The organism is Rhodococcus sp. 27YEA15 (genome assembly GCF_049739425.1).
Taxonomy (GTDB): Bacteria; Actinomycetota; Actinomycetes; order Mycobacteriales; family Mycobacteriaceae; genus Rhodococcus_F.
On record NZ_JBMHHW010000001.1, the window covers coordinates 1,453,015 to 1,510,685 of the forward strand.

Below are 57,671 nucleotides of genomic sequence, written 5' to 3' on the forward strand. Positions count from 1 at the left end.
GAAAAGGCCGAAATCCCGACGAGGCCGTAGTGGCGGTATCCGAATGGGTGTATGGAGAAATGTCGTACGTGCCCGGAACCACCGGGGTGCACACGTCGGCGGTGGAAGCGTGGGAAGCCAGAGAGGGAGTCTGTCAGGACTACGCGCACCTGACCCTGGTACTTCTACGCACCATGGGTATTCCCTGCCGCTACGTCTCCGGATATCTTCACCCGCAACGTGATGCGAGTATCGGGGACACCGTGGTCGGTGAATCGCACGCGTGGATCGAGGCGTGGACCGGAGCGTGGTGGGGATACGACCCGACGAACTCGACAGCAGTGAACGAACAGCACGTGTCGGTAGGGATTGGACGGGACTATTCGGATGTTCCGCCGTTGAAGGGTATTTATTCCGGTGGGAGATCCACGGATCTCGATGTTGTTGTGGAGATCACTCGTCTTGCGTAAAGTCCGGAAAATCTACTCGACCGATCACCACTGTTGAATCACGAGAAGAAGGCGGGAATATGTCTCCAACTGCACAAGAATTAACCGAGATCGAGCCGATCTCGGATATCAAGAAGTATGTGGCCGAAGCGGTGGGAACATTTGTTCTGGTGTTCTCCGCGGTCGGTACTGCAGTATTCGCCGGTGCCAAAGTCGGAAATCTCGGTGTAGCGCTGGCCTTCGGATTGACCCTTCTCTTCCTCGTCTACGCCATCGGGCCGATTTCGGGTTGCCACGTCAATCCCGCGGTGACGGTCGGCCAGTTCGTCATCGGTCGTATTTCAGCGGTGAATGCCGGGATCTACATCGTCGCCCAGGTCATCGGCGGCTTGATCGCGGGTGTCGTCATCTTCGCGGTGGCCAACAGCCTTCCGGCGTACGACCGAGCGATCAACGGTCTGGGCGCCAACGGGTGGGGCGCGCACAGTCCGTCCGCCGAAACCGACACTTTCGGTCAGGTGGTTTCGGACGGCTACGGTATCGGCGCTGTCATGATCATCGAGATCCTGCTGACCGCGCTGTTGGTCTTCGTCGTCCTGGCCTCCACCGACCAGATCTCCGACGTCCCACTTGCCGGTATCTCGATCGGCTTCACACTGACCGTCATCCACCTGATCTCGATCCCGATCGACAACACCTCCGTCAATCCGGCACGCAGCCTCGGTGTCGCGTTCTTCCAGGACGGTGCCGCTGCCCAGGTCTGGCTGTTCATCGTCTTCCCGCTCATCGGCGGGGCGTTGGGCGCACTGATCTACCGGGCGCTGTTCGGGCGCTTCGATCGGCTCGAGAGCTGAGCAGTTCTGCCCACGTCGTCGGGCCGGCTTCAGCTCCAGCTGAAGTCGGCCCGAAGTTTTGCCGCGACGGTTTCGAACTTGTCGCGATCCATGACGGCGCCCTCACGCCTGATGCCGGTCTCGGGGACGTCGAGGACTCGATCAAGCCGGATCCAGCTGGGGCGGCCTTCCGAATCCCACGGTCCCGAACCGATCGCCAGCCAGTCTCGCTCACCGTCCCGTCTGCGCTGTGACGACAACATCAGTCCCAGCAGAGTCGCGCCGTCTCGTCCGACGACGAGGACCGGCCGATCCTTGCCCTGTGTCGGATCTTCCTCGTAGACCACCCAGGTCCAGACGATTTCGCCGGGATCGGCTTTCCCGTCCAGGTCGGGTGAGTACTCGATCTTGCGAGCTCGATGCGCGGACGGCGCGGTGAGGGTGGCGATCGGCCGTCCGGAGGGCTCGTTCGAGGGGGTTGCCGACTGCAGTCTGCGCAGCAGCGACGGCGCCGTCTCGACGGCTAATGCGCCGAGTGCGCGCCCGATCTGTTTCCACGTGCTTGCCATGCCGACCGAGCATAATCCTCCGACGTGCGTAGCCACTGGCACGACGAACGCGAGACTTGGATATCCTGAAGGTTGACAGTGGTCCGGATCCGGGCCGGTGCCGGTCCGACTAAGGGGTCTGAAATCAGCAGCTTCGCCGACAAGACGTTCACCGATCCTGCGCAGATCCGGAACTTCTGCATCATTGCGCACATCGACCACGGCAAGTCGACCCTCGCAGACCGTATGTTGCAGCTGACCGGAGTGGTCGAAGAGCGGGCCATGCGGGCGCAGTACCTGGACCGCATGGACATCGAGCGTGAACGTGGCATCACCATCAAGGCGCAGAACGTCCGGCTGCCCTGGACCGTCGACGGCGAGGAGTTCGTCCTCCACCTCATCGACACTCCCGGCCACGTCGACTTCACGTACGAGGTTTCACGCGCGCTCGAGGCCTGTGAGGGCGCCATCTTGCTGGTCGATGCGGCCCAGGGCATCGAGGCGCAGACGCTGGCGAACCTGTATCTGGCGATGGAGAAGGATCTCAAGATCATTCCCGTCCTCAACAAGATCGACCTTCCCGCCGCCGATCCGGACCGGTACGCCGAGGAGATCGCCCACATCACCGGCTGTGAACCTGGGGACGTACTGCGGGTATCCGGCAAGACCGGGGTGGGCGTCAAGGAGTTGCTCGACGAGGTCATCAAACAGATTCCGGCGCCCGTCGGCGACGCCGACGGGCCGGCTCGCGCCATGATCTTCGACTCCGTCTACGACGCCTACCGGGGTGTGGTCACGTACGTGCGTGTGGTCGACGGGAAGATCCGTCCCCGCGAGAAGATCACCATGATGTCCACCGGCACCACCCACGAACTGCTCGAGGTCGGCATCATCTCGCCCGAGCCCAAGGCCAGCGTCGGTCTGGGTGTCGGCGAGGTCGGTTACCTCATCACCGGTGTCAAGGACGTGCGGCAGTCACGAGTCGGCGACACCGTCACCACCACCCGCAACGGGGCTACCGAGCCGCTCGTCGGCTACCGCGACCCCAAGCCGATGGTGTACTCGGGTCTGTACCCGATGGACGGGTCCGACTACCCGGTGCTGCGCGACGCCCTGGACAAGCTCCGTCTCAACGACGCCGCTCTGGCCTACGAGCCCGAGACGTCGGTAGCCCTGGGCTTCGGCTTCCGATGCGGCTTCCTCGGACTGCTGCACATGGAGATCACCCGCGATCGGCTCGAGCGTGAGTTCGGCCTCGAATTGATCTCGACGGCTCCCAACGTCGTCTACCGCGTCGTCATGGAGGACGCGTCCGAGGTGATCGTCACCAACCCGTCGTACTGGCCCGAGGGCAAAGTGCGTGAAGTGTACGAACCGGTGGCGAAGTGCACCGTCATCGCCCCGAGTGAGTACGTCGGCGCCATCATGGAGCTGTGTCAGTCCAGGCGGGGCGAACTCGGCGGCATGGACTACCTGTCCGAGACGCGCGTCGAATTGCGCTACGAGCTGCCCATGGGCGAGATCATGTTCGACTTCTTCGACGCGCTCAAGTCCCGTACCAAGGGCTACGCCAGCCTCGACTACGAGGAGGCAGGCGAGCAGCAGGCCGACCTGGTCAAGGTCGACATCCTGCTGCAGGGTGAGGCCGTCGACGCGTTCTCGTCGATCGTGCACCGCACCAACGCCGGTGCCTACGGCGGCCGGATGACGTCGAAGCTGCGTGAGCTGATCCCGCGTCAGCAGTTCGAGGTTCCGATCCAGGCTGCGATCGGTGCGAAGATCATCTCGCGTGAGAATATTCGCGCGATTCGCAAGGACGTTCTCGCCAAGTGCTACGGCGGCGACATCAGCCGTAAGCGCAAGCTGCTCGAGAAGCAGAAGGAAGGCAAGAAGCGGATGAAGACCATCGGTCGCGTCGAGGTACCGCAGGAAGCGTTCGTCGCCGCCCTGACGTCCGAGTCGGTCGGCGAGAAGCCGAAGAAGTAGGAGCGCATGGTCGCCACCTGGTTGTCTCGGGAGTTCGGTGTCGAGTTCCCGATCCTCGGGGCACCTATGGGCGGGCGTGCCGGCGGCGCGCTCGCGGGTGCGGTGTCCGCTGCGGGTGGACTCGGCTTGCTCGGAGCGGCCAGATACAACTCACCGGAGTGGATCGAGGCGGAAGCGGCCATCGCCCGTTCCGTCGGCGGCCGCTTCGGTGTCGGCCTGATGACGTGGTCGCTGCCCGAGAACGAACTTCTGCTCGACGCCGCGATCGCGGTGGCGCCCACCATGATCACTCTGTCCTTCGGTGATCCTGCCCGGTACGTCGAGCGGGTGCATGCTGCGGGGATTCCCGTTGTCTCACAAGTCAACACACTCGAGGACTTGCGTGTGGTCGAGGCGGCCGGGGTGGACGCCGTCATCGCCCAGGGCGGTGAGGCCGGCGGTCACACCGGCCGGATCGGGACACTTCCGCTGCTGCAGGAGATCCTGGACTCGACGTCGTTGCCGGTGCTCGCCGCAGGTGGAATCGGTACCGGACGTGGCCTGGCAGCCGTGCTCGCGGCCGGCGGCGACGGCGTGATGATCGGGACGGCGTTGCTCGCCAGCCCGGAAACCGAAGGCCCGGAGTACGCCCGTGCCCGCGTCGTCGACGCCGGAAGTGCCGACACCGTGTACACCTCGGTGTTCGACCGGGCCCGCGCTCAGCCGTGGCCGCAGCGCTGGGGCGGGCGCGCCGTGACCAACGAGTTCACTGCTGCCTGGCACGGTGTCGACGTCGACGAGGACACCCTCGCAACGGCGTACGACCCGTCCGATCCGAACAGCGGCGTCGTCTACGCAGGCGAAGCTGTCGGCCTGATACACGAATCCCGTTCCGCCGCAGACGTGGTTGCGCGTATCGGGGCCGACGCGGAACGGCTTCTCAGTCGTTTCGCATGAGCGCCCCCGAAAGTTCTGCGGCGATTCTGCCGATGTGCGGCGCGCGCACGATAGATGCGTGATCACAGTCGACGCGTCGAATCGTCAGTTCCCCCTGGATGATTCGGTGCCACAGGTCGGGATCGTCGCCGTTGACCGCCGACTGGTAGACGACGGCGTCACCGGCCCACGGTTTCGGTCGATGCAGAAGCGCCACCCGCCGGCCCACTTCCTCCATGGCTCCGGTCTGGGCGACCGGATCGCGCTGGACGATACCGGCCAGGGGAAGTGCGAGCCGCCGCTTCCACAGTTCGGCACGGGTCAGGGGTTCCTCGGCGGCGACCACCGGAGGCGTGTGTTCCGGTGTGCGTGTGCCTTTGGTGACAGCAGGAGGCAGGAACGTGTCCAGCAGAACCAGAAGCTTCACCTGGCGTCCCTGCTCGGCGAGCCTGCGGGCCACCTCGACGGCGATGAGTCCGCCCAGCGAATGCCCGATCAGGACGTGCGGACCGTCCGGTGATATCCGGTCGATGTCGCGCAGATGGCGTCGGGCCGCCCGGGCGACCGTCCAGTCGGGGAGGCCGCGCTCCTCGAGTCCGAACGGCTGGAACGCGTACACGGGCTGATCGGCGGGTAGGTGGCTGGTGAGGGGGAGGAACGTCAGAGCCGACGCCCCGGCCCCGGTGAAGCACCAGAACGGCTCTCTGGTCGAGTTCTCCGGCACCCGCAGCGGCACCGTCGTCGTCGCTGTGCCGGAACCGATGCGCCGACGCCCTGTGCGTCCAGCTCGATCGACGCGGTCGGCGAAGGCGGCCAGCGACGGGCAGGCCGCGACATCGGCTGTGGTGAGCGTGATTCCCCGCAGCCGAGTGATCCGAGCAAGTACATCTTGGACCGCCAACGAGTCGCCGCCGAGTTCGTGAAAGTTCTCGTTTCGGCCTACCGCATCGAGAGTCAGTGCCTGGCACCAGATTTCGGCAATCTCGGACTCCGTTCCGGGGTGCGGTGGTTCGATCGGTCCGCGCTCCGGAGGTGCGAGAGCACTCGGGTCGACCTTGCCCCGCTCGGTGCGTGGCAGGTGATCGACCACCACGACGGATGTCGGAATCATCCAGGCGGGCAGCGTATCTACCAATCGTTGACGAAGCTGAGCGGGCGCGGGGGTGCGGGCCTGGTGGTCGGGAACCACGAACGCGGTGAGAACTGGAGAAGGGGTCTGGGGGCCGGTGACGAGCACGTAGGCTTCGGCGATGTCCGGGCTGCGCAGTAGCGCTGCCACGATCTCGGTGGTCTCGACGAGGTAGCCGCGAATCTTGAGTGCGCCGTCGCGGCGTCCGAGCAGGACCAGTCCGTCGCTCTCGTCCCACCGGCCACGATCGCCGGTGACGAACGTTCTGGTCCCGTCCGCGTGGTTTTCGAAAGCGGCGGCCGTGGTGGCCTCGTCCAGGTAGCCGCCGCACAGGTACGCGGACCGGACTCGAACCGTACCGTCCTGACCGAAGGCGACCGACTTGCCCGGAGCCACCACGCCGGCGGGGAGCAGCGTGTCGGGAAACGGCTCTGCAGGCGAGTAGTCGCGGTAGGCCAGGCCGCCGGTCTCACTCGACCCCACCCAGTTCGTGAATGTGGCCTCCGGAGCGAATGCTTCCCGGCCCGCTCGGGCATCCTTGCCGTGGACCGGTTCTCCGGTGGTGATCAGCCGTGTCAGGCGCGGCAGCGCTGTGGTGGTGCGAGCGGCCAACCCGCGCAACAGTGACGGTGTCATGACCACGATCTCGACGCCGGAGGCGTTCATCCACGGCAAGAGTGCGCAGACCTCGTCCTGCCGAGGGTCGTAGGCGAGAATCCGTGAACCCGTCATCAGACCGGCGAGCAGCACGTTCATTCCGGCGCCGAAGCTGATCGGCATCGTGGAACCGACGCGTCGCTGCGGTCCGAAACCGAAGCCGTCCTGCAGCAGGAGTGCGTCGCACAACCACATGTCGTTCGTGTGCTTGACACACTTGGGTTCGCCGGTGGATCCGGACGTGAATTGGTAACTCACCACGGCAGAATGCGATTCAGCTGGAGGGCGGTCGTGAGTCGCGTCGGTGGGGCGGGTGTCGGTGAAGACGACGTGCTCGCACACCGTGAGTGCGCGATCGTGATACTTGCGGTCCGATACCGCACCGGCGAACGGCAGGGTCCGCCGGATGTGTGCCACGCGGGGATCCGGAAGCTGTGGGTCGATCATCACCACGGGTCGCCGGCTCCTGATCGCTCCGACCACGGCTGTCAGGCTGTCCGATGACAGGTCCACGACGAATGCAATAGCACCCTCCGGGCCGGCGCGGAATCTGCTCTCCCACAGTGCGGATGCGGCGTCCAACTGCTCGTAGGTCAGATCGGCTTCCGGTGTGGAGAGCGCTATCCGATCTCCGAACTCTGCCGCTACGGTGCGGATGCGGTCGGCGACGGTGGTGTCGAGTGAGTCGAGGGAAAGGGGAGCGTAGCTCATGACGATATCCGTTTCGACGTGGTGTGCTGGTCTGTCGTGCGGAGGCCGGTTCGATCGAACAACGACTCCCATCGGGCTGCAATCGCGTGCGGTTCACGCACGGCGATGAACGCGCGTCCATGAGCTCCCAGAGCCTGACGGCGGTCGGAATCGAGAATCAGACCCCGAAGTTCGTCGGCGAGATCGGACGGGTCGTGAGATGCCGCCACCACGCCCGCGCGACCTTGATCGGACAGCTCCGAGATACCCGGCGCGGCCGGAGTGGAAACGAATGGCAAGCCGGCCGCCAGTGCCTCCGACAGGACGATCGGTAGTCCTTCGTGTCGGGAGGACATCGCGAACAGTGAAGCCGTCCGCATCATTGTTCCGAGATCATGTGATGCCGGGACCAGTTCGACGCAATCGTCGAGTCGGTGGCGAGTGATGGCGTGTGCGATCAGGTCGTGGTCGGGACCCGATCCGACGATCTTCAGGCGCCAGCCGGCGCGTACCGGCCCGACTCGATCCCACGCCTCGACCAGAACGTCGAATGCCTTCTGCTCGGTCAGGCGTCCGGCCGCGAGCACGAGTTTCTCTCGCGGAGCATGCAGGGGAACGGGCGGGGGCAGCAGTACCGGGTTGGTGACGACGTGTACCCGTGGTACTCCGGCCCGGCGGAACTGTTCGGCGTCGGACTCGGTGAGTACACACGTCGCCGCCAGGTGTGGCGAAGCCCATCGGATCCGTTGCAAGTCACCGTTTCTCGCGGCAGCATCGAAACAGTCATGGTACTGGCCGATGGTGCGTCCAGCGATGCCGGCGGACACGGCGTATTCGACCAGACGCCATTGGGTGAGCAGGAAGATCGGTGGGCGCGGTTGCGCGGCGAACAATCCGCGCAGCGCACGTACACCTCGTTTGCGTATCGTCAGCCCTCTGAGGTGGCCTCGGGCGGCGAGTTTCACGCCGCGCAAGGCCGTCGTGGGCTCGTACATCAACTCGCTCCGAACTGCGGACAGTCGATGTTCGACCAGGGTATGTGTGCTCGGTGCGCGGAACGGTCGGGTGGCAGGTTCGATGTCCACAAGTTCGACGTGGTGCCCGCGTTCGGTGAGAGCGTCGGCGAGAACCCGCACGACGGTCTGGACGCCCCCCAGTTCGTCGAGGCTGTCCATGCCGATGACGATTCTGTTCACATCGATCCCCTGTTCGACGTGGCGGGTCTGTAGATCGATCGCAGAAAACCGGTCAGAGGAACAGCGATGACACAGGCCGCCGCCACCTCGACCGACAGGTAGACGATGCCGATCGCTTGGAGTCCCCACCACGGTGTGGCAAGCGATATTCCGCCGACGATGCCCACGGCCGTCGTCCATTGCACGGCTGTGGCCAGGCGCAGTTTCCGGTGTACCCGGGCCAAGGCCGAATAGACGGTCATCAGGGCCACGAACGGCAATGTCAGTGCCATCAGTCGAACCAGTCCGCCTGCTGCGGCAGCATATTCGGAGCCGAAGGCGCGCAGTATCAACGGTCCGAAAGTCAGCAGGAAGGCGCTCCCACCGACGCCTGCCGCGAAACAGACACGCATGAATCGTGTTGTCGCATCTGCCGAGCGGTCGCTCTCGGCGGCTACCGCGGCAATGTACGGGGCAGCGGTACTCCCGATCAGGATCGCGATGGTGGAGACCAGTAGCCAGCACATGTTGAAGAAGGCGTTCGCCTCGGTGCCGAGAGTGCCTACCACCACCAGCGGCACGGTCAGTGGCACCAGCACGCCGACCACTGTCATCGCATACGTGCCGATGAAGTAGTGCCAAAGTTCGCGTCGGGGGGGAAGCCGAGGTGGGCCGCCGGCATGATCGACGACCGGCCGGACCACCCGAAACCAGATGACCGCGGTGACGGCAGCGGCCGGGACGACCCACACCGCGACGAGGATTCCCCAATTTGCCAGGGCGAGAGCGAAAACCGCAACGGCAACCAATTTGGCCACGGACTGGGAGATGTTCTTCACAGCGATGTGGCGTGCGCGACGTAGGCCGATCAGGATCGGATCGAGGAGTGCGAACAGCGACAGCGTGACCACGCAGAGCGGGAACCACGCCAACGCCGTCCAGGAGCCGAACAGGCGTTCTCGCGGCCCGACGACTACGAGGCCGATGCCGAGTAGCACAGCCAGTGCCGTGGTCGTGAGGAGCCCGGCGCGGATGGATCGGTGCGTCGACCGGCCTGCCAGCGGTAGGAACCGCTCGTAGACGCTACCGAGATTCACGGTGGCCAGTGTGGCCGACATGGTCGCGGCGGAGATGATCGCCGACGCCCGACCGACGTCGCTGACGGTGAACCCTCGTGCGGCTACGGTCCAGAACAGGAATCCCAGGATTCCGGTCATCGCGCTCGACGTCATCACGGCGGCCAGGTCGAGTTCGAGACCCAGTTTGCCGAGCCCCGATTTTTCGGGTCCGTGTTTGTTGTCGCGTCGTGTGTCGTGACCGACTTTCTGCGCAGTCGGGTCTATGTCCACGGGCCGACCAGAGTCATCGAGAAACCTCACTAAAGTCACATTTGAGCCAAATCAAAAAATTAGAATAGGCTTACCTTAGTTTTAAATCAAGTGACCCTGTACGCTGCGAAGGTCCTGCCGACGCCGGCGTCGGACGCGGGAACATTCGGCGTGAGATCGTTAGGCTGCGCTAATCGACGGGGAGTGCCGGTGGGTTGGACGAAACTCACGTTCGTGGTCCTGCCAGGAGCTCTGGTCGTCGGCGCGGCGGGTGCGCGTCGTCGGAAGTCGGACAAACCGATCGATGGCTGGACCGTCACCGTCGGTCACGAGTTCGGCAGCACCACGGTCAGCGGTACCCCGACACGAGTAGCGGCTGCGAGTAACCAATTTCTCGGCGTACTGCTCGAGCCCGTCGGCTACCTCTCGGCTGGACGAACGGGTGACGATCGCGGCCGCTAACCCTGGCAGGGTGGCGTCGACGAGACGGCGACAGAGCTCGATCGGGCAGCAGTGACGCAGATCGGAGTGCCACTGCAGGTCGGGGAGATCGCAGCGCTGAATCCGGATCTGATTCTGGAGTCGTTCGTGGTCGACTGATCGACCACGATGCACTCGATCAGTCGACCACGATCGCCCCCACCGTCGCCGCGCTGTCCGACGTGCTGATAGATCCGTGGCAGGCACAGGTAGAAGTGCACGGCCGCATACTCGACAAGGAGTCGGACGCCGACCACATCATCGGTACCACCCACGGTGGCCTCGACACCATGGCGGCGCGACTGCCCGGCTGGACGGGCAGGACGGCGGTGCTGTCGCAGATCGTGTTCGCCACGAAACAGGTGGTGCTCGTCGCCGATCCCGACGGCGGCGACTCGACGGTGTTCGAGCAACCGGGAAGGTCGTCGCCGCCCAGGATCGTCGTCGAAGCCGGAGCTACCGGCGGTCGGTTGCTCCCGAGCCGGGAGCGCCTCGATGCGTCGACCGCGGACGTGACGGTTCTACTACCCGACGGTGGTTGCAACATGCCGTCGTCGCTGTCACTGAAGTTCGACCTGGACGCGATCATGGCGGCGCTGGAAGCGATAGCCTGCTGACCTGCTGTGCGCCTTTGTCAACCCCCGGTGGTTGACAAAGGCGCACAGCAAACTCGGTCAGGTCGCGTTGTGCGCAGGTTGGAATGCCCCGGCTTCCGCGGCCTCCTCGGCCCGGATGACGTGAACAACAGCATTGATCAGGGCCAGGTGTGTGAACGCTTGCGGGAAGTTGCCCAGGTGTCGTCCGGTGTGGGCGTCGATTTCCTCCGCGTAGAGCTTGAGTGGGCTCGCGAATCCGAGCAGGCGCTCGCACAGGTGCTTCGCGCGATCCAACTCGCCGATCTCGACGAGTGCGGAGACCAACCAGAACGAACAGATCGTGAACGACCCCTCCTCGCCTTTCAGCCCGTCGTCGGTGGTGTCGACGCGGTAGCGCAGCACCAAGCCCTCTTCGGTGAGTTCGTCCGCGATCGCCAACACGGTGGCGCGAATGATCGGATCGTCGGCAGGCAGGAATCGCAGCAGCGGGGCCAACAGCAGCGACGCGTCGAGAGAGTCGTGTCCGTAGCGCTGGGTCAGAACCCCGCGCGAATCGACACCGTGGGCGAGGATGTCCGCCTTGATCTCGTCCGCGATGACCGACCACTGCTGGGCGAAGCTCTTCTCGCCCTGCATCTCGGCCAGTTTGACCCCGCGATCGAGGGCTACCCAGCACATGATCTTCGAGGACGTGAAGTGCTGCGGTTCGCCGCGCACCTCCCAGATGCCGCGATCGGGCTGACGCCAGTGCTTGACGGCTTCCTCCACCTGTTTCTTCAGCAGCGGCCACAATGCTTCCGGCACCCGCTCCCTGGTGCGGACGTGCAGGTACACCGAATCGAGCATGGTGCCCCAGATGTCGTGCTGCTGTTGGTCGAACGCGCCGTTGCCGATGCGCACCGGGCGCGCGCCGTCGTAGCCGGAGAGGTGATTGAGTTCGGTTTCCTCGAGCGTGCGTTCACCGCCGATCCCGTACATCACCTGCAGCGGGTGTGGTTGACCGTTCGCCGAACTCGACACGTCGTAGATGAAGTTGAAGAAATCGTTCGCCTCGCGGTCCAGGCCGAGGGTGTAGAGCCCCCACAGCGCGAAGGTGGAGTCGCGAACCCACGCGTAGCGGTAGTCCCAGTTCCTTTCCCCGCCAGGGGTTTCCGGAAGCGAGGTCGTCGAGGCGGCCAGTAGCGCACCGGTCGGTGCGTATGTCAGACCCTTGAGGGTCAAGGCGCTGCGCTGCAGATACCCACGCCATGGATGGTCGGGGAACTTTCCGATCGTGACCCACTCGCGCCACGACTTGGACGTCTGCCACATCTTGTCGGCGGCTTCGTCGAACGTCTGGGGAGCGGGCAGGTCGGACCAGGACAGCGCAACGTACACGTTGTCACCTTCGACCAGCCGGGTTCGCGCCCGGGCTTCGCGGCCTTCGAGGCCCAGCCTCAGGTCGGTAGTCAGTCGCAACGTCGGTTGATCGCCGGACTTCTTGGATCGACAGGTTGCGGTCGCCTCTTCGTAGACCTTGCCGGTGTACTCCCAGTGGGCTGTTCCCCGGTGGTAGTCGAACGCCGGTTCACAACTCATCTCGAGCTCGACGGTGCCGCTGACGCACTTCACCGTCCGCAGCAGCGTGTGCTCGGCGTCCCAGTCGGTGGGAGTGCGCTTGTGCGTGTTGGATCGCTTGTCGACGTTGTGCCAGGGGCCCAGGACCAGAGCGTCGCGGACCACCAGCCATCCGGTTTCGGTCTGCCAGGTCGTCTCGAGGATCAACCCGCCCGGCAGATATCGACGCGCGGCCGGGACGTTCTGCCCGTACGGGCCGATGCGGAAATGGCCGGCGCTGCGATCGAGGATCGAGCCGAACACGCTGGGGGAGTCCGGTCTCGGGACGCACATCCATTCGACGGAACCGTTGCGGGAGATCAGGCAGGACGTCTCGCAGTCGGACAGGAATGCGTAGTCGTCGATCGGCGGGAAACTGCTTCGGTGGTGACCTGTCGATCCGGAAGGGACGGTCTGCACCACTTCGTCGTCAGCACTCATGCGGTCATCATCCGGCGAGAACCGGGCACCGTCCACTCCACACGCTGACAGGACTCGAAGTATCGAAGGATAGGCTGGTCGACGTGGATCGGATTGCGAATTGGTGGGACGGCTTCGAGCTGTGGATGGCAGGGTTGCCGTTCATCCCTCAGGTCGCGCTGATGCTCGTCGTCCTGGTCCCGCTTTGCCGGCTGGTAGCCGCAGTTCTGGACCGAGCACTTGCCGCGCTACTAGCCCTGCCGCCGTTCGGATGGCTGCGTGAGAACTCGACAGAAGCAGAGGAAAACTGAAATGCCCCGCTCACGAGTTACGCTCGCCCTGATTGCATTGATCGTCCTCGTCGTCGTCGCGTGGCTGCTGACGCGCTGAATCCGCCGACACACAGTTTGCTCGATTAGAGCCCAGGCGCGGGCTCTGCTAAAGTCCACCGCGTGTCACTAGCCGCAGCACCCCAGATCCGCCACGAGTTGGCGTTGATTGCTGTCGGCATTCTCGACGTCGCCGACGTCGCCTGTTGTTGATTCCCTGAGCTCGATTGTTCGACGGCGCGCTGCGCCCCGATCGAGCTTCTCGGCGCGTTGTCGCGCCTGCCCACGGTTCGTGCCGTCGGCTCTTGCATGTCCGTAATTCCTCGTGGATTCAGCCCCACGGTTCTCGACACTCTCGGTTCCTCAGTCCCTTGAAGGAAGGTATCTGCACATGAAACGCCGTTCCCGCACAATTTTCACCGCACTTGCGACCATGGGGGCCGTGGTACTCACTGCGTGCAGTGGTGGCGCGAGCGATACCGCCGGTGGTGACGGTGCATCCTCCGACGGCAGTGGGGGCACGATCAACCTCTTCGCCTACGCGGTGCCCAAGCCGGGCTTCGACAAGCTGATCCCCGCCTTCAACGAGACGGACGCCGGTAAGAACGTCAACTTCAATCCTTCGTACGGTGCATCGGGTGACCAGTCCCGCAAGGTCAAGGACGGCGCGGCAGCGGATTTCGTCAACTTCTCGGTCGAACCCGACATTACTCGCCTCGTCGACGCCGGTTTGGTCGACAAGGACTGGAACCAAGACGCGTACAAGGGTATTCCCTTCGGGTCGGTTGTGACTATCGTCACTCGTCCGGGTAATCCCAAGGGCATCAAGGATTGGGACGACCTGCTCCAGCCCGGACTCGAGGTGGTCACCCCCAACCCGTTCAGTTCGGGTTCGGCCAAGTGGAACCTCCTTGCTCCGTACGCAGCCAAGAGTGAGGGCGGCAAGGATCCGCAGGCCGGTCTCGACTACATCAGCAAGCTGGTCACCGAGCACGTGAAGATCCAGCCCAAGTCCGGTCGCGAAGCGTCGGAGGCGTTCTTGCAGGGTAGCGGCGACGTTCTGATCAGCTACGAGAACGAGGCGCTCTTCATCGAGGGCAACGGCGATCCCGTCGAGCACGTCACTCCGCCCACGACGTTCAAGATCGAGAACCCGGTCGCTGTGATCTCGAACAGCAAGAACAAGGAAAAGGCGACAGCGTTCAAGGACTTCCTCTACACCGCCGAGGGCCAGAAGCTCTGGGGCGAGGCCGGTTTCCGTCCGGTCGACCCGGCCGTCGCCGCACAGTTCGCGGACAAGTTCCCGGAACCCACGACGCTCTGGACGATCGATGATCTCGGTGGCTGGTCTGCCGTGGACAGCTCGCTGTTCACCAAGGACACTGGTTCCATCGCAGTGATCTACGACAACGCCACCAAGTAAGAAGCGACGTGACTGCCACAGTTGACACCACCCCCGTGACCAAGCGCCGAAGAATCGCGCGGGTCACGGGGAGTGTGGGGCCGTTGGGGATCGGTGTAGCCACACTGTGGCTCTCCGTCATCGTCTTGTTGCCGCTCGCGGCATTGACCGTGACGTCGTTCGAGGACGGGATTTCCGGATTCTGGGATGCGGTGACAGCGCCCGTCGCGCTGGCATCCCTGCGTGTGACGCTCACCGTCTCGGTGATCGTCGCGCTCGTCAATGTCGTGATGGGCACCATCATCGCGTGGGTACTGGTACGCGACGAGTTCCCGGGTAAGCGCGTCGTCAACGCGATGATCGACCTGCCGTTCGCGTTGCCGACCATCGTCGCGTCGATCGTGCTGCTGTCCCTGTACGGGCCGCTGTCTCCGATCGACATACAACTCAACGGCACGCAGCCGGGCCTGATCGTCGCGCTGGCCTTCGTCACCTTGCCGTTCGTGGTGCGTTCGGTTCAACCGGTGCTGATGGAGGTCGATCGCGAGGTCGAGGAGGCGGCGGCGTCACTCGGCGCGTCCAACTGGACGATCTTCCGTTCGGTGGTCCTGCCGACACTGGCACCGGCGATCATCTCGGGTGCCGGGCTCGCCTTCGCTAGAGCGATCGGTGAGTACGGTTCGGTGGTGCTGATCGGCGGAAACATCCCGCGCGTGACGCAGGTGACATCGCAGTACATCCAACAGCAGATCGAAATCGATCGTCCCACCAATGCTGCCGCAGTGTCGGTGGTGTTGTTGCTGGTCGCCTTCGTGGCGCTCTTCGTGCTGCGGATCTTCGCCAGTCGTGGGCAGCGCAGAGAGGAGAGGTCCTGATGCATGTCACCCGTACTTCTCGGATCGGCTTGCGCACCGTCGCATTGCTCTACCTGTTCGTGCTTCTGGTGGTGCCGATCGCAGTCATTCTGACGCGCACCTTCGAGAACGGCATCGGACCCTTCATCGATTCCATCTCGACGCCGGCCGCAATTTCCGCTCTGAATCTGTCGCTGCTCATCGTGGCGATCGTGGTGCCCATCAACGTCATATTCGGAGTCGTCACCGCACTTGCTCTGGTGCGTGGTCGGTTCCCGGGCCGGTCGGTACTGCAGTCGGTGGTAGACCTGCCCTTCGCGGTCTCGCCGGTGGTCGTGGGTGTGTCGTTGATTCTCCTGTGGGGTGTGAACGGATGGTTCGGTGGTATCGAATCACTCGGTTTCAAGGTGATCTTCGGATTGCCCGGCATGGTCATCGCGACGATCTTCGTCACGCTGCCCTTCGTCGTTCGTGAGGTCGAACCAGTGCTGCACGAGATCGGCGACGAACAGGAACAGGCCGCGGCCACCCTGGGGGCGTCCGGGTGGCAGACGTTCTGGCGGATCACGTTGCCGGCCATCCGGTGGGGACTGACCTACGGGATCGTGCTCACGGTGGCGCGATCGCTCGGTGAATTCGGTGCGGTGATCATGGTGTCCTCCGGATTCCCCGGTGTGTCCCAGACTCTGACTCTGCTCGTGCATTCACGCTACATCGACGATCACAACACCTTCGGAGCCTACTCGGCAGCGACGCTGCTGATGGGTATCGCCATCATTGTCCTGTTGCTGATGACGCTGCTGGACCGTAAGAGGAGCACCACATGATCACAGTGACAGGGGCGCGCAAGAACTACGGTGACTTCGCAGCGCTCGACAACGTGTCCATCGAGATTCCGGACGGTTCACTGACGGCCTTGCTCGGCCCCAGTGGTTCCGGCAAGTCGACGCTGCTGCGGTCGATCGCCGGTCTCGAGGAACTCGATTCGGGAACCGTCACCATCGCGGGCAAGGATGTCACCGGCGTCACACCGCAGAAGCGTGACATCGGTTTCGTGTTTCAGCATTACGCCGCGTTCAAGCACATGACGGTGCGTGACAACGTCGCGTTCGGGCTCAAGATCCGCAAGCGCCCGAAGCCGGAAATCGAGAAGAAGGTCAACGAACTCCTCGAGATCGTCGGGCTGGACGGATTCCAGCACCGTTATCCGGCCCAATTGTCCGGTGGTCAGCGTCAGCGGATGGCGTTGGCGCGCGCGTTGGCGGTGGATCCGCAGGTGTTGCTGCTCGACGAGCCTTTCGGTGCACTCGACGCCAAGGTTCGTGCCGATCTGCGCACCTGGCTGCGACGGCTGCACGACGAGGTTCACGTCACCACCGTTCTGGTCACCCACGATCAGGAAGAGGCACTCGACGTCGCGGACCGAATCGCGGTGCTGAACAAGGGTCGGATCGAGCAGATCGGGGAGCCTGCCGATCTGTACGATCGACCGGCCAACGATTTCGTGATGTCCTTTCTCGGTTCGGTGGCCAAGCTGAACGGGCAGTTGGTTCGTCCGCACGATATTCGTCTCGGCCGTGATCCCAGCTTGTCCAAGGCGCAGGAGGCAGGTACCGCCGAATCCCTCGGAATCACGCGGGCGACGGTCGAGCGTGTGGTTCACCTGGGCTTCGAGGTTCGGGTGGATCTGCGGAACGAGGCAACGGGCGAGCAGTTCTCCGCTCAGGTCACCAGAGGGGACAGCGAGGCGTTGCATCTGCAACCGGGGGAGACCGTGTACGCCAGGGCTACCCGCGTGCCCGATCTTCCGGAGACTCCGGTGCCGGCAGAGCTGTCCGACGAGTCGCAGGCACCGGTGGTGGCCGTCGTCGGCCGAGGATGAGGATCGCGACGTACCGACGTTGCTGTTCCTGATCGGTCAGGATGGTTCTCGCTCACCAGATGTGAGCGAGAACCGCCGACGTCCGTCGGTGGCGAGAAGCGCGACCGGAATCGAACGATTCGAGTTCGAGCGTGGGCCGGACGTTCGGTCGGCACGTGTGCGAGGTTCGACTACGTGCGGGCGGGTAGGGCGTTCCGGTCATCGGTGTCGACGACCGGATTGCCGGTGTCGCCGTGTGTGACGGGCAGGAAGACCATGAGGTGGCCGCTCGAAGGATCGAGCGGCCACCTTTCCGTACTTCAGCGGCCCGGTAGCGGGCGCTCGGGTATCGAGGGTCGCGAAAGAGGCTGACGTACACGCCTTTTCGCGCTCGCGTACACGTGTGCGGTCTCGCGGGCAACCTCGTGCCAGTCGAAGTCGGATGTCAGCCGAGCGCGGGCGGCGACGGCCCGAGTGTGTGCACCCTCGGGATCGTCGAGTAGTTCTCGGACTGCCGAGGTGAGCCCGGCCACGTCGCCGGGTTGGAAGGACAAGCCGGTCACACCGTCGACGACGGCTTCCCCGAGTCCTCCGGCGGTGGAGGTGATCAGCGGTGTGCCGGCGGCGGCGGCCTCGAGGGCGATGATGCCGAACGGCTCGTATCGTGACGGTAGGACGATGGCATCGGCCCCGTGCAGCCAGCTCAGAAGTTCGGTGTGGTCGAGGTTTCCGAGGAAGTCGACGGCGCGTGCCACCCGATGGGTGCGGGCCTGTTGGTAGAGCCAGGTGAACTGGGTTCCCTCGCCGGCGATCGACAGTGTGGTTCCGGGGTGGCTGCGCCGGATTCGTGGCAGCGCCGCAATGACGTCCTGTACGCCCTTTTCGTATTCGAGTCGGCCGACGAAGAGCAGTTTCGGGGGGCCCGACCGCGGCGCTCGTTCTCGAAAGTTCCAGGTGGTCAGGTCGATTCCGTTGCGAATGACGGTGACCGGCGGCAGAGTCGGTCCGTAGAGTTTGGTGACCTCTTCCTCCATGGACGTCGAACACGTGATGAGGGCGTCCGATTCGTTGGCCAGCCACCACTCGACCGAGTGCACCTGGCGGTTGATCCGACCCGAAATCCAGCCGCTGTGGCGTCCGGCCTCGGTGGCATGGAGCGTGGAAACCAATGGCACGTCGTAGAATTCGGCCAGCGCGATGGCCGGGTGGGCGACAAGCCAGTCGTGGGCGTGTACGACGTCGGGTTGCCAACCCTCGCCGACTCCCGGCTTGTGCAGTGCCACCCCGGCGCGCACCATTGCATGCCCCATCGCGAGCGTCCACGCGAGCATGTCCTCCCCGAAGACGAAATGGGCAGGGTCTTCGGCGACGGCGACGACGAGCACGCCCTCGCAGATGTGCGTGAGCGTCGGATGTGTGGAGGCGTCGGTGCCGGAGGGTCGCCTCGACAGGACCACCACTTCGTGGCCGGCCGCAGCCAGTTCGGTGGCCAGATGGTGCACGTGCCGACCGAGTCCGCCGACCACCACCGGCGGGTACTCCCACGAAACGATCAGAATTTTCACGAGGGACGTCCGTTCGCCGACGTGGGACGGCTCAGTTCGGTCTCGGGCAGTCGGCGCGCATCGAGCCCGGGGAAGAGTCCGTCGGCACGGTTCCAGCCCTCGGCCAAGCGGATTGCCGCAGAGTCCTTGCCCGAGACGAGTGCCTCGGCGATTTCTCGTGTCGCATGGGCGTGTTTGTGCGCTCGCTCGCGTGCGTATCCTGCGGCCGAATCCTTGCTCACCATGAACGCCCAATCGCTCGACACCGTCATCAGTGTCTCGCGAAGTATCTGATCGTTCACCCGGTTTCGCAGTTCCGGTTGTCCGGGAGCGTTGTCGTGTCCACGTGACTTGTCGACGGCGGTCAGCGCGGTGTCGACCACTTCGGCGTTCAGTTGGACGAGATCTGCGACCTGGTCGCCGGCCCACACCCGCCAGTCCTTACCCGAGCCCCAGGACGAATCTTCCAGTTGCACAGGCGTACCCACGTATCCAGCGGCCTTGGCATCGGCGAGCGTTCCGACGCGGATACCCGCTTCGGGAAGCGCGCGAAGGAGCTTCTCGAGCCACTGCGGGCCTTCGTGCCACCAGTGGCCGAACAGTTCGGTGTCGAAGGCGGCGACGACGAGAGCGTCACGCCCGATTCTGGCGGATTCGCTGCGCAGACGCGCCCGTACGGTGTCGACGAAGTCGGCGACGTGTTTGTCGACGGCGACGGCGGCGAGCTCGGGATCGTACGGTGCTTTGTCTGCGGAGTCGACGGTTCGCCCTGTCACTCGCGACGGCTTGAGTCCGGTCTCGTGATCGTAGGTGTGGAAGTCGCGGTAGGCGGCATGTCCGGGATAGCCGGATTTGGGGGACCAGACGCGGTAGCTGACCTGAAGATCTCGGCCGAAGGCGATGACGTCGGAGTCGCGGACCGGCCGGCCGAGGGACGTGTCACCGCGCAGGGCAGGCCCGTCCACCATGAAGTGCGTGACTCCGGCTTCGGCGTAACCGCGTTCCATACCGGGGGTGTAGCCGCATTCGGGTCCCCAGATGCCGGTGGGGGTGTGCCTCCAGCGGGTGTGCGCGTCGGCGAGCCCTTCGCGTAGGGAGAATGCGCGCAGTCTCGGGTCGAGCAGGGGTTGGAAGGGGTGCGCGAGAGGCCCCCCGAGGAGCTCGAACACCTCGCGATCGATGAGATCCCGCAATACCGGTGATCCCCCGTGCTGCCAGTGTGTTTCGAAATCTGCGAGTGCGGCGGCCGATGCCCGGTGTTCGCGGGCGCCGAGCTCGCGGTGTGCGGAGTCGGGCATTGCGGCGGCTTCGTGGGCGCGGATCTGCCAGTTGCCGAGCCAATGATGCATACCGGCCAACGAGTGTGGATCGTCGAGTTGGGCTGCGAGTACCGGGGTGATTCCGAGCGTGAGCAGGCGTGATCGGCCCTCGTCGGCGAGGCGTCGTAGCGCTGCCGCCAGGGGAATGTACGAGCCGGCCCACGACTGGTAGAGCCATTCCTCGCCGACCGGCCACCGGCCGTGGTTCGCGAGCCACGGCAGGTGGGAGTGAAGAACCAGGGCGAACATTCCCGGTTCGGTGACGGGCGGGTCAGCTCTCACCGGGCGGGATCTTTCACCGCGATGGCGACGAGGTCGAGGCTGGCGTCGATGTCCGGTTCGGCAAGGAGGAAGTCGTCGACGGTGATGCCTTCGACGTCGCGGGTGAGGTCGGCAGGCCAGGGCTCGCCGGCGAGAGCACGGTCGATCTGGGCGTCGATGAACGAACCGCCGTGTGTGGCGTCGAGTTCGCGCAGGCGCGGCCCGTGATGCACACCGGTCATCAGCTGGACCCGAAATCCGGCGTCTTCCAGCAATTCGGTCATTTCCGCGGCGTCGAGTTCGCGAGTGTGGAAGGGGTTGAGCGGCGTGTCGCGGCCGGGAGAGAAGGTGATTCTGTTCGGGGTACTGATGAGAAGTTCGCCGCCGTCGTCGAGGACGCGGAAACATTCGCGCAGAAATTGACCTTGGTCCCAAAGATGCTCGATCACCTGGAAGTTGACGACGACGTCCACCGACTGATCGTCGAGCGGAAGCTCGGCCAGGTTGCCGTGCAACATATGCACGCGGGGGTATCGGGCGCGGACGTGTTCGACGGCCGAGATGTCGTAGTCGAGTCCGGTCACTTCGGCCGCGACATCGGCAATCATGTTGGCGCCGTAGCCTTCTCCGGATCCTGCTTCGAGAATTCTACGGTTGGTGCAACGCTCCAGCAGGGCGCGGTAGACCACCTCGTGTCGCCGGAACCAGTAATTTTCCTCGGGGATTCCGGGGACCGTTCGCTCGCCGGTCAGGGGTAGCGGTGCGTCCTCGTGGTTGCTGACACTCGTTTCACTCACCCGTGCGAGATTAGTGCCAACGGAGTAGAACGTGTTCGCGGTGGTCCAGATCACAGCATTGTTTTCCTGTTCGTGCCGTTATGGTGGTTGAGGTTCCACGTTAAGTTACTCACGGGTAACTTAACGTGGGGTAATCTAACGCACAGCCGGCGCGCGGCGATCATCGAGGCACCACATGCTCGCCTCCACGCGCAGCAGCACAGACGATTCAACAGGTGAAATACGCACAGGAGGTCGACGAAGACCCATGACGAATATCGTTGTTTTGATCAAGCAGGTTCCCGATACGTGGTCCGAGCGCAAGCTGAGCGACGGCGATTACACGCTCGACCGTGAAGCCGCCGACGCTGTGCTCGACGAGATCAACGAGCGCTCCGTCGAGGAAGCGCTTCTGATCAAGGAAGCCCAGGGCGGCGAGGTGACAGTGGTCTCGGCCGGTCCCGACCGCGCCACCGACGCCATTCGCAAGGCTCTCTCCATGGGCGCCGACAAGGCTGTCCACATCAACGATCCGGCACTGCACGGTTCCGACGCCATCCAGACGGCGTGGACGCTCGCTGCCGCGCTCGGGCAGATCACGTTCGAGAACGACGCCGCTGCCGATCTGATCATCGCCGGTAACGAGGCCACCGACGGCCGGGTCGGTGCAGTACCGGCGATCATCGCCGAGTACCTCGGCATTCCGGCGCTCACTCAGCTCCGCAAGCTCGTGGTCGCAGACGGCAAGGTCACCGGCGAACGTGAAACGGACGAGGGCGTTTTCGGCCTCGAAGCATCGCTGCCCGCAATCGTCTCGGTCACCGAGAAGATCAACGAGCCGCGTTTCCCCTCCTTCAAGGGCATCATGGCCGCGAAGAAGAAGGAAGTTCTCGTCTACACGTTGGCCGAGCTCGGAGTCGATCCGGAGATCGTCGGCGCGGCAAACGCGTCCACGACCGTCACGTCGTCCACCCCCAAGCCCCCCCGCACCGCTGGTGAGCGCATTGCCGACGAGGGAGACGGTGGCACCAAGATCGCTGCATACCTCGTCAGCAACAAGATCATCTGATCGCGCCCTCAAGAGAATCAACCAGCAGAAGAACTCAGGGAGAGTCACGTCATGGCAGAAGTACTTGTGCTCGTCGAGCACGCAGAGGGTGCACTGAAGAAGGTCAGCACCGAACTCCTCACCGCAGCTCGCGTGCTGGGTGAGCCGTCCGCCGTCGTCGCGGGTCCGGCAGGCACGACGGCCAAGCTGGCCGACGCGCTCGCCGCGGCCGGCGCCGAGAAGATCTACGTCGCCGAGTCCGACGACATCGAGAACTATCTCGTCACCCCCAAGGTCGACGTGCTCACCTCGATCGTCGAATCGGTCAGCCCGGCAGCAGTCATCGTCGCCGCCAGCATCGAAGGTAAAGAGGTTGCCGGTCGTCTGGCCGCGCGTCTGGCATCGGGTCTGTTGACCGATGTCATCGACATCAAGGCAGACGGCACCGGTGTGCACTCCATCTTCGGTGGCGCATTCACCGTCGAGGCCACCGCCGGCACCGATGTTCCGGTCTACTCGCTCCGTCCGGGTGCCGTCGAGGCCGCACCGCAGGCCGGCGCGGGCGAGCAGGTGACCATCGAGGTTCCCGCCCAGGAAGAGAACGCCGTCAAGGTCACCTCGCGTGACCCGATCGTCGGTGGCGATCGTCCCGAGCTCACCGAAGCCAACGTCGTCGTCTCCGGCGGGCGTGGCGTCGGCAGCGCGGACAAGTTCTCCGTCGTCGAGGAGTTGGCCGATTCGCTCGGTGCCGCAGTCGGTGCTTCGCGTGCCGCCGTGGACTCGGGTTACTACCCCGGCCAGTTCCAGGTCGGTCAGACCGGCAAGACGGTCTCGCCGCAGCTGTACATCGCGCTCGGCATTTCCGGTGCCATCCAGCACCGGGCCGGCATGCAGACGTCCAAGACCATCGTCGCGGTCAACAAGGACGAAGAGGCACCCATCTTCGAGATCGCCGACTTCGGCATCGTGGGCGACCTGTTCAACGTCGCTCCGCAGCTCACCGAGGCTGTCAAGTCCCACAAGGGCTAGAACCACCTGCTGTGCGCCTTTGTCAACCGCCCGCGGTTGGCAAAGGCGCACAGCGCTTTATTCACCCGCCTTGCACCAGGCTGCCACTTCGGCGACACCCCGGCGACTTTCGCACTCGGTAAACCTGGCGCATGACAATTACGTCTGTCCTTCGCCCCGCGAGCGACGATCTCGGCCGTGACGCCGCCCAGCCGAGATATTCACTGATCGTCTCCTCCGACCGTGAACACCGAGTTGCCGCGCAGCAGCTTCGGTACCGGGTGTTTTCCACCGAACCAGGCTTTTCCCTCCCCGAGTCCGCTGCGGAACTGGAACTCGATGCGGACCACTTCGACGAATTCTGCGACCACCTACTCGTCCGGGACAACTCGACGGGCGAATTCGTCGGCTGCTACCGGATGCTTCCTCCCGATTCCGCAGTGGCTGCAGGCGGGTATTACACCGCAACGGAATTCGACGTCTCGGCGTTGGACCCGGCGGGTAACCGAATAGTGGAGATGGGTCGTGCGTGCGTCGATTCCGCGCACCGTAACGGATCCGTCCTCGGTGCCATGTGGTCCGGAATCCTGCACTACCTGGAACTGACGGGATTCGAATGGGTGATGGGCTGCGTCTCCGTGCCCGTCGTCGCGCGCCCCGGTGCGATACCGGGCTCCGATGTTCGCGGCGTACGAGATTTTGTCATGGCGCGTCATGCCGGTCCGGAAGATCGACGGGCTGTCCCGCATAACCCGGTGGTGCTCGGCGGCCTGACTCTCGACCAGATCGCTCCACCGGAGCGGGTCACGATGCCGCCCCTGTTACGGGGATACCTGCGAATGGGATCGACCATCTGTGGGGAACCGGCATACGATCCAGAGTTCGGGGTCGCCGATTTTGTTGCGCTGCAAGGTCTGCACTCGGCGAACAAGCGGTACCTGGAACGGTTGCGGGCGGCAGCGTCGGTAGCCGACGCAATGATCGCCCGATGACCACGACGGTGCCGTACTGGGTTCCGTCGAGCCCGTGCGGCGACGGCTGTCTGCCGGCGGAGGCGTCGAGCGTTTCCGGCATCACCGTCGTGGCCCGTACCGCTCTCGTTGGTGTGGCATTGGTCACAGCGCCTGTTCTGTCGGCAGGCTGGTTGCTGCCGCCGACGTGGCGTACGGGAATGCAGCGGTGGTACTCGAGAATCCTGCTTCGATGCCTGGGAATGAAACTGACCGTGCAGGATCATCGGTTGGGGCGGCCGAAGCCCGCCGGAGTCATGGTGGTGTCCGGGCACGTGTCCTGGACCGACGTACTCGTCGCGTCCGCGGTTGCGCCCGCCAACTTCGTCGCGCGTGCCGATCTTCTCGAATGGCCGGTCCTCGGATCGTTGGCCCGTCGCATGCGGGTGGTGCCGATCGACCGATCGAAACTGCGGGAACTCCCCTCGATCGTCGACCAGGTGCGCGGTCGTCTGGAGCACGGTGCGCGAGTGATGGTGTTTCCCGAGGGCACGACGTGGTGTGGACGTGCGTACGGCGGATTCCGTCCGGCGATGTTCCAGGCCGCCGTCGACGCCCAGTGCCCGGTGCAGCCGATGGCGATCCGTTATGCCAATGCCGATGGTTCGTTGTGTACCGGTCCGTGTTTCGTCGGCACCGAGAGCATCGGAGCGTCGATTCGACGAATCCTGCGTCAGAAGAACGTCGAGGTGAACGTGCGTTTGGCTCCCCTCGAGGAGGCGGGTGAGTGCCGTCTCGATCTGGCCGAGCGGTGTGAGCGGGCCGTGCGTGGCACCGACACCGTCGACCTGGCCGCCCACGACATCGACGATCCGGAAGCGACGGACCGGCGTGTCGCGTCGGCAGTGCGGGCAAGCGCCGCGTAGGACAGCTCCTGTGCTGGGTTATCCTGGTCAGGCTATGACTCTGTCTGCACACAGTGCCCGCGCCGGTCGTCCGGTGTACCTCGATCACGCCGCCACGACTCCGATGACGGAAGCCGCGATCGAGGCGATGACCGCCACCCTCAGAACTGTCGGCAACGCGTCGTCGTTGCACGGATCGGGACGTGAGGCCCGGCGACGTGTGGAGGAGTCACGCGAGTCGATTGCCGCGAGTCTCGGGGCCCGTCCCTCCGAGGTGATCTTCACCTCCGGTGGTACCGAGAGTGACAACCTCGCCGTCAAGGGTATCTACTGGGCACGCCGCGATGCCGATCCCCGGCGCACACGCATCCTGGTCGGATCGGTCGAACATCATGCGGTACTCGACGCGGTGGAGTGGCTCGAGCAGCACGAGGGTGCGCGGGTGACCTGGTTGCCGGTCGACTCCCAAGGGATCATCGATCCACAGTCGTTGCGTGACGAGCTTTCGGTGCACGCGGACGAGGTGGCACTGGTGAGTGTGATGTGGGCGAACAACGAGGTCGGCTCGATCATGCCGATCCGTGAACTGGCCGAGATCGCAGTGGAGTTCGGTATCCCGATCCACAGTGACGCCGTTCAAGCCGCTTCGCAGTTGCCGATCGATTTCGCGGCCAGTTCGCTGTCCGCGATGAGTATTGCCGCACACAAGTTCGGTGGTCCGCACGGCGTCGGCGCCCTGCTGATCGGACGGCAGGTTCCGTGCGCTCCGCTTCTGCATGGCGGCGGTCACGAGCGTGACATTCGTTCGGGGACGCCGGACACTGCTGCCGTGGTGTCGATGGCGGTGGCGTTGCGGGAGACCGTCGCGTCGTTGACGTCGCGGGCACCCGAGCTCAGCACGTTGCGCGACCGTCTGATCGACGGGGTGCTCGAGGTGCTACCGGAATCGGTTCTCAACGGACCGGCCGGATCGGATCGCCTTCCCGGTATCGCGCATTTCACGTTCCCCGGTTGCGAGGGCGATTCGCTGCTGATGCTTCTCGACGCCGCCGGTATCGAGTGCTCCACCGGCTCCGCCTGTACGGCCGGTGTCGCCAGAGCCAGCCATGTTCTGATCGCGATGGGCGTCGAACCCGCGACGGCCCGCGGTTCCTTGAGATTCTCACTCGGACATACGTCCAGTGTCACCGATGTGGACGCGCTGATCGCGGCGCTGCCACAAGTAGTAGAACGCGCCCGTGCCGCCGGTCTTGCCGGCGCCGGTACGCGTGGAGGAGATCGCTGATGCGAGTACTCGCAGCCATGAGTGGAGGCGTCGACTCCGCTGTCGCCGCTGCCCGCGCCGTTGCCGCCGGACACGACGTCGTCGGCGTGCACCTTGCCTTGTCCACCGCGCCGGGTGCCCTGCGCACCGGTTCGCGGGGATGCTGCTCCAAGGAGGATGCGGGTGACGCGCGTCGCGCCGCCGATGTCCTCGGAATCCCGTTCTATGTATGGGATTTCGCGGATCGGTTCAAGGAAGACGTCATCGACGACTTCGTCGCGTCGTATGCGGCCGGTGAGACCCCCAATCCGTGCCTGCGCTGCAACGAGAAGATCAAGTTCACCGCGCTGGCGGACCGTGCGATCGCGCTCGGTTTCGACGCCGTCGCCACCGGTCACTACGCCAGACTCGAGGACGGCGTCCTGCGCCGCGCCGTCGACGCGGACAAGGATCAGTCGTACGTGCTCGCAGTTCTGACGGCGGACCAGCTCGCGCGCGCGATGTTCCCGATCGGGGACACTCCGAAGGAGCAGATTCGCGAAGAGGCCGCCGAGCGCGGTCTGGCCGTGGCGAACAAGCCGGACAGTCACGACATCTGCTTCATCCCGACCGGCGACACTCGCGCTTTCCTCGGCGCCCGGATCGGAGTTCGCCCGGGCAGCGTCGTCGACGCCGACTCCGGTGAGGTGCTCGCCGCCCACGACGGCGTCCACGGTTTCACCATCGGTCAGCGCAAGGGCCTGGGTGTCGAAGGTCCGGCGGTGGACGGACGGCCACGCTACGTGACGTCGATCGAGCCCGAGACCGGCACCGTCCGGGTGGGTTCGGCCAAGAACCTCGATGTCTGGTCCATCACTGCTCAGCGCGCGATCTGGACGTCCGGTGCCGCGCCGGTCGGTCCGGTCGAGTGCACGGTGCAGGTTCGGGCGCACGGTGGTCTGGCTCAGGCTGTCGCCGAAGCCGTCGACGGCGGAATCGGCATTTCGCTGCGTGAGCCGTTGACCGGCGTCGCGAAGGGGCAGGCTGTGGTCCTCTACCGCCCCGACAGCGTGCTCGGCGACCAGGTGCTCGGGAGCGGAACCATCTCAGGCACCGAATCCAGGTCGAACGCTCTGTGACACAACAGGTTTCCATCGGTGGCCGGGTCACCGGAATCGGATCCTGGCCGGGCACGGACGCCCGCGAGAGCGCAGCCACCATCCTCGGTGAGCTCGGCGGTCTCCCGCATCTGGTGGAACTGCCCGCGCGAGGACTCGGCGCGGACATGATCGGCCGGACCGGTGCGATCCTGGTCGACATCAATCTCGACGCGTCGACGCGGGCGTATCGGGTGACCCCGCGTCGCGGAAACATCGCCAAGCGCGGTGAGGACTTGCTGAATCAGGACCTCGACGCACTCGAGGAAGCGTGGGAGTCGGCAAGGCTGGTCGGCAGTGAGCACGTGATCAAGCTGCAGGCCGCCGGGCCGTTGACGTTGGGCGCCGAGATCGAAGTGGCGAACGGCTCGCGAGTGCTCGTCGATCGTGGTGCGCTGCGCGATATCGCAGAATCTCTCGGCGAGGGGTTGGCCAGGCATGCTGCCGAGGTGACCCGACGTACGGGTGCCGCGGTGATGATCCAACTGGACGAGCCGCAGTTGACCGCTGTGCTAGCCGGATCGCTACCCGGACGTACGAAGATGGAGAGTGTGCCGGCTCTGCCGGAGCCCGAAGCCCTTGCCGTCCTGGATACCGCGATCGCCGGGTGCGCATTGCCGACGATGGTGCATTCGTGCGGCGCCGACCTGCCATGGGATCTGCTGCGACGAAGCACCGCGTTCGCCGTGAGCTTCGATTTGTCGTCGATCAGCTCGCGGGATCTGGACGGCATCGGTCAACTGTTCGACAGCGGTAAGGAATTGGCGCTCGGGCTGGTGCCTGCCACCGAACCGGGTGAACCGGTCTCGTGGAAGGACTGCGCCGCGCCCGCGGTAACACTGATCGACCGGCTCGGATTCTCGCGGGAGCTTCTGCAGACTCGGGTCGCGGTGACGCCGACCTGCGGGTTGGCCGGAGCAGGTCTCGACTGGAGTCGGTCGGCGTTGAAGCTGTGCACTGATGTGGGGGCGGCGCTGACCGACGATCCCTCGGCATTCTGATCTGTCAGAGTGAGGGGATAATCTTCTCTGCGTGAGTGAAACCGCATCGGCGCCCAGCGAAGCACGTGAGCAGTGGTCCCGACTGGCCGAAGAGGTCCGTCAGCACCAGTTCAACTACTACGTCCGTGATGCTCCGGCCATTGCCGACGGTGCGTTCGACGCGCTCCTCGGCGAGCTGAACTCGCTGGAGGAGGCGTACCCGGATCTACGCACTCCCGATTCGCCCACCCAGTTGGTGGGCGGCGGTTTCTCGACCGATTTCACCTCGGTCGATCATCTCGAGCGGATGCTCAGCCTCGACAACGTCTTCGCCGAAGAGGAACTGCGCGCCTGGGTGGCCAAGATCGAGCAGGAGACGGGCCCGGAGCTGCACTACCTCTGCGAGGTGAAGATCGACGGCGTCGCACTCAACCTCGTGTACGAGAACGGCAAGCTCGTGCGGGCAGCGACTCGCGGTGACGGGCGAACCGGCGAACTGGTCACGCTCAACGCCCGGACGATCAGCGAGATTCCGGAAGAGCTCACCGTCACCGACGAGTATCCGATCCCGAGCCTGCTCGAGGTTCGAGGCGAGGTGTTCTTCCGTCTCGAGGACTTCGCGGCTCTCAACGCCTCACTGGTGGCGGAGGGCAAGGCGCCCTTCGCGAATCCGCGTAACTCGGCAGCCGGTTCGCTCCGGCAGAAGAATCCGGCTGTCACCGCACGTCGACGCCTCGGCATGATCTGTCACGGACTCGGCCGGATGGAAGGCTTCGAGCCGGTGTCGCAGTACGACGCGTACGAGGCGCTCGCGGCGTGGGGGCTACCGGTGTCCACCCACACCAGCAGAGTGGTCGGGGCGGATGCGGTGGTCGAGAAGATGAAGTACTGGGGTGAGCATCGCCACGACGTCGAACACGAGATCGACGGCCTTGTGGTCAAGGTCGACGAGATGTCCCTGCATCGTCGGCTCGGTACGACCTCGCGGGCACCGCGCTGGGCGATCGCGTACAAGTACCCGCCGGAGGAGGTCAACACCAAGCTCCTCGACATCCGCGTCAGCGTCGGGCGCACCGGTCGGGTCACTCCGTTCGCGTACATGGAGCCGGTGACGGTTGCCGGTTCCACTGTGTCCTTGGCCACCCTCCACAACGGTTCGGAGGTCAAACGCAAGGGTGTTCTGATCGGCGACACCGTGGTTCTCCGGAAGGCCGGAGATGTCATTCCGGAGGTGCTCGGACCGGTCGTCGGTCTGCGTGACGGGACCGAAGTCGAGTTCGTCATGCCCACCACCTGTCCTGAGTGCGGAACCCTGCTGGCGCCGGCGAAGGAAGGCGACGTCGATGTGCGTTGTCCCAATCAGCAGTACTGCCCGGCGCAGTTGCGCGAGCGCGTGTTCCATGTTGCCGGACGCGGCGCGTTCGACATCGAGGTTCTCGGATACGAAGCCGCCACGGGTCTGCTGGAGGCGAAGGTCATCGGCGACGAGGGCGATCTGTTCTCCCTCGATCCGGACAGTCTGCTGAAGACATCCATCTTCCGGAACAACGCCGGTGAATTGTCCGCCAACGGAAATCGCTTGCTGGCCAACCTTGATTCGGCGAAGGACAAGCCGTTGTGGAGAGTGCTTGTGGCACTGTCTATTCGGCATGTCGGACCGACGGCGGCACGAGCACTGGCCGGGGAATTCGGTTCGCTGCAACGCATTCGGGACGCATCTGTCGACGAGTTGGCGGCGGTGGACGGCGTCGGATCGACTATCGCAGCTGCGGTGGTCGAATGGTTCTCGGTGCAGTGGCATCAGCAGATCGTCGACAAGTGGGCGGCGGCCGGAGTTCGGATGGAAGACGAGCGTGACGATTCCATTCCGCGCAATCTCGAGGGGCTCTCGATCGTCGTCACCGGTTCGCTCGAGACGTTCTCCCGCGATCAGGCCAAGGAGTCGATACTCGTGCGCGGCGGTAAAGCGGCCGGTTCGGTGTCGAAGAAAACGGCCTTCGTCGTGGTCGGTGAAGCGCCCGGTTCCAAGCACGACAAGGCCGTCGAGCTCGGTGTGCCGGTGCTCGACGAAGACGGATTCCGAAGATTGCTCGAGGGTGGCCCGGATGCGGTGACTCCCACCGAATTGGACGAGTGACATCCCATTTGTTCGATTTCTGAGATTGGCGGGTGGGGTGCGATAGTGACGCCATGATCGAGATCCGTGAAGTGGCGCCCGGTGAGTACGACATCGTCGGCGAGTTGACTGTCCGAACCTACGTGGACGGTGGTTTCGTGGAAGCAGGTTCACCGTACGTGGAGCGACTGCGCGACACGGCAACTCGGGTGGAGCAAGGCCGTGTACTGGTGGCGGTTCTTGGCGACGAGGTGGTCGGCTCGGTGACCGTCGCGGAGCCGGGCAGTCCACTCGCGGACATTGCGGTGAAGGACGAACTCGAGTTCCGGATGCTGGCCGTGAGCGCCGAATCCCGCGGCACCGGAGCCGGAACGGCACTGGTGCGCGCGGTGATCGCCGAAGCCTACGAGCGCGGCGACCAGTCGGTGGTGATATCGACGCAACCGAAAATGGTCGATGCGCGACGGATCTACGACCGCAACGGCTTCGTGCCGGACCCGGCACGAACCTGGGCGCCGATCCCCGGGTTCGATCTGACCGTTCTGGTGCGCGATCTGGCCTGAGCGCATCGAACTGTTCGGAGGTCGAATTCTCGTCTCAGCTCAGTACGGTCGCCACGATGCCCGCCAGATAGCCCAGTCGCGCAATCTCCGATGGTCGGAATTCGGGTCCACCTGGGCGTCCGAGCATCAGCACCCGGTCACCGGAACCCAGCGGGGCCGCCGCGAGGGACGTGTTCATCTCGCGCCACACCTGCGGTACCCAGTCGGCGTCACCGTCGAGTGCGATCGGCTTGTCCAGCGGCATCCAGGGCGTGTCGGTGGCGTGTGTTTCCGGTGCCCCCGAGCTACCGACGACGCGGTAGGCGCCGCGCGGCCCGATGCCCGCCACCACGCACCACCCCACTCGTAGTACGCGAGGAGCACCGTCGACGAGCACCTGGAGACGGTCGTCCTTGGCCGTCGCCACCGAGTCGACGAGCTCGAGTTCGCGGTGCGTGTCCAAGATCCCCGAGTACGGCCGGATGGAATCGACTCGCACGGCGTCGAGATGTTCGGCTGCCGTGATCAACGTGTCCGGAAGGGCGCCGGGCTGGACGTCGACCACCAGATCGTCGATCGCGTAACCGTTACCGCGCTCGACGACGTCGAGGGAGAGGATGTCCGCGCCGACGGATCCGAGGGCGACGGCAAGCGCGCCGAGGCTGCCGGGTCGGTCTGGCAGATGGACGCGAAGCAGGTACGACACACGCGTGCCTTTCGCTGATCGGGTGTTACTCGGATCATGTCGATCCGGGCCGTGGTCATCTTTGCACCTGTCTACGATGTCTCGGTGGCCGCCGCGTCCATGTCACCTGCGCTACACGCGGTTGTGACATGGAGGCAACATCGGGTCGACCCCGCTGGTCCGGGTCCGCACTCCGGCCGCGACTACAGGTCCGAGGCGGCGAGCAACTAGGCTGGACCGGCAATGTTCACGTCCTCTTCCGAAAGGGGCCCCGCGGTGCCTGCCATCTCCCGTGACGAGGTCGCGCACCTCGCGCGGCTGTCCCGACTCGCCCTCTCCGACGCCGAACTCGACGAGTTCGCCGGTCAGCTCGATTCGATTCTCAACCATGTCAAGGTGATCACCGAGGTTGCGGCCGACAACGTAGCGCCGATGGCGAACCCCAACGGTGTCACCAACGTCACCCGACCGGACGTGATCGTGCCCGGTCTGACCCCGGAGCAGGCATTGTCCGCCGCACCCGCAGTCGAACAGGATCGCTTCGCCGTTCCGCAGATTCTTGGAGAGGGCGAATGACCGCCGACCTGACCACCCTGGACGCATCGGTTCTGGCCGAGAAGATCCACTCGCGCGAGGTGTCCTCCGTCGAGGTCACCCGGGCCCACCTCGACCGAATCGCCGCCGTGGATTCCGAATACCACGCGTTCTTGCACGTGGCGGGGGAGCGGGCGCTCGAAGCTGCTGCCGCGGTGGACAACTCCCTTGCCGGCGGCGAAGAGCCGGCGTCCGCTCTCGCCGGAGTGCCCATCGCGCTCAAGGACATCTTCACCACCACCGACATGCCCACCACGTGTGCGTCGAAGATCCTCGAAGGCTGGGTCGCGCCGTACGACGCGACGCTGACGGGCAAGCTCCGCGGCGCGGGTATTCCGATTCTGGGCAAGACCAACCTCGACGAGTTCGCGATGGGCTCGTCCACCGAGAACTCCGCGTTCGGTCCGACGCGCAACCCGTGGGACGTCACTCGAATTCCGGGCGGCTCCGGCGGCGGTAGTGCCGCAGCTCTCGCGTCACGTCAGGCACCGCTCGCGATCGGTACCGACACCGGCGGATCGATCCGTCAGCCCGCTGCCGTCACCGCAACGGTGGGTACCAAGCCGACGTACGGGACGGTGTCCCGGTTCGGCCTCGTCGCGTGTGCATCGTCCCTGGACCAGGGTGGCCCGTGCGGGCGTACCGTCCTCGACACCGCGCTGCTGCACGAGGTCATCGCCGGTCATGATCCGCGTGACTCGACGTCCATCGACGCACCGGTTCGCCCCGTGGTGGCTGCGGCGCGTGAAGGTGCGCGAGGCGATCTGCGCGGGGTCAAGGTCGGTGTCGTCAAGGAACTGCACTCGGACAGTTACCAGCCGGGTGTCATCTCGTCCTTCGACGCCGCAGTCGCACAACTTCAAGAGCTCGGCGCCGAGGTCGTCGAGGTGTCGTGCCCGAACTTCGAGTACGCGCTGGCGTCGTACTACCTGGTGCTGCCCAGTGAGGTGTCGTCCAACCTGGCTCGTTTCGACGCGATGCGGTACGGCCTACGGGTCGACGACGGCAACATGAGCGCCGATCAGGTCATGGCGGCGACTCGGGCAGCCGGATTCGGTCCCGAGGTCAAACGCCGCATCATGATCGGTACCTACGCGCTGTCGTCGGGCTACTACGACGCCTACTACGGTTCGGCGCTCAAGGTTCGCACCCTCATCGCCCAGGACTTCGATCAGGCGTACGAGAAGGTCGACGTGCTGGTCTCGCCGACCAGCCCGTTCACGCCGTGGAAGTTGGGGGAGAAGGTCGGCGACCCGCTGGCCATGTACCTCTCGGACCTGTGCACCCTGCCGACCAACCTGGCCGGGCACTGTGCGATGTCGGTGCCGTCGGGTCTCTCGGCGGACGACAACTTGCCCGTCGGTCTGCAGATCATGGCTCCGGCCATGGCCGACGAACGTCTCTACCGCGTCGGTGCCGCGTACGAGGCGGCTCGCGGCCCGATCGGCACCGCTGTCTGACCTCTTTGCTGTGCGCCTTCATCAACCCCCGGCGGTTGACAAAGGCGCACAGCGGGGGAGGGCAGTGCCCTGCTCCGTTCCGTAGCGGTGGCCGTGACCGGCGGGAACACCCAACGAGCCGAGCATGTCCACGGACGTCTGCAAGAACGTGACACCGGGGATCCAGCGCGGAATCGGCGCGTCCTGCACGGCCCGGCTCAGGTCTGGTCGGTCGAACATCAGATCCGTCGACCACCACACCACCGGGTCGGAGGTGTTCGCGAGGACCGTGACGCCGTCCTGATGCGTGGCCCGGGCGGGTGGTCCGGCCCACAGGGCGCCGCAGACCGGGGTAGGGCTTTCAGCTGCCAGAGCCGCGCTACCGCCGACGGCGCCGAGGCTTTGACCGTAGAGGTACAGGTTCGGTCTGTCGGCGGGTGCCAGTGCGGCGATATGGTCGCCTACCGCGGTGAAGAGGGCAGTTGCCGAGTTTTCGGCTTCGTCGCGGCGAAAGAGGAACGTTGCCCAGCTCGGCATGTCCGAATACTGCTGCGCGATGGTCGACACGTCGCCGTGGAAGCGCTGCTCGATGCCGTCGATTGCATTGGTGTCCACCCAGCCCGATCCGGTGGGTACGGCCACCACGATGTTTCCGCGGGCGAACCCGCCGATCCGCTCGAGTTCGGTGACGGCGAGGGCGGCCCGAGAGGGGGTGTCGGGTGCGGAGTCGAGTCCGGCGTACACGCGAACCGGAGCCGTGCTCGTCGCCCCCTGGTGTGAGACGAAGATTCTGCCCTCTGCGCCCAGTGACGACCACGGAGTCAGCGATTCGGGGCCTCCGGGCCCGGATATCGACAGCGGTTGTGTCAGGGCGGTGTCGACGTAGGAGTTCGTTCGGTCGAACGCGCCGGTCATTGCATGCCACAGGGTCGGGGCGACGAAGAGCTGTAAGCCGAGCACGAACAGGGCTCCGGCACCGACACCGCGCACGAACCCCAGCCGGCGCAATGTCCTGCGGACGCCGATACCGACGGCACACAGGACAAGGGTTGTCAGTGTTGCCACCAGAATGGCCTCGGTCCAGTAGAGAATCCCGATCGGCGAGGTGCCCATCGCCATTCGAAGCGAGTTCTGCCAGGAGTTCGCACCGGCGACCGACACTGCGACGATCGTCGTACCGAGTCCGAGAACGGTAGTTCGCCAGGCGGCGTCACGACGGCGATCTCGCCGGTGGGTCGGTAGGACGGTTCTGGCGGCGATTTCCAGCGCCCACATCGCGAGAAGGCCTATCGCCACCAGGATTCCGCTGAAGGCGCCTTGCAGCGCTGCGGCGCGGGGCAACAGTCCCGGAGCGAGAGAGACGGCAGCCATGCAGCTGACGGCGACGGTCGTTCCGACGTGCGGCACCGCGAGCGCCCCGGCCCGAGTGCGTGCCGACGTATGTGACGGGCTCAGAATGCTCATGCCGCAACTGCTTTCGCGTCGTCAGAGATGCCTGCCGCACGTCGTCTGCGCCAGCAGCCCAATCCCAGAACCGACACACCGAGAACTCCGGCAACGGCATATCCCGCGCCGGATTCCTGCACCGGAGTCAAGTAGCCTTGGCGCCACGAGTTCCCGGAGACCGCAGCGGTGGCGATCTCTGCCATCGAGAAGCAGAAGGTACGTGACGGCCCGTCGCTGCGGTCCTCGCAGGCCGAGTGCATGCGAGCGTCGAGTTGGGCGTCGAGGGCCTGCCTGGCCCACGGTCGAAGCTCTGCGCCGTGTTCGTACGCGTACCGCAACAGGTCGTAACCGAGGTCGTGCGCCTTGCATGCGGAATCGAATTCGGCAGGCAAGGGAACGGGGGAGGAGCAGTCACCGTTCGGGTTGGCCAGGTACCCGTCGACGATCGTCGGTTCGTACCCGGCGAATGTCGCGAAGTCCTCGGGTATCGCGGCGGCGGCAACCACGCCGTCGTCGGTGGTGGCGGCGGCGACTGCTCGTGCGGCATAAGGATCCTCGGTGTGAACCGGTTGAGCTCCACTCGATCCTGCTGTGGCAGAGATGATTACCGTTGCCGCCAACGTTGCCGCCGCTGCCATCGCTCCGACGCGCTCGAGGCGTTTCGCTCGTGTGATCCGCATGCCGTTCACGCTATGAAGGGACAACCCGCCGAGGCATCGACCCGAAGGCGTGCTTCACCGGCACACGTACGGGTGACGAACCCCGGCGCAGTGATACCTGCGGGGTAGGGGGATCTCACTCTCGGGTATGAGGACTTTCCAGGGCCGCCTTTCTAGTCTGGACGGTGTGATCAAGGTCCGAGGGAAGAGAAAAGCGGCGTCGGATGTACCCAATACGGCGGAGAATTCGGGTGTCGTCGTGCCGACGCTACCTCGGTTGGATGCCGTGGTGGCGAAGTCGGAGACGATCCGGCGGGCCGGGAGGGGCCAGTACTGGAACATCGCGATCGTCACGATCACGCTGATTCTCTACTCCGTGGCGTGGCCGACACTGCACCTCACCCACGACGTGTCACCACCGATTCAGCCGTTCGTGGCTGCGCTGGCGGCGTTCCCCTTCGTTCTGATCCGGGCCAATGCGCCGCTGGGCTGGGCGGTATCGGCGGTGTCCGCACTGATCATCCCGCAAGTGTTCGACGCGGCACCGGATTACGACTATCCATGGCAGGTGGTCCACATTCTGGTCGTCATGGTCTTGCTGGCAGCGGTGAGTCTCACGGCGCCGGTACAGGTCGTGGGGGTCGCGTGGATCGGAACGGTGCTGTTGTTCTTCGGTGAGACGCCAGGTCGCGACGGCGCCGGGTGGGCGGTCGGGCTCAGCGCGCTGGTCGTGTTCTGCCTACTGATCCGGTGGTTGGTGCTCTCGCGCCGCGAGTTGGCGAAACAAGAGGAACTCGGCGAACTCGAACGCACCCGTCGAACGATTCTCGAGGAGAAGGCCCGCATCGCGCGGGATCTGCACGACATCGTGGCGCACCACATGTCGATGGTCGTCGTGCAGGCCCAGACGGCGCCGTACCGACTCGAGGGAGTAACCCCGCAAATCCGTACGGAATTCGACTCGATCAGCGCGACCGGGCGAGCGGCACTCAACGAGATCCGTGGGCTTCTCGGGGTGCTGCGAAGCGACGGCGATCCGGCCGCGACCACACCTCAGCCCGGTGTCGACCAGTTGGACGAACTGCTGACGGGCAGTTCCCGGGCCGGCCTTCCGCTGTCGTGGCGCGTAGACGGTGATCGTTCGGCGGCATCGGCGTCGACGGGCCTGGCCGTGTACCGGATCGTTCAGGAGTCGATCACCAACGCGGCCAGGCATTCTCCGGGAGGTGCGATCGACGTCGCGGTGGTCTTCGGTCCGCAATCGGTGAGTGTGCAGGTGCACAACGATCCGTCGCCGGCCGGCCGCAACGACCGGACTGTCACCTCGGAAACCACTGGTGGCAACGGGATACGCGGAATGCGAGAACGCGCATCGGCCGTGGGAGGAATGCTCGTGACACACCGCCGCGCCGACGGGGGTTTCGAGGTCAGGGCCGAGCTGCCGGCGACACCCGCCTAGGCTGTCGGGGTGCCCATCACAGTGTTCATCGCCGACGATCAGGCGATGGTTCGACAGGGGTTCGGAGCCCTGCTCTCAGCGCAACCCGACATCAGCGTGATCGGGGATGCGCCGGACGGCCGGATGGCGGTGGCGGAGGTCGCGCGACTACGCCCGGACGTGGTGTTGATGGATGTACGGATGCCGGAGATGAACGGCCTCGACGCGGCGCGCCAGATCCTCGCGGCGGGGTGGGAGCCGCCGGTTCGGATCCTGATGCTCACCACGTTCGACATCGACGACTACGTGTACGAGGCACTCGGCATGGGGGCAAGTGGATTCATGCTCAAGGACGCACCGGCCGAGGAATTGATCCGCGCGGTCCGTGTAGTCGCCGACGGGCAGGCCCTGTTGGCGCCCACGGTCACTCGGCGCCTGATCGCGGATGTCACCAGACGGCGTGCGGCACCGAGATCGCGTCCGGCGGCTCTGGATTCGCTGACGCCCCGCGAACGTGAGGTGCTCGAGTTGATTGCCACGGGACTCTCGAACGCCGAGATCGCGGCGCGGCTTTTCGTCGCCGAGCAGACCGTCAAGACGCACGTCGGAAAAGTACTGGCCAAGCTGGATCTACGCGACCGCGCGCAGGCTGTGGTGCTGGCGTACGAGAGTGGACTCGTCACCCCCGGCTAGCTCGCAGTCGGGCGCTGCACTGCAGCGAATCGACCGCTGGGGGAAGATGGACGCAAGAGCAGGTCGACCGCGGGCGAGAGGTGCTGTACATGCGAATCGGAATCCTCACTGGCGGGGGCGACTGCCCGGGATTGAACGCGGTGATCCGAGCAGTGGTTCGTACGTCTGCGGGTCGCTACGGCAGTTCCGTGGTCGGATTCCGGGACGGATGGCGCGGGCTTCTCGAAGACCGGAAGGTGCCCCTCGCAGCGGATGATCGTATCGATCGGATTCTCACGCGCGGCGGAACGATCCTCGGAACAGCTCGCGTCAACCCGGACAAGTTGCGGGCCGGACTCGATCAGATCAAGCAGACTCTCGACGACAACGGCGTCGACGTCCTGATTCCGATCGGCGGTGAAGGCACACTCACCGCGGCGAGTTGGCTGTCCGAAAGTGGGGTCCCGGTGATCGGTGTTCCGAAGACCATCGACAACGACATCGACTGCACCGATGTCACTTTCGGCTTCGACACCGCACTCGCCGTGGCCACCGACGCAATTGATCGACTGCATACCACCGCTGAGTCCCATCAACGTGTCATGCTCGTCGAGGTCATGGGCAGGCATGCGGGTTGGATCGCGTTGCAAGCCGGACTGGCGTCGGGCGCGCATCTGACGCTCGTTCCGGAAGAGCCGTTCGACGTCGACGAGGTGTGCACGATGGTCAAGAAACGCTTCCAGCGCGGCGACTCCCATTTCATCTGTGTCGTCGCCGAAGGTGCAACGCCCGATCCGACGTCGATGAGCTTGCGTGAAGGCGGGATCGACGAGTTCGGCCACAAGATCTTCACCGGCGTCGCCCAGCAGCTCGGTAACGAGATCGAGCGTCGGATCGGCAAGGAAGTTCGTACGACGGTCCTCGGCCACATTCAGCGCGGCGGTACCCCGACTCCGCATGACCGTATCTTGGCGACCCGCTTCGGGGTCCATGCCACCGATGCCGCACATCGTGGAGATTTCGGCCAGATGGTCGCCCTGCACGGAACCTCCATCGATCTGGTTCCCCTCGCCGAGGCGACCAGCAAGCTCAAGACCGTTCCCGCGAATCGTTACGCGGAGGCGGCCGCATTCTTCGGTTGAGCATTCGACGCATAAACTGATGGCCATGACTGCTGTCGATGCGCCCGACATCCTCGATTACGACGAAGTGCTGACCAGGTACGAGCCGGTGATGGGTATGGAGGTGCACGTAGAACTGGGCACTGCCACCAAGATGTTCTGCCCGTGCCCCACCGAGTTCGGCGCCGAGCCGAACACCCAGGTGTGCCCGGTCTGCCTGGGGCTGCCTGGTTCCATGCCGGTCGTCAACGAAGCTGCCGTCGAATCCGCTATCCGGATCGGTCTGGCACTGAACTGTTCGATCACGCCGTGGGGACGCTTCGCCCGGAAGAACTACTTCTACCCGGACCAGCCCAAGAACTACCAGATCTCGCAGTACGACGAGCCGATCGCCACCGAGGGCTACCTCGATGTCGTCCTCGACGACGGAACCACCTGGCGAGTCGAGATCGAACGCGCGCACATGGAGGAGGACACCGGGAAGTCCTTGCACGTCGGTGGTGCAACGGGCCGAATCCAGGGCGCGAGCCATTCTCTGCTCGACTACAACCGGGCCGGTGTGCCCCTCGTCGAGATCGTCACCAAGACGATCAGCGGCGCGGGCGAGCGCGCGCCCGAGGTGGCTCGCGCATACGTGACCGCGCTTCGTGACCTCCTGAAGTCCCTCGACGTGTCCGACGTGCGGATGGACCAGGGTTCGATGCGTTGCGACGCGAACCTGTCTCTCAACCCGATCGGGGCGAAGGAGTTCGGTACCCGTACCGAGACCAAGAACGTCAACTCACTCAAGAGCGTCGAGGTGGCAGTTCGCTACGAGATGCGTCGTCAGGCGGCGGTTCTCGACGCCGGCGGCGAAGTCGTCCAGGAGACCCGGCACTTCCAGGAAGCCGACGGCACCACTGCTGCCGGTCGCCGCAAGGAGACAGCCGAGGACTACCGCTACTTCCCGGAACCGGATCTCGAGCCGGTTGCACCCAGCGCGGAGTGGGTCGAAGAACTGCGGGGCACGCTTCCCGAGCTGCCGTGGATTCGCCGTGCACGCATCCAGACGGATTGGGGAATCTCCGACGAGGTCATGCGTGACCTGGTCAACGCCGGTGCCATCGACCTGGTCATTGCCACCACCGAGGCCGGGGCGTCACCGGAGGCCGCGAGGTCTTGGTGGCTGTCGTACCTGTCTCAGCAGGCCAATACCCGCGGCGTCGACCTCGGCACGCTGCCGATCACACCGGCTCAGGTCGCGCAGGTGATCGCACTCATCGACAAGGGCACGCTCACCAACAAGGTGGCCCGGCAGGTGGTCGATCACGTTCTCGACGGTGAGGGTGATCCGGAGCAGGTTGTCGCCGCGCACCCCGAGTTGGTTGTCGAGCGGGACGAAACCAAGCTCAAGGCCGCCGTCGACGAAGCGCTGGCCGCCAACCCCGACATCGCAGACAAGATCCGCAGTGGCAAGGTGCAGGCCGCAGGAAAGATCGTCGGCGACGTCATGAAGGCCACTCGTGGACAGGCCGATGCCGCGCGGGTCAAAGAACTGGTTCTGGAGGCCTGCAGCTAGGTCTCCGACATCTGCGTGTCACTGATGCCCGGTCGAGATCGACCGGGCATCAGTGCGTGTGCCGCCGATCTCCGGCCAACACCGTGGCGTCAGTCGATGCCGCCGCTGCCGCTCGGAAGTGGAATCTTGACCACTCTGTCGTCGTTCGGTCCGGGATCGCCGGCGGTCTTGTTGACCGTACTGGCCCACATGAGCCCGTCGGACCCGAGCGCCAGATCACCGAGCCTGCCGTACGTGTTCTCGGCGGCTTTCGACGGGGCTGTCGTGATCGCGCCCGTCCCGGGGTCGGTTGCCAGAGCGGAGACCGCCTTACCGGCGGCGAGCGCTACCGCGACGATGCCGTGGGCCGCTACACAACCTCCGACGCCCGGACGATCGGGCCACGTCCAGGCCGGTGAACTGACAACACCGTCGGCACCGACGCGCTGCAGACGGTCCTCCAGTGCGGTGCGGTCGGTGACCCAGGTTGCCACCCCCGGATCGACGCATACTCCGGCACCGTTTCCGATGCCGGAGAGCACGGTCTCGGGGCGGGGTGGATTCGAGGTGGGTGTGAGCGATCGAACTCGGAGGAGCTTGCCTGCAAGTGATGCTGGATCGTTTGCGGCGGAAGGATTTCCGGTGTCACCGGTCAATACCATCAGCTGATCGGGTGCAGCGAACGACAGCGCCCCACCGTTACCGGTGGCGCCGCGCGGTATGCCGCCGAGTACCTCTTTGGCAGTGTCGCCCGGCGCGATGCGGACCACTCGATTGTCGGTGGGCGTCGTCACGTACGCATAGATCAGGTTGTCCTCGACGAAGGTGGGAGACAGTGCGATGTCGAGCAGGCCGCCGTCGCTGCTACCGTCGACGTCGATCTTGGCGACCTCGACGGGGATCTGGCCCGGAGCGACCTGCATGATCCGCCCGGTCCGGCGCTCGGTGACCAACCCGGAGACACCGTCGGGCAGGGTGAGGAGTCCGCCGGTGGTGTCGAGGCAGGTGGCGATCACCGACGGATCGGGATCCTGGCAGGGGCCGAGCGGGCCGGAACGAGGCGGTGCCTGCTGGGTCGTCGGCGGAGGCGGGCTCTGAGGTTGGACTTCGATGTTCGACTGGTTGGTGGGTTCCGGCGTGAACGGAGACGTCGTCGATTCGTCGAAATCGGCGCACCCGGCGATGACGGACACACCGACGATCACCGTCGTGATCACCGAGGCACTACGCCGAGCAGTCCGCATACTCATGATGACGACGTTACGTAATGGACCGTCGATGCCGCCACGCCGGATCGAGGTTCCCGGACGAGTTCGCATATCGGTCATAGGCTCGTCACCGTGACTGACGAGCGGAAAGATCCCAGTGATATCTCGGAAGCAGGCTCGACGACCGGCGGCGTGAGTAGTCCGTACGATGCACCGACGGAGAAGTTCGCGCCCGTGCCCGCGAGTACACCACTTCCGCACACGGACGACGATCTCGAGTTCGGGTCCACCAATTCGGATTCGCTGACCGAGCAGATCCCGGCCTACCGGCCGTTGGCTACGGACCATCCGACTGCGGCGCTCGGTCGCGAACCGGAGTATTCGGTGCCTGCGGCACCGGTAGCCGTACCGGTCGCTGTCGCTGCTGACCCGGAGGGTGCGCGTCCGGGTCGAGGAACGCTCGATCTGGGCCTGCTGGCATTGCGCCTGGCGGTCGGCGGCACGGCGTTGGTGCACGGGTTGCAGAAACTTGCAGGTTTGTGGGGAGGGCCTGGGCTGGGCGGATTCGAGACGATGCTGACCGACGCGGGCTTCGAGCAGGCGAAGCTGCTTGCCGTTCTCGGCGCTGTCGGCGAGGTGGCAGGCGGTGCCTTACTGATCCTCGGATTGCTGACGCCGGTGGCCGCGTCGTCGGTTCTGGCCGTGATGATCAACGCCTGGGCGCTACGGCAGTCGAGTGCCCCGGGTCTCGAGTACTTCGCTCCGGCCGGAATCGAGTACGAAACGTTGTTGGGCGTGTGCGCCGGCGTGATCATCCTGACCGGTCCCGGCCGGATCGCGTTGGACGGCCGTCGAGGCTGGGCGACGCGGCCGTTCGTCGGTTCTCTGGTCATTCTCGTCCTCGGTATCGCAGCCGGCGTGTGCGTCTGGATCTTCCTCAACGGCGCCAATCCGTTGGTCTGACGTCGGAGTTCCGTCGGGAAAGGACGATCGCCGCTCTCCGTCTCGGAGGGCGGCGATCGTCGTTGCCGGGAGTCAGTCCTTGGTCAACGCTTGCTCGGCATTGGCCGACGGGATCGCCGTTCCGTCACGGAGTTTTCGGCCGAGCACCGACTTGCGGTGCCCGTACGCGAAGTAGACGGCTACACCGATGGCCATCCACAGTACGAATCGGATCCAGGTTTCGACCGACAGGTTCAGCATCAGCCAGAAGCAGGCGAGCACTGCCACGATCGGCACGAACGGTACCAGGGGCACCCGGAATCCACGCGGCAGGTCGGGGCGGGTACGACGCAGGACTATCACGCCGATGCAGACCAGGACGAAGGCGAAGAGGGTGCCGATGTTGACCATCTCCTCGAGCGTTCCCATGGGGAAGAAGGCCGCGAGGAAGGCGACGATGCCGCCGACGATGAGGGTGATCTTGACCGGGATGCCCTTGCTGTTGGTCTTGGCCAGGCTGCGCGGCATCAGCCCGTCGCGTGACATCGCGAACAGGACGCGTGTCTGACCGAGCATCATCACCATCACGACGGTGGTCAGACCGGCGAGGCCGCCGAAGTTGATGGCCGTCTGCGCCCAGGTGATTCCGTTCAGTTCGAAGGCCGTGGCGAGGGTGCCGTCCTTGAGGTCGGTGTACTTGACCATGCCGGTGAGCACCAGAGTGACGGACACGTACAGGACGGTCACGATGGCGAGTGAGCCGAAGATGCCGCGCGGCAGTGCCTTTTGCGGGTTCTTGGTTTCCTCGGCGGTGGTGGCGACGACGTCGAATCCGATGAAGGCGAAGAACACGAGGCTTGCCGCGGCGAGGAGGCCGTACCAACCGTACGTGCTGCCCTCGGCGCCGGTGATCCAGGAGAACAGGGTCTGGTGGATACCGCTGGCGGCGTTGGTTGCTTCCTCGGCCGGCGGGATGAAGGGTGAGTAGTTCTCCTTCTTGATGTAAAACGCGCCGACGACGATGACCAGGAGGACCACAGCGATCTTGATGGCGGTGATCACGGCGGATACCCGTGAGGACACCTTGGTGCCGATCGCGAGGATGACCGTGATCGCGCCGATGATCAACAGTGAGCCCCAGTCGAAGCTGACACCGGCGATGTGTGCGGTGGTCACGTCCTTGTCACCGAGGACGTTACCGAGATACTGAGACCAGCCCTTGCCGACTACTGCCGATGCGAGTGCGAATTCGAGAATGAGGTCCCAGCCGATGATCCAGGCGACGAATTCGCCGAACGTGGCATAGGAGAACGTGTACGCACTGCCCGCGACGGGGACGGTCGAGGCGAACTCCGCGTAACAGAGGGCGGCGAGTCCGCAGGCGATCGCCGCGAGGATGAACGCGAGGGAGATCGACGGGCCGGCGACGTTGCCCGCGGTTCGCGCGGTCAGCGTGAAGATGCCCGCGCCGATGACGACGGCAACGCCGAAGACCGTCAGGTCTTTTGCCGTCAACTCCTTCTTCAACTTGCTGCCGGGCTCATCGGTATCCGCGATCGACTGTTCGACGGATTTGGTGCGCCATATGCCGACTCCAGGCATGTATTGCTCCTTGATTGGATTTCCGTCGGCTTTGTGAGCGTGGCGGAAGCTACTGACTGTCAGTTGTGTGACGTGGGTCTCATCGTCGTGATGAGGGAACCACCGGTTATCACTGGACGCAAGTCGAGTGCGTCGAGCTGAGCGTTTCGTTCATCCGAGCGGCACGTGCACCCCCTCGAGGTATTCGATCTGATCAGCCGGCGACGTGAACTTTACGACCTGACGAACTCTTTGCGCGGCAACCTCGCAGTGAGAGTCTGAAATATCCGGTTGTTTGGTCGGTGTGGCGTGAAGTCGGCAGAGTGTCCCGGTATTTGTCGGTCGGATTTGGTAACTATTCGTCGTGGTGCTGTGCTGAGAGCTGCACCGTCCGACTTCAGGAGAGCCGATGATCATCAACCACCTCACGCACCTGTACGGACTGCCGGTGTTCGATCTTCCCGACGCACACGCCCCCGAGGTGCCGTTGCCCGCCGCGGGTTCGGTGGCGTGGCGGATCGAGGTGGACCCGTATGCGAACAATGCGGAGGAGTTTGCCGCAGCCTGGGGGCGGTTCGTCGAGTCCGTCGACCTCACGGCAGTGCAGGCGTTGGTCATCGGGCAGTGGGGGGAATCCTTCGAATCGAATTCGTCGACGGTCATCTCGTCGATCGTCGCCTTGCGTGAGCGTTTCACGAGCCTTCGCGCGCTCTTCGTCGGGGACCTGGTGCAGGAGCAGGCGGAGATCTCCTGGATCGAACAGTCCGACATCACCCCGATTCTCGAGACATTTCCCGAGTTGGTGGAACTCGGTGTCCGGGGCGGAACGGGTCTGGGTTTCACGGCGGTGGCTCACAGGAATCTGCGCAAGCTCGTCGTCGAGACCGGTGGCCTCGACGTGGCCGTGGTGCAGGGAATCATCGGTAGTGACATTCCCGGCCTCGAGCATCTGGAACTGTGGTTGGGCGACGAGGGCTACGGCGCCAACTCGACGCCGGACGATCTCGCACCGCTGGTCGACGGCACACGGTTTCCGGCCCTGCGTTATCTGGGTGTGCGTAACAGTGACATTCAGGACGGCTTCGCCGCCTTGCTCGCGCAGGCTCCGATCGTTGCCCGTCTCGAAACCCTCGACCTCTCGCTCGGCACCTTGACCGACGAGGGTGGGGCAGCTCTTGTTGCAGGGCAGTCGATGTCGAATCTGACGCTGCTGGACCTGCATCACCATTTCCTCAGCACCGCGGCGGTGACATCGGTGACCGAGCACTTTGCCGCCGCAGGTGTGCGGGTGGACCTCTCGGAGAAGTTGACTCCGGACGTCGGCGGTGACGATGTCTGGCGCTACGTCGCCGTCTCGGAGTGAGTGCCGCGTGATCGACAGAGGACCACGCGACCCGTCGGCGGTCCGAACCGTCGTGATCGGCGTACCGGGCAACCGGAGGGTGCAATTGTTCGTCGACGCAGCGCACTCCAGGGGCCTGCCCGAACCGCGGGTGATCGGCTGGGATCAGATCATCGCCGGCCGGTACGGATTCGAAGCAGGCGAGATCGTCCGAATCGATTCTCCGGCCGAGGATCCGGAGGTCGAACTTGCCTTTCGTGGTGCGCCGGACTCGACCAGGGTCGAGAACAGCAGGCTGTGGTATCGGCGATTCCTGTCCGCAGTGCACGCGATCGTGGTCCGAGTGGAGGCTGCGGGAGCTGAACTCCTTACCCATCCCGACGACATCGCGGCCATGTTCGACAAGCGGCGCACCCATGCGATCCTGGACTCGGCTGGGGTGCGAGTTCCACCGGCGTTGCCCGGAGCCGTCACCGGTTGGGACGATCTCGAATCGCGACTTCGCGACGCCGGGATGCGGCGGGTGTTCGTCAAACTGGCCCACGGTTCGTCGGCGTCAGGTGTGATCGCTCTGCAACTGGGCCCCGGCGGTGCGGTCCACGCCACCACATCGGTGGAGATCGACGATCAGGGACGGCTTTTCAATTCGCTTCGGGTGCGCACCTATCGCACGCGCGCCGAACTGGCGGCCGTGATAGATCCACTGGCGACGGATGGGCTCCACGTCGAAAGATGGCTTCCCAAAGCCTCGTTGAACGGGCGGGTCGCGGACGTGCGTGTGGTGGTGATCGGTGGAACCGCGACTCACGCCGTGGTCCGTACCAGCACGTCACCGATGACCAATCTTCACCTCGGTGGCGCCCGCGGCTCGCTCGGCGAGGCAATGGCAGCGGCCGGGACGCGATGGTCCGGGTTGCTCGAGACCGCCGAGCAGGCCGCGCGATGTTTCCCGCGTTCGGCGGCAGTGGGAGTCGACGTGTTACCCAGTATCGGGTGGCGCGACTTCGCCGTCGCGGAGGTCAATGCGTTCGGTGACCTCCTACCCAACCTGCCCGGGTTGCCGGGGACGTGGGCACACGGTCTGGACACGTATCAGGCGCAGGTAGCGCACCTGATCGACACCCGAGGTCGGCAGGCGGCGTCGTGAGCGGACAGCCGATCGACATGAATCAGGTGGTCGGGCGAGACGACATCCTGTTCGTCACACTGGACACCCTGCGATACGACGTCGCCTGTGCGTTGATCGAACAGGGGCGCATCCCGAACCTGGCGTCGGTCATCCCGGGCGGGCAGTGGGAGAAGCGTCATGCACCAGGAAGTTTCACCTACGCCTCGCATCAGGCGATGTTCGCCGGCTTCCTGCCGACGCCGGCTTCTCGAGGTCCGCACCCCCGCTTGTTCGCGGCCCGATTCGCGGGCAGCGAATCGACGGCCGGTGGAACATTCGTCTTCGAGCGAGCCGATGTCGTCGGTGGTCTGAGCGATGTCGGCTACCGAACGGTGTGCATCGGCGGTGTCGGATTCTTCAACAAGGCGGCGCCGCTGGGTTCGGTGCTGCCCGGACTCTTCGACGAAAGTCATTGGGACACGAGCTTCGGTGTGACATCGCCGCACTCGTTCGAAATGCAGGTCGACTGCGCCCGAACTGTGGTGGCAGACCTCGACGACGATCAGCGACTGTTCCTCTTCGTCAACGTCTCGGCACTGCATCAGCCGAACTGGTTTCACCTGCCAGGTGCCACCCGCGAAAGCGGCGACACCATTGAATCCCATGCTGCTGCACTCGAATACGTCGACAGACATATCGGGCGACTATTGGCCGCGATGAGTTCACGGCGGCGTTGCTTCGTCATCCTCTGTTCCGATCACGGCACCGCCTACGGGGATGACGGGTTCACCGGCCACCGGATCGGGCACGAAGCCGTCTGGACCGTGCCCTACGCACACTTCTTCGTCGAAGGGCCGAAAGAATGACTCGTCCGGTAGGGGTGCGACCCTACGAGAACTACGTGTACGCCTACCCCCACAAGACCGCCTACCGCCGGATGCAGCCTCGCCCGTCGCTGCAGCAGATCTGGGCCGACGAGCCCAAGGACGCGCTCTCCCTGTACATCCACATCCCCTTCTGCGAGGTGCGTTGCGGATTTTGCAATCTCTTCACCAGAATCGGTGCTCCCGGCGATATGACGACGCGGTATCTCGATGCGCTCGAGCGTCAGGCCGACGATGTCGGTGCTGCGCTGGTTGGTGAGCGACGTTTCGCGGCAGCGGCTTTCGGTGGTGGTACGCCGACCTTCCTCGAAGCCGACGAACTCGAACGACTCTGCGACATCGCCGAGATCAGGATGGGCGTCGACTTGTCGGCGGTACCGTTTTCCGTCGAGGCGTCCCCGTCGACCGTGACTGCCGACCGCCTGGCAGTGCTGGCATCGCGCGGCGTCACCCGACTGAGCCTGGGGGTTCAGAGTTTCGTGGACTCGGAGGCCATGGCGGCGGCGCGACCACAGAAGCGAGCGGACGTGGAGGCCGCACTCGGTCGAATCCGCGATACGGCCGTACCGATATTGAACATCGATCTGATCTACGGAATCGACGGGCAGACCGCGACGACGTGGCAGCATTCACTCGATGCCGCCCTGGTCTGGGAGCCGGAAGAGATCTACCTCTATCCGCTGTACGTGCGGGAGTTGACCGGGCTGGGTAAACGCGGTGGTGGCGTCGAATCGGACGCGGAGTGGGACGAACGTCGGCTCCGGTTGTACCGGTTCGGCCGGGACCACCTGCTGGCGGCAGGCTACGAACAGGTGTCGATGCGCATGTTCCGTCGGGGCGGTGTTGGTTCAGCCCAGGCGGGTGCGGCCGACTACGCCTGCCAGACCGACGGAATGATCGGTCTCGGCTGCGGAGCCCGTTCGTACACGGCGAATCTGCACTACTCCTTCGACTACGCCGTCGACATGCGTGAGATACGCGGGATCATCGACGAATTCACCAGTCGACCGCCCGGCGGTTTCGCGCATGCGGAGGTAGGACGGGCGATGGACATGGACGAGTCCCGCAGGCGTCACCTCGTACAGTCGATCCTGCAGGCGGAGGGGTTGGCGACAGCTGAGTACCGTCTGCGTTTCGGTTCGGACGTGCGGGACGATTTCGCCGCCGAACTGTCGACCTTTCATTCGTACGGATGGTTGGCTTCGGACGCCGGTGCAGACCGGCTGCAACTCTCACCCGAAGGTCTCGCGTACTCGGATGCCCTGGGGCCGGCGCTGTTCTCCGACGCGGTGCGCCGCGACATGGCGGAATACGAGGCCAGATGAGCGCGGCGCTGTCGATCCTCTACCGGGGCCCGCTGGCCAGTTGCAATTACGACTGCCCGTACTGTCCGTTCGCGAAGCGCCGTGATCCACCGGCCGCACTGCGGGCGGACCGAGAAGCATTGGAGCGGTTCGCGAACTGGGTGCGCGAGCGTACGGACCTACAGCTGTCGGTGCTGTTCACGCCGTGGGGGGAAGCGTTGACCCGGAGTTGGTATCGACGGACACTGGCAGATCTGAGCCGGCTCAGGCACGTACGACGGATCGCCGTCCAGACCAACCTCAGTGCCCGTCCGAGCTGGCTCGACGACGTCGACCCGTCGACCCTCGCCCTGTGGTGCACCTTCCACCCCGGGGAGATCTCGATCGAGAAGTTCCTCGAACAATGTCGGGAACTGGAGGTGCGCGGTATCCGCTACTCCGTCGGTGTCGTGGGATTTCCCGAACACCTGGAACAGTCCCGCGAGCTGCGTCGACGGCTACCCGAACACGTCTATCTCTGGGTGAATGCCGCCGAAGGACTGGAGTACACCGATTCCCAGGCGCAGCCGTGGATCGACCTCGATCCGTTGTTTCCGTACAGCCGTGATCCGCATACGAGTCTCGGACAGGCATGCAGAACAGGGGAATCGGTGATCTCCGTCGACGGTGACGGAGACGTGCGGCGATGCCATTTCGTGGCCGACGTCATCGGAAACATCTACGACGCGGACCTCACGCAGGCGCTCGGGCCGCGAGCGTGCCCGAAAGCGATGTGCGACTGTCACATCGGCTACGTCCATCTCGAATCGCTGCCGCTCTACGACGTCTTCGCCGGGGGCGTGCTCGAACGGATACCGCCGACGGTCCCGCGCATGGACACGCCGCCCGCCGTCGTGCAGATTCCGTTACACGTGACCCGCTGACGAACGAGGTCCCCGGCCGTCCGGCCGGGGACCTTCGTGCACTTTTTTCACAGTGTCATTACGGCACGTAGCGGACTGCACCCTTGTCCGCGGACGTCGCGAGAGCAGCGTACGCGCGCAGTGCCGTCGTCACCGTGCGCTGACGGTCCAGCGGCAACCACGGACGCTCGGACGCCTCCATCTTCGCGCGCCGCTCGGCAAGCACGTCGTCCTCGACCAGGATCTCGAGGGTACGAGTGGCCACGTCGATGCGAACCTGATCGCCGTTCTCGACCAGTCCGATGACTCCACCAGCGGCAGCTTCGGGGGAGATGTGGCCGATGGACAGACCCGAGGTGCCACCGGAGAAACGGCCGTCGGTGATCAGGGCGCAATCCTTGCCCAGCCCGGCGCCCTTGAGGAATGCGGTCGGATGCAGCATCTCCTGCATACCCGGTCCGCCCTTGGGGCCTTCGTAACGCACGACCAGAACGTCGCCTGCCTTGATCTTCTTCTGCAGGATCACCGAGACAGCTTCCTCCTGGGATTCGACGACGAGTGCCGGACCCTGGAACGAGAACAGTTCCTCGTCGATGCCCGCTGTCTTGAGGATCGCGCCGTCCACGGCGATGTTGCCGCGCAACACCACCAGTCCGCCTTCGACGGTGTAGGCGTGTTCCTTGTCTCGGATGCACCCACCCGCGGCATCGGTGTCGAGAGCGCTCCATCGGTTGTCCGTGGAGAACGGTTCGGTGGTGCGGACGCCACCGGGGGCGGCGTGGAACAGTTCGATCGCCTCGTCGGTTGCCTTGCCCGAGCGGATGTCCCAGTCGTCGAGCCACTGGTCGAAGCTCTTGGTGTGCACGGTGGAGACGTCGGTCTCGAGCAGGCCTGCCCGGCGGAGTTCGCCGAGCAGCGCGGGGATTCCGCCGGCGCGATGCACGTCCTCCATGTGGTAGTCGGAGTTCGGGGACACCTTGGACAGGCAGGGAACCTTGCGGCTGATGGCGTCGATGGTCTCGAGGTCGAAGTCGACCTCGCCTTCCTGGGCGGCGGCGAGGGTGTGCAGAACCGTGTTGGTGGACCCGCCCATCGCCACGTCGAGGGCCATGGCGTTACGGAACGCGGCAGGCGAGGCGATACTGCGCGGCAGCACGGACGTGTCCTCGTCGCGGTAGTACTTGAGCGCTGCCTCGACGACGACGGTGCCTGCGCGGCTGAAGAGCGCACGACGCGCCTCGTGGGTGGCGAGGGTGGAACCGTTACCCGGCAGTGCCAGACCGAGGGCCTCGGTGAGGCAGTTCATCGAATTCGCGGTGAACATGCCCGAGCAGGAACCGCACGTCGGGCAGGCACTGCGCTCGACCTCGTCGAGACCTTCCTCGGACACCGCGTCGTTGGCGGACGCCGAGATGGCGGTGATCAGGTCGGTGGGTGCCTGGGCGACGCCCCCGACGACCACGGCCTTGCCCGCTTCCATCGGGCCACCGGAGACGAAGACCGTCGGGATGTTCAGACGCATCGCCGCGTTGAGCATTCCCGGAGTGATCTTGTCGCAGTTGGAGATACACACCAGCGCGTCGGCGGTGTGGGCGTTGGCCATGTACTCGACCGAATCGGCGATGATCTCGCGGCTGGGCAGCGAGTACAGCATGCCGCCGTGGCCCATGGCGATTCCGTCGTCGACGGCGATGGTGTGGAACTCCCTGGGTACGCCACCGGCCTCGCGAATTGCCTCGGCGACGATGTCGCCTACGTTCTTGAGATGCACGTGGCCGGGTACGAACTGCGTGTACGAGTTCGCGATGGCGACGATCGGCTTACCGAAGTCGGAGTCGGTCATTCCGGTGGCGCGCCACAGGGATCGGGCTCCGGCAGCGTTTCGTCCGACAGTGGTGGTGCGTGACCTCAAGGGGGGCATGGCGAAGTTCCTTAGATGATCGTTACTGATCTACTCGTGGCCGCCGCCGATTACGGGTGAATGCGGTGGGCTGTACATCTCGGTGGTCGCGAGAATTTATAGCGAGGGCATCTCAACGCTACTCGCGTGTCACGTGTCCTTCATTTCGGGCTTGCCCTCGACTGGCACGACACCGCTCTCGTCGGATACCGCCGGGTTCTCCGATACTGCTGTGTCGTCCGATACTGCTGTGTCGTCCGAGAGGACGTTCCGTTCGGCTTCCGCTGCGTCGTACGCGGATGCGGCGGCGGCGTACGGGTCGGTGATCCGACCACCACTGGCTACGGCGATTTCGGGCAGGCGGACGAAACTGACGGCGGGGAGCGTGACTTCGGTGCCGTCGGACAATCGGGCCTTCGCCCAGCTGCGCTTCGGGAATCGGAAGCCTTCGACCTCGTCCCAGGCGAGAGTTCGGGTCGAGAAGAGCGATCGGACCTCGAGGGCGTCGGTGCTCACTGTCGTGCGCAGGCGCGCAACCACGAAGACGGCGAAGATCGGCAGGAGAACCAGCCAACCGAAGGCGAGCGGCCACCCGAAGATCGGGAAGCTGACGGCGAAGAGCAGAAACGCGCACGCCATGTACGCGAGTTGGGAAATGCGGATGACGTGCGGTGGAGGATCGGGCGTGTGGGATGATGTAGCCGGTGGCACGGGCTGCTGCGAAGTTGACACCTCTACATCTTCGCATTGCAGCCGATGTATCTCAGATTCTGGGACGGTTGACTCACCAAGTTTGCCGTTCGTGACTAGCGCCTCTACTGTCGAGTGCGTGAAACAGAATGAGTTGCTCGTAATCGGCCGGCGCGTCGTCGCCTGAGTCGATTTTTCAACTCACCAGATAACGACGCGCCACCCTCGCTCAGCACACGCTGACGGGGGTTTTTTGTTGCCCGGAGCCAGAATCAGAGGATTTCCCAGTGAGCGCACCTACCGCACGGCCTCAACCCACGCCGCGCAAGTCGGGGACAGCCAGCCCGACGACCGCGGCCGCCGCCTCCCAGACCGCCATTCGCCGCCAGCTCCCGCCCGAGCGGGTAACCGGCGCGCAGTCCGTGGTCCGGGCTCTCGAAGAGCTCGAGGTCGAGACGGTGTTCGGTATTCCAGGCGGCGCAGTTCTGCCGCTCTACGATCCGCTGTTCGATTCGGTCAAGGTTCGCCACGTGCTCGTTCGTCACGAGCAGGGCGGCGGACACGCAGCCACGGGATACGCCCAGGCCACCGGCAAGGTCGGTGTCTGCATGGCTACCTCGGGTCCCGGCGCCACCAACCTCGTGACACCACTGGCCGACGCACAGATGGACTCGGTCCCGATCGTCGCGATCACCGGTCAGGTCGGTCGCAGCCTCATCGGCACGGATGCATTCCAGGAAGCCGACATCTCCGGAATCACGATGCCGGTCACCAAGCACAACTTCCTGATCACCGATCCCGTCGACATCCCTCGGATCCTGGCCGAAGCGTTCTACCTGGCTTCCAGTGGCCGTCCCGGTGCCGTTCTGGTCGACATCCCCAAGGACATCCTGCAGGCACAGACCACGTTTTCCTGGCCGCCGGAGATGCGCCTGCCCGGATATCGTCCGGTCACCAAACCGCACGGCAAGCAGGTTCGTGAGGCCGCGCGTCTGATCGCCGACGCCAAGTCTCCTGTCCTCTACGTCGGTGGCGGCGTCATCAAATCGGATTCCTCGGCAGAGCTGCTCGAGCTCGCGGAGCTGACCGGCATCCCGGTGGTCACCACCTTGATGGCGCGCGGCGCATTCCCGGACAGCCACGATCTCAACTGCGGTATGCCCGGCATGCACGGCACCGTCGCCGCCGTTGCCGCCCTGCAGCGCAGTGATCTGCTGATCACTCTCGGTGCACGTTTCGACGACCGTGTCACCGGTCGGTTGGATTCCTTCGCGCCCGGCGCCAAGGTCATCCACGCGGACATCGATCCCGCCGAGATCGGTAAGAACCGCTATGCGGACGTCCCCATCGTGGGCGACTGCAAAGAGGTCATCACCGAACTCGTCGAGGCCATCCGTGCGGACATGGCCACCGGAACCACGTTCGATCTCGCACCGTGGTGGGAGTACCTCGACGATATTCGTCGTACGTACCCGCTGAGCTACGATCGTCCTTCCGACGGCAGGCTCTCACCCGAGTTCGTGATCCAGTCCGTCGGCAGGCTCGCCGGGCCGGACGCGATCTACTGCGCGGGCGTCGGTCAGCATCAGATGTGGGCAGCGCAGTTCGTCTCGTACGAAAAGCCACGTACCTGGCTCAATTCCGGCGGTCTCGGCACCATGGGTTACGCGGTGCCCGCTGCCATGGGCGCCAAGATGGGCAAGCCGGACTCCGAAGTGTGGGCCATCGACGGTGACGGCTGCTTCCAGATGACCAATCAGGAACTTGCCACCTGCGCGGTCGAAGGCATTCCGATCAAGGTTGCGCTGGTCAACAACGGCAACCTCGGCATGGTGCGTCAATGGCAGACCCTCTTCTACGACGAGCGTTACTCCAACACCAATCTCGGAACTCACGGCACCGTCCGCATCCCGGACTTCGTCAAGCTTGCAGAAGCATTGGGCTGCCACGGAATCCGTGTCGAGCGCGAAGAAGACGTCGAGGCCGCGATCCGCGAGGCGCAGTCCATCAACGACCGACCTGTCGTCATCGACTTCATCGTCACCGCCGACGCCCAGGTATGGCCGATGGTTGCCGCCGGCACCAGCAATGACGAAATCATGGCGGCCCGGGGCATCCGGCCGCTGTTCGACGACGACGAGGCAGCCGCCGAGCCCGCCGTCATCCACGAAGCCATGTCGCGCGAGCAGGCCGCAATCGCTGCAGACGCAGAGGAGGACAAGCAGTGAGCACCAGTCACACCCTCAGCGTTCTCGTCGAGGACAAGCCGGGCGTGTTGGCTCGCGTCTCCGCACTGTTCTCCCGCCGCGGATTCAACATCGAGTCCCTCGCAGTCGGCGGTACCGAGATCCCCGAGATCTCCCGAATGACCATCGTCGTCACGGTCGACGAATTCCCCCTCGAGCAGGTGACCAAGCAGCTCAACAAGCTGATCAACGTCATCAAGATCGTCGAGCAGGACGGTGAAGCCTCCGTTGCTCGCGAACTCGTGCTCATCAAGGTGCGCGCAGATGCAAGCGTGCGCACCCAGGTCATCGAAACGGTGAACCTGTTCCGCGCCAAGGTGATCGACGTCTCCCCGGAGTCCGTCACCATCGAGGCGACCGGTACGCGGTCGAAGTTGGATGCACTGCTACGGATGCTCGATCCGTACGGAATCCGCGAGATCGTCCAGTCCGGGGTCGTGGCAGTCGGTCGTGGACCGAAATCGATCACGGCCACCCGCTAGTACTTTTTACACCTAAGAAAATCAAGGAGAGGTTGAGAACTGTGGCAGTCGAGATGTTCTACGACGACGATGCCGATCTGTCGATCATTCAGGGCCGCAAGGTTGCTGTGATCGGCTACGGAAGCCAGGGCCACGCCCATTCGCTGAGCCTGCGTGACTCGGGCGTCGATGTGCGCATCGGCCTCAAGGAAGGCTCCAAGTCCCGCGCCAAGGCCGAAGAGCAGGGCCTGACCGTCGGCACGCCTGCCGAGGTTTCCGAATGGGCAGACGTCATCATGGTGCTCGCACCCGACACCGCTCAGGCGAGCATCTTCACCAACGACATCGAGCCGAACCTCAAGGACGGCGACGCGTTGTTCTTCGGACACGGCCTGAACATCCACTTCGATCTGATCGAAGCTCCGGAGTTCGTCACCGTCGGCATGGTTGCCCCCAAGGGCCCCGGTCACCTGGTTCGTCGTCAGTTCGTCGACGGTAAGGGCGTTCCTGCGCTCATCGCCATCGACCAGGACCCGAAGGGTGAGGGCCAGGCCCTGGCACTGTCCTACGCGAAGGGCATCGGCGGAACGCGCGCCGGCGTCATCAAGACCACGTTCAAGGAAGAGACCGAGACGGATCTCTTCGGCGAGCAGGCCGTGCTCTGCGGCGGCACCGAAGAGCTCGTCAAGGTGGGCTTCGAGGTCATGGTCGAGGCCGGCTACGCACCTGAAATGGCGTACTTCGAGGTTCTGCACGAGCTCAAGCTCATCGTCGACCTCATGTACGAAGGCGGCATCGCCCGGATGAACTACTCGGTGTCCGACACCGCGGAGTTCGGCGGCTACCTCTCCGGGCCGCGCGTCATCGATGCCGGCACCAAGGAGCGCATGAAGGCGATCCTGGCCGACATCCAGTCCGGCGAGTTCACCCGTCGCCTGGTCGCCAACGTCGAGAACGGCAACACCGAGCTCGAGGGCCTACGCAAGGCCAACGCCGAGCACCCCATCGAGGTCACCGGCAAGAAGCTGCGCGACCTGATGAGCTGGGTCGATCGCCCGATCACCGAAACCGCGTAATTTCGCAGTTCGCCACAGGTGATTTCCGGCCCGGTACCGCAACGCGGTACCGGGCCGGTGTCGTCGTCCCGATCTCCTGGTGATCCTGCTTCTTCTACCGACAGGCTTCGCCGATTCGTGGCTAGCTCGACAATGTCTCGATCCTGGCCGATAGCAAAGCGGCAGCAGGGATTCCGGTGTGTGCCATGGTCTCGGAGACCATGTGGGCGGCGGCCTCGCAGGATGCTCGGGTCGGCGATGTGAGTGTTCCGGCTCGCGCCCGATAGTATGTGCCCACATGTCACCGAGTGCAGATTCGCCGGCCTTCGAGTCGGTACAGATGGTGGATCTGTTCGCGGGGCCGGGCGGCCTCGATGTGGCCGCACGATGGTTGGGAGTCTCGGTCGTCGGGATCGAATGGGATCCGAACGCATGCAGGACCCGTGCCGAAGCAGGCCTGACTACTCAACCCGGCGATGTTCGTGCCTTCGGTCCGCAAGGATTTCCCAGCGCCCGTTACCTGGCCGGGGGGCCACCGTGTCAGACGTTCACGGTCGCCGGATCCGGCGCGGGTCGCAAGGCGCTCGATGGTGTCGTCGACTTCATCAAGCGACTCGCCGCGGACGAGGACATCTCCGCCGACTTGCTCGAATTGGACGACGAGAGAACCGGATTGGTTCTGGAGCCGTTGCGGTGGGCGCTCGAGGCCGACAAGCTCGGCCACCCGTACGAAGTGATCGTGCTCGAGCAAGTTCCGGCTGTCCTGCCGGTTTGGGAGGCGATGGGTCGAGCGCTCGAGGGAATCGGATACCAATTCACGTGTGACATATTGCATACCGAGGAATTCGGGGTGCCGCAGACCAGGCGACGGGCAATTCTGGTTGCGCGCAGAGGACGTGAGCCGAAGCTTCCCGATCCGACGCATCGGCGTTACAAATCCGGCACAGCGCGGCACGCCGGGCTACCCGGCCTGCTCGAGTGGAAGTCGATGGGCGACGTCTTTCCCGAGCGGGGCCCGTTCGCGGTGATCTCGAATTACGGCAGCGGCGGCGTGTCGACGGCGCGTGGGCGGCGTACATCGGAACAACCGGCATTCACGGTCACCGGCAAAGTCTCCCGAAACCGTGTGATCACACCGAGCGGCATCGAAATGGATCGGTTCAGCCCTTCGGAGGCGGGTCGACTGCAGACGTTTCCGCGGGACTACCCGTGGGCAGGCGGCGACGTAGGTCAGCAGATCGGTAACGCGATCCCCCCACGCCTGGCGGCGCACGTGCTGGCGGCCGCATTGTTCGACGGCACGCTGGACGACACGTCGCTCAACGCGGCGATCGCGAGCCCGTGGTCGGCGCACCGGGAGACGACGCCGACCTTGGTACCA

52 protein-coding genes (2 of these 52 only partly in view) are annotated in these 57,671 nt (G+C 64.7%); 37 read left to right on the top strand and 15 right to left on the bottom strand.

Annotated features, from left to right (window positions below; all coding sequences use genetic code 11):
* On the top strand, positions 1 to 449 hold the 3' portion of the coding sequence (locus tag ABH922_RS06695; RefSeq protein WP_424806170.1) for a transglutaminase family protein. It extends 394 nt beyond the left edge of the window; only the last 449 of its 843 coding nucleotides appear in the window; its start codon lies off the left edge, out of view; the stop codon is at positions 447 to 449.
* 59 nt (positions 450 to 508) lie between these two features.
* Positions 509 to 1,282 (top strand): aquaporin, encoded by a 774-nt coding sequence (locus ABH922_RS06700; protein WP_424806171.1) that lies wholly within the window; start codon positions 509 to 511, stop codon positions 1,280 to 1,282.
* A 29-nt stretch (positions 1,283 to 1,311) separates the two neighbouring features.
* Here ABH922_RS06700 and ABH922_RS06705 read toward each other — a convergent pair whose 3' ends face one another.
* Positions 1,312 to 1,830, bottom strand: coding sequence for a type II toxin-antitoxin system PemK/MazF family toxin (locus tag ABH922_RS06705; protein ID WP_424806172.1), 519 nt, complete (start codon positions 1,828 to 1,830; stop codon positions 1,312 to 1,314).
* A gap of 72 nt (positions 1,831 to 1,902) precedes the next feature.
* On the opposite strand from ABH922_RS06705, the gene lepA reads away from it, so the two are divergent.
* Both lepA and ABH922_RS06715 read left to right on the top strand, forming a co-directional pair.
* Positions 1,903 to 3,795, top strand: a complete 1,893-nt coding sequence (lepA, locus tag ABH922_RS06710; RefSeq protein ID WP_424806173.1) for a translation elongation factor 4 — start codon at positions 1,903 to 1,905, stop codon at positions 3,793 to 3,795.
* A gap of 6 nt (positions 3,796 to 3,801) precedes the next feature.
* Entirely contained in the window at positions 3,802 to 4,731 is a 930-nt protein-coding gene (locus ABH922_RS06715; protein WP_424806174.1) for an NAD(P)H-dependent flavin oxidoreductase, read from the top strand.
* Here the strand turns inward: ABH922_RS06715 and ABH922_RS06720 are convergent.
* Genes ABH922_RS06720 through ABH922_RS06730 form a run of 3 tightly spaced genes read right to left on the bottom strand, consistent with a single transcriptional unit; the run spans position 4,715 to position 9,710 of the window.
* Positions 4,715 to 7,207, bottom strand: a complete 2,493-nt coding sequence (locus tag ABH922_RS06720; protein WP_424806175.1) for an alpha/beta fold hydrolase — start codon at positions 7,205 to 7,207, stop codon at positions 4,715 to 4,717. The two genes, ABH922_RS06715 and ABH922_RS06720, sit on opposite strands and share 17 nt — an antisense overlap.
* Positions 7,204 to 8,382 (bottom strand): glycosyltransferase, encoded by a 1,179-nt coding sequence (locus ABH922_RS06725; protein WP_424806176.1) that lies wholly within the window; start codon positions 8,380 to 8,382, stop codon positions 7,204 to 7,206. Before ABH922_RS06725 ends, ABH922_RS06720 begins: the two co-directional genes overlap by 4 nt.
* Positions 8,379 to 9,710 (bottom strand): lipopolysaccharide biosynthesis protein, encoded by a 1,332-nt coding sequence (locus tag ABH922_RS06730; protein ID WP_424806177.1) that lies wholly within the window; start codon positions 9,708 to 9,710, stop codon positions 8,379 to 8,381. Before ABH922_RS06730 ends, ABH922_RS06725 begins: the two co-directional genes overlap by 4 nt.
* 189 nt (positions 9,711 to 9,899) lie before the next feature.
* On the opposite strand from ABH922_RS06730, the gene ABH922_RS06735 reads away from it, so the two are divergent.
* Entirely contained in the window at positions 9,900 to 10,151 is a 252-nt protein-coding gene (locus ABH922_RS06735; protein ID WP_424806178.1) for a hypothetical protein, read from the top strand.
* A gap of 200 nt (positions 10,152 to 10,351) precedes the next feature.
* Positions 10,352 to 10,786 (top strand): hypothetical protein, encoded by a 435-nt coding sequence (locus ABH922_RS06740; protein WP_424806179.1) that lies wholly within the window; start codon positions 10,352 to 10,354, stop codon positions 10,784 to 10,786.
* A 57-nt stretch (positions 10,787 to 10,843) separates the two neighbouring features.
* Here the strand turns inward: ABH922_RS06740 and ABH922_RS06745 are convergent, their stop codons facing one another.
* Entirely contained in the window at positions 10,844 to 12,802 is a 1,959-nt protein-coding gene (locus tag ABH922_RS06745) for a glycoside hydrolase family 15 protein (protein WP_424806180.1), read from the bottom strand.
* 83 nt (positions 12,803 to 12,885) lie between these two features.
* Here ABH922_RS06745 and ABH922_RS06750 point away from each other — a divergent pair, with 83 nt between their 5' ends.
* The 6 genes from ABH922_RS06750 (at position 12,886) to ABH922_RS06775 (ending at position 17,248) form a co-directional block, all read left to right on the top strand.
* The gene (locus ABH922_RS06750; RefSeq protein ID WP_424806181.1) at positions 12,886 to 13,092 is read left to right on the top strand and encodes a hypothetical protein; all 207 of its coding nucleotides are present in this window, start codon (positions 12,886 to 12,888) and stop codon (positions 13,090 to 13,092) included.
* A gap of 141 nt (positions 13,093 to 13,233) precedes the next feature.
* Positions 13,234 to 13,323: an Ms4533A family Cys-rich leader peptide gene (locus ABH922_RS06755; RefSeq protein ID WP_424806182.1), complete on the top strand. Its 90-nt coding sequence runs from the start codon at positions 13,234 to 13,236 to the stop codon at positions 13,321 to 13,323.
* Between the two features lie 178 nt (positions 13,324 to 13,501).
* Entirely contained in the window at positions 13,502 to 14,533 is a 1,032-nt protein-coding gene (locus ABH922_RS06760; protein ID WP_424806183.1) for a sulfate ABC transporter substrate-binding protein, read from the top strand.
* Between the two features lie 8 nt (positions 14,534 to 14,541).
* The gene (gene cysT, locus ABH922_RS06765; protein WP_424806184.1) at positions 14,542 to 15,387 is read left to right on the top strand and encodes a sulfate ABC transporter permease subunit CysT; all 846 of its coding nucleotides are present in this window, start codon (positions 14,542 to 14,544) and stop codon (positions 15,385 to 15,387) included.
* Positions 15,387 to 16,193 (top strand): sulfate ABC transporter permease subunit CysW, encoded by an 807-nt coding sequence (cysW, locus tag ABH922_RS06770; RefSeq protein WP_424806185.1) that lies wholly within the window; start codon positions 15,387 to 15,389, stop codon positions 16,191 to 16,193. Before cysT ends, cysW begins: the two co-directional genes overlap by 1 nt.
* The gene (locus tag ABH922_RS06775) at positions 16,190 to 17,248 is read left to right on the top strand and encodes a sulfate/molybdate ABC transporter ATP-binding protein (RefSeq protein ID WP_424806186.1); all 1,059 of its coding nucleotides are present in this window, start codon (positions 16,190 to 16,192) and stop codon (positions 17,246 to 17,248) included. Before cysW ends, ABH922_RS06775 begins: the two co-directional genes overlap by 4 nt.
* Positions 17,249 to 17,547: 299 nt before the next feature.
* On the opposite strand, the gene ABH922_RS06780 is transcribed toward ABH922_RS06775, so the two are convergent.
* The 3 genes from ABH922_RS06780 to ABH922_RS06790 are packed head-to-tail and all read right to left on the bottom strand — an operon-like array spanning position 17,548 to position 21,148.
* Entirely contained in the window at positions 17,548 to 18,792 is a 1,245-nt protein-coding gene (locus tag ABH922_RS06780) for a glycosyltransferase family 4 protein (RefSeq protein ID WP_424806187.1), read from the bottom strand.
* Complete coding sequence (locus ABH922_RS06785) at positions 18,789 to 20,339, bottom strand: 1,4-alpha-glucan branching protein domain-containing protein (protein ID WP_424809590.1); 1,551 nt, start codon at positions 20,337 to 20,339, stop codon at positions 18,789 to 18,791. The genes ABH922_RS06780 and ABH922_RS06785 overlap by 4 nt, the downstream gene beginning before the upstream one ends.
* Positions 20,340 to 20,368: 29 nt before the next feature.
* The gene (locus ABH922_RS06790) at positions 20,369 to 21,148 is read right to left on the bottom strand and encodes a methyltransferase domain-containing protein (protein ID WP_424806188.1); all 780 of its coding nucleotides are present in this window, start codon (positions 21,146 to 21,148) and stop codon (positions 20,369 to 20,371) included.
* A gap of 247 nt (positions 21,149 to 21,395) precedes the next feature.
* Between ABH922_RS06790 and ABH922_RS06795 the strand changes: the two genes are divergently transcribed.
* The 9 genes from ABH922_RS06795 (at position 21,396) to ABH922_RS06835 (ending at position 31,097) form a co-directional block, all read left to right on the top strand.
* The gene (locus ABH922_RS06795; protein WP_424806189.1) at positions 21,396 to 22,196 is read left to right on the top strand and encodes an electron transfer flavoprotein subunit beta/FixA family protein; all 801 of its coding nucleotides are present in this window, start codon (positions 21,396 to 21,398) and stop codon (positions 22,194 to 22,196) included.
* A gap of 51 nt (positions 22,197 to 22,247) precedes the next feature.
* Entirely contained in the window at positions 22,248 to 23,204 is a 957-nt protein-coding gene (locus ABH922_RS06800) for an electron transfer flavoprotein subunit alpha/FixB family protein (protein ID WP_424806190.1), read from the top strand.
* A gap of 131 nt (positions 23,205 to 23,335) precedes the next feature.
* A complete protein-coding gene (locus tag ABH922_RS06805; RefSeq protein WP_424806191.1) occupies positions 23,336 to 24,175 on the top strand; it encodes a GNAT family N-acetyltransferase in 840 nt (279 codons plus the stop codon).
* The gene (locus tag ABH922_RS06810) at positions 24,172 to 25,059 is read left to right on the top strand and encodes a lysophospholipid acyltransferase family protein (RefSeq protein ID WP_424806192.1); all 888 of its coding nucleotides are present in this window, start codon (positions 24,172 to 24,174) and stop codon (positions 25,057 to 25,059) included. Before ABH922_RS06805 ends, ABH922_RS06810 begins: the two co-directional genes overlap by 4 nt.
* A gap of 34 nt (positions 25,060 to 25,093) precedes the next feature.
* Positions 25,094 to 26,323 carry a cysteine desulfurase family protein gene (locus ABH922_RS06815; RefSeq protein WP_424806193.1) on the top strand — a complete coding sequence of 410 codons (1,230 nt, stop codon included), beginning with the start codon at positions 25,094 to 25,096 and terminating at the stop codon, positions 26,321 to 26,323.
* Positions 26,323 to 27,420, top strand: a complete 1,098-nt coding sequence (gene mnmA / locus ABH922_RS06820; protein WP_424806194.1) for a tRNA 2-thiouridine(34) synthase MnmA — start codon at positions 26,323 to 26,325, stop codon at positions 27,418 to 27,420. Before ABH922_RS06815 ends, mnmA begins: the two co-directional genes overlap by 1 nt.
* Positions 27,417 to 28,439 carry a methionine synthase gene (locus tag ABH922_RS06825; RefSeq protein WP_424806195.1) on the top strand — a complete coding sequence of 341 codons (1,023 nt, stop codon included), beginning with the start codon at positions 27,417 to 27,419 and terminating at the stop codon, positions 28,437 to 28,439. The genes mnmA and ABH922_RS06825 overlap by 4 nt, the downstream gene beginning before the upstream one ends.
* A 31-nt stretch (positions 28,440 to 28,470) precedes the next feature.
* Positions 28,471 to 30,555 (top strand): NAD-dependent DNA ligase LigA, encoded by a 2,085-nt coding sequence (ligA, locus tag ABH922_RS06830; RefSeq protein ID WP_424806196.1) that lies wholly within the window; start codon positions 28,471 to 28,473, stop codon positions 30,553 to 30,555.
* 53 nt (positions 30,556 to 30,608) lie between these two features.
* Positions 30,609 to 31,097, top strand: a complete 489-nt coding sequence (locus tag ABH922_RS06835) for a GNAT family N-acetyltransferase (RefSeq protein WP_424806197.1) — start codon at positions 30,609 to 30,611, stop codon at positions 31,095 to 31,097.
* A gap of 34 nt (positions 31,098 to 31,131) precedes the next feature.
* Here ABH922_RS06835 and ABH922_RS06840 read toward each other — a convergent pair whose 3' ends face one another.
* Entirely contained in the window at positions 31,132 to 31,782 is a 651-nt protein-coding gene (locus tag ABH922_RS06840; protein ID WP_424806198.1) for an amino acid-binding protein, read from the bottom strand.
* A 255-nt stretch (positions 31,783 to 32,037) separates the two neighbouring features.
* Between ABH922_RS06840 and gatC the strand changes: the two genes are divergently transcribed.
* On the top strand, positions 32,038 to 32,337 hold the full coding sequence (gene gatC, locus ABH922_RS06845; RefSeq protein ID WP_424806199.1) for an Asp-tRNA(Asn)/Glu-tRNA(Gln) amidotransferase subunit GatC: 300 nt from the start codon (positions 32,038 to 32,040) through the stop codon (positions 32,335 to 32,337).
* A complete protein-coding gene (gene gatA / locus ABH922_RS06850) occupies positions 32,334 to 33,815 on the top strand; it encodes an Asp-tRNA(Asn)/Glu-tRNA(Gln) amidotransferase subunit GatA (protein WP_424806200.1) in 1,482 nt (493 codons plus the stop codon). Before gatC ends, gatA begins: the two co-directional genes overlap by 4 nt.
* A gap of 21 nt (positions 33,816 to 33,836) precedes the next feature.
* On the opposite strand, the gene ABH922_RS06855 is transcribed toward gatA, so the two are convergent.
* Together ABH922_RS06855 and ABH922_RS06860 are read right to left on the bottom strand one after the other, a co-directional pair.
* Complete coding sequence (locus ABH922_RS06855) at positions 33,837 to 35,258, bottom strand: alpha/beta-hydrolase family protein (protein ID WP_424806201.1); 1,422 nt, start codon at positions 35,256 to 35,258, stop codon at positions 33,837 to 33,839.
* Complete coding sequence (locus ABH922_RS06860) at positions 35,255 to 35,920, bottom strand: hypothetical protein (RefSeq protein ID WP_424806202.1); 666 nt, start codon at positions 35,918 to 35,920, stop codon at positions 35,255 to 35,257. The genes ABH922_RS06855 and ABH922_RS06860 overlap by 4 nt, the downstream gene beginning before the upstream one ends.
* A gap of 166 nt (positions 35,921 to 36,086) precedes the next feature.
* On the opposite strand from ABH922_RS06860, the gene ABH922_RS06865 reads away from it, so the two are divergent.
* From ABH922_RS06865 to gatB, 4 genes are all read left to right on the top strand, one after another.
* Positions 36,087 to 37,358: a histidine kinase gene (locus ABH922_RS06865; protein WP_424806203.1), complete on the top strand. Its 1,272-nt coding sequence runs from the start codon at positions 36,087 to 36,089 to the stop codon at positions 37,356 to 37,358.
* Positions 37,359 to 37,367: 9 nt separating this feature from the next.
* A complete protein-coding gene (locus ABH922_RS06870) occupies positions 37,368 to 38,030 on the top strand; it encodes a response regulator (protein ID WP_424806204.1) in 663 nt (220 codons plus the stop codon).
* Between the two features lie 89 nt (positions 38,031 to 38,119).
* Positions 38,120 to 39,151 carry an ATP-dependent 6-phosphofructokinase gene (locus tag ABH922_RS06875; RefSeq protein WP_424806205.1) on the top strand — a complete coding sequence of 344 codons (1,032 nt, stop codon included), beginning with the start codon at positions 38,120 to 38,122 and terminating at the stop codon, positions 39,149 to 39,151.
* Positions 39,152 to 39,176: 25 nt separating this feature from the next.
* Positions 39,177 to 40,688: an Asp-tRNA(Asn)/Glu-tRNA(Gln) amidotransferase subunit GatB gene (gene gatB / locus ABH922_RS06880; protein WP_424806206.1), complete on the top strand. Its 1,512-nt coding sequence runs from the start codon at positions 39,177 to 39,179 to the stop codon at positions 40,686 to 40,688.
* Between the two features lie 89 nt (positions 40,689 to 40,777).
* Here the strand turns inward: gatB and ABH922_RS06885 are convergent, their stop codons facing one another.
* A complete protein-coding gene (locus tag ABH922_RS06885; RefSeq protein WP_424809591.1) occupies positions 40,778 to 41,917 on the bottom strand; it encodes a PQQ-dependent sugar dehydrogenase in 1,140 nt (379 codons plus the stop codon).
* Positions 41,918 to 42,007: 90 nt separating this feature from the next.
* Between ABH922_RS06885 and ABH922_RS06890 the strand changes: the two genes are divergently transcribed.
* Positions 42,008 to 42,838 (top strand): DoxX family protein, encoded by an 831-nt coding sequence (locus ABH922_RS06890; RefSeq protein ID WP_424806207.1) that lies wholly within the window; start codon positions 42,008 to 42,010, stop codon positions 42,836 to 42,838.
* A 72-nt stretch (positions 42,839 to 42,910) separates the two neighbouring features.
* Here ABH922_RS06890 and ABH922_RS06895 read toward each other — a convergent pair whose 3' ends face one another.
* Complete coding sequence (locus ABH922_RS06895) at positions 42,911 to 44,419, bottom strand: amino acid permease (protein WP_424806208.1); 1,509 nt, start codon at positions 44,417 to 44,419, stop codon at positions 42,911 to 42,913.
* Between the two features lie 388 nt (positions 44,420 to 44,807).
* On the opposite strand from ABH922_RS06895, the gene ABH922_RS06900 reads away from it, so the two are divergent.
* From ABH922_RS06900 to ABH922_RS06920, 5 genes are read left to right on the top strand one after another with little or no spacing between them, the layout of a single operon-like run.
* A complete protein-coding gene (locus tag ABH922_RS06900) occupies positions 44,808 to 45,761 on the top strand; it encodes an STM4015 family protein (RefSeq protein WP_424806209.1) in 954 nt (317 codons plus the stop codon).
* A gap of 7 nt (positions 45,762 to 45,768) precedes the next feature.
* A complete protein-coding gene (locus tag ABH922_RS06905; RefSeq protein WP_424806210.1) occupies positions 45,769 to 46,887 on the top strand; it encodes an STM4014 family protein in 1,119 nt (372 codons plus the stop codon).
* On the top strand, positions 46,884 to 47,714 hold the full coding sequence (locus tag ABH922_RS06910; RefSeq protein WP_424806211.1) for an STM4013/SEN3800 family hydrolase: 831 nt from the start codon (positions 46,884 to 46,886) through the stop codon (positions 47,712 to 47,714). Before ABH922_RS06905 ends, ABH922_RS06910 begins: the two co-directional genes overlap by 4 nt.
* Positions 47,711 to 49,057 carry an STM4012 family radical SAM protein gene (locus ABH922_RS06915; RefSeq protein WP_424806212.1) on the top strand — a complete coding sequence of 449 codons (1,347 nt, stop codon included), beginning with the start codon at positions 47,711 to 47,713 and terminating at the stop codon, positions 49,055 to 49,057. The genes ABH922_RS06910 and ABH922_RS06915 overlap by 4 nt, the downstream gene beginning before the upstream one ends.
* Positions 49,054 to 49,959: an STM4011 family radical SAM protein gene (locus tag ABH922_RS06920; protein WP_424806213.1), complete on the top strand. Its 906-nt coding sequence runs from the start codon at positions 49,054 to 49,056 to the stop codon at positions 49,957 to 49,959. Before ABH922_RS06915 ends, ABH922_RS06920 begins: the two co-directional genes overlap by 4 nt.
* Positions 49,960 to 50,017: 58 nt before the next feature.
* On the opposite strand, the gene ilvD is transcribed toward ABH922_RS06920, so the two are convergent.
* Positions 50,018 to 51,859 (bottom strand): dihydroxy-acid dehydratase, encoded by a 1,842-nt coding sequence (gene ilvD, locus ABH922_RS06925; RefSeq protein WP_424806214.1) that lies wholly within the window; start codon positions 51,857 to 51,859, stop codon positions 50,018 to 50,020.
* A gap of 129 nt (positions 51,860 to 51,988) precedes the next feature.
* On the bottom strand, positions 51,989 to 52,549 hold the full coding sequence (locus ABH922_RS06930; protein WP_424809592.1) for a PH domain-containing protein: 561 nt from the start codon (positions 52,547 to 52,549) through the stop codon (positions 51,989 to 51,991).
* A gap of 266 nt (positions 52,550 to 52,815) precedes the next feature.
* Here ABH922_RS06930 and ABH922_RS06935 point away from each other — a divergent pair, with 266 nt between their 5' ends.
* From ABH922_RS06935 to ABH922_RS06950, 4 genes are all read left to right on the top strand, one after another.
* Positions 52,816 to 54,756 (top strand): acetolactate synthase large subunit, encoded by a 1,941-nt coding sequence (locus ABH922_RS06935; protein ID WP_424806215.1) that lies wholly within the window; start codon positions 52,816 to 52,818, stop codon positions 54,754 to 54,756.
* Complete coding sequence (gene ilvN / locus ABH922_RS06940; RefSeq protein WP_003944718.1) at positions 54,753 to 55,256, top strand: acetolactate synthase small subunit; 504 nt, start codon at positions 54,753 to 54,755, stop codon at positions 55,254 to 55,256. Before ABH922_RS06935 ends, ilvN begins: the two co-directional genes overlap by 4 nt.
* A 53-nt stretch (positions 55,257 to 55,309) precedes the next feature.
* Entirely contained in the window at positions 55,310 to 56,311 is a 1,002-nt protein-coding gene (gene ilvC / locus ABH922_RS06945; protein ID WP_424809593.1) for a ketol-acid reductoisomerase, read from the top strand.
* A 277-nt stretch (positions 56,312 to 56,588) separates the two neighbouring features.
* Positions 56,589 to 57,671, top strand: the 5' portion of a protein-coding gene (locus ABH922_RS06950; protein ID WP_424806216.1) for a DNA cytosine methyltransferase. It continues 12 nt past the right edge of the window; the window shows 1,083 of its 1,095 coding nt (coding positions 1-1,083); it begins with the start codon at positions 56,589 to 56,591; the stop codon falls past the right edge of the window.

Coding starts and splice junctions, on each gene's coding strand:
- ABH922_RS06795 (WP_424806189.1), top strand. CDS start 21,396: ATGACGAATATCGTTGTTTTGATCAAGCAGGTTCCCGATACGTGGTCC.
- ABH922_RS06895 (WP_424806208.1), bottom strand. CDS start 44,419: ATGCCTGGAGTCGGCATATGGCGCACCAAATCCGTCGAACAGTCGATC.
- ABH922_RS06720 (WP_424806175.1), bottom strand. CDS start 7,207: ATGAGCTACGCTCCCCTTTCCCTCGACTCACTCGACACCACCGTCGCC.
- ilvC (WP_424809593.1), top strand. CDS start 55,310: ATGTTCTACGACGACGATGCCGATCTGTCGATCATTCAGGGCCGCAAG.
- ABH922_RS06760 (WP_424806183.1), top strand. CDS start 13,502: ATGAAACGCCGTTCCCGCACAATTTTCACCGCACTTGCGACCATGGGG.
- mnmA (WP_424806194.1), top strand. CDS start 26,323: ATGCGAGTACTCGCAGCCATGAGTGGAGGCGTCGACTCCGCTGTCGCC.
- ABH922_RS06785 (WP_424809590.1), bottom strand. CDS start 20,339: ATGTTCGCCCTGGTTCTTCACTCCCACCTGCCGTGGCTCGCGAACCAC.
- ilvD (WP_424806214.1), bottom strand. CDS start 51,859: ATGCCCCCCTTGAGGTCACGCACCACCACTGTCGGACGAAACGCTGCC.
- ABH922_RS06810 (WP_424806192.1), top strand. CDS start 24,172: ATGACCACGACGGTGCCGTACTGGGTTCCGTCGAGCCCGTGCGGCGAC.
- ABH922_RS06900 (WP_424806209.1), top strand. CDS start 44,808: ATGATCATCAACCACCTCACGCACCTGTACGGACTGCCGGTGTTCGAT.
- ABH922_RS06745 (WP_424806180.1), bottom strand. CDS start 12,802: ATGAGTGCTGACGACGAAGTGGTGCAGACCGTCCCTTCCGGATCGACA.
- ABH922_RS06775 (WP_424806186.1), top strand. CDS start 16,190: ATGATCACAGTGACAGGGGCGCGCAAGAACTACGGTGACTTCGCAGCG.
- ABH922_RS06715 (WP_424806174.1), top strand. CDS start 3,802: ATGGTCGCCACCTGGTTGTCTCGGGAGTTCGGTGTCGAGTTCCCGATC.
- ABH922_RS06700 (WP_424806171.1), top strand. CDS start 509: ATGTCTCCAACTGCACAAGAATTAACCGAGATCGAGCCGATCTCGGAT.
- ABH922_RS06815 (WP_424806193.1), top strand. CDS start 25,094: ATGACTCTGTCTGCACACAGTGCCCGCGCCGGTCGTCCGGTGTACCTC.
- ABH922_RS06805 (WP_424806191.1), top strand. CDS start 23,336: ATGACAATTACGTCTGTCCTTCGCCCCGCGAGCGACGATCTCGGCCGT.
- ABH922_RS06885 (WP_424809591.1), bottom strand. CDS start 41,917: ATGAGTATGCGGACTGCTCGGCGTAGTGCCTCGGTGATCACGACGGTG.
- ABH922_RS06855 (WP_424806201.1), bottom strand. CDS start 35,258: ATGAGCATTCTGAGCCCGTCACATACGTCGGCACGCACTCGGGCCGGG.
- ABH922_RS06920 (WP_424806213.1), top strand. CDS start 49,054: ATGAGCGCGGCGCTGTCGATCCTCTACCGGGGCCCGCTGGCCAGTTGC.
- ABH922_RS06705 (WP_424806172.1), bottom strand. CDS start 1,830: ATGGCAAGCACGTGGAAACAGATCGGGCGCGCACTCGGCGCATTAGCC.
- gatA (WP_424806200.1), top strand. CDS start 32,334: ATGACCGCCGACCTGACCACCCTGGACGCATCGGTTCTGGCCGAGAAG.
- ABH922_RS06835 (WP_424806197.1), top strand. CDS start 30,609: ATGATCGAGATCCGTGAAGTGGCGCCCGGTGAGTACGACATCGTCGGC.
- gatB (WP_424806206.1), top strand. CDS start 39,177: ATGACTGCTGTCGATGCGCCCGACATCCTCGATTACGACGAAGTGCTG.
- ABH922_RS06800 (WP_424806190.1), top strand. CDS start 22,248: ATGGCAGAAGTACTTGTGCTCGTCGAGCACGCAGAGGGTGCACTGAAG.
- ABH922_RS06875 (WP_424806205.1), top strand. CDS start 38,120: ATGCGAATCGGAATCCTCACTGGCGGGGGCGACTGCCCGGGATTGAAC.
- ABH922_RS06860 (WP_424806202.1), bottom strand. CDS start 35,920: ATGCGGATCACACGAGCGAAACGCCTCGAGCGCGTCGGAGCGATGGCA.
- cysW (WP_424806185.1), top strand. CDS start 15,387: ATGCATGTCACCCGTACTTCTCGGATCGGCTTGCGCACCGTCGCATTG.
- ABH922_RS06915 (WP_424806212.1), top strand. CDS start 47,711: ATGACTCGTCCGGTAGGGGTGCGACCCTACGAGAACTACGTGTACGCC.